Origin of the sequence: Pseudomonas mandelii, from assembly GCF_002251635.1 — a bacterium.
GTDB classification, from domain to species: Bacteria; Pseudomonadota; Gammaproteobacteria; order Pseudomonadales; family Pseudomonadaceae; genus Aquipseudomonas; species Aquipseudomonas mandelii_B.
The window spans coordinates 1-40,371 of sequence record NZ_NMOJ01000029.1; the positions used below are offsets into that span (position 1 = coordinate 1).

The 40,371-nt window shown below is 58.1% G+C and carries 48 protein-coding genes and 1 pseudogene; 30 read left to right on the forward strand and 19 right to left on the reverse strand.

Features of this window, described 5'->3' with window-relative positions; translation table 11 throughout:
- Together B7L09_RS32125 and B7L09_RS04435 are read left to right on the forward strand one after the other, a co-directional pair.
- On the forward strand, window positions 1-182 hold a 182-nt coding region (locus B7L09_RS32125; protein WP_217902002.1), incomplete at its 5' end, for a hypothetical protein.
- A 60-nt stretch (window positions 183-242) separates the two neighbouring features.
- Window positions 243-722 carry a phage infection protein gene (locus B7L09_RS04435; protein WP_094467884.1) on the forward strand — a complete coding sequence of 160 codons (480 nt, stop codon included), beginning with the start codon at window positions 243-245 and terminating at the stop codon, window positions 720-722.
- Between the two features lie 177 nt (window positions 723-899).
- Here the strand turns inward: B7L09_RS04435 and B7L09_RS04440 are convergent, their stop codons facing one another.
- Window positions 900-1,229 (reverse strand): DHCW motif cupin fold protein, encoded by a 330-nt coding sequence (locus B7L09_RS04440; RefSeq protein WP_010459253.1) that lies wholly within the window; start codon window positions 1,227-1,229, stop codon window positions 900-902.
- A gap of 160 nt (window positions 1,230-1,389) precedes the next feature.
- A complete protein-coding gene (locus B7L09_RS04445; RefSeq protein WP_094467885.1) occupies window positions 1,390-2,244 on the reverse strand; it encodes a LysR substrate-binding domain-containing protein in 855 nt (284 codons plus the stop codon).
- A gap of 105 nt (window positions 2,245-2,349) precedes the next feature.
- On the opposite strand from B7L09_RS04445, the gene B7L09_RS04450 reads away from it, so the two are divergent.
- A complete protein-coding gene (locus tag B7L09_RS04450) occupies window positions 2,350-3,045 on the forward strand; it encodes an FMN-dependent NADH-azoreductase (RefSeq protein WP_094467886.1) in 696 nt (231 codons plus the stop codon).
- Between the two features lie 40 nt (window positions 3,046-3,085).
- Here the strand turns inward: B7L09_RS04450 and B7L09_RS04455 are convergent.
- From B7L09_RS04455 to B7L09_RS04480, 6 genes and pseudogenes are all read right to left on the reverse strand, one after another.
- Window positions 3,086-3,268, reverse strand: a pseudogene (locus B7L09_RS04455) (YgaP family membrane protein); the annotation flags it as partial.
- Window positions 3,269-3,281: 13 nt separating this feature from the next.
- On the reverse strand, window positions 3,282-3,701 hold the full coding sequence (locus B7L09_RS04460; RefSeq protein WP_010459246.1) for a DUF6691 family protein: 420 nt from the start codon (window positions 3,699-3,701) through the stop codon (window positions 3,282-3,284).
- On the reverse strand, window positions 3,698-4,138 hold the full coding sequence (locus B7L09_RS04465; RefSeq protein WP_010459244.1) for a YeeE/YedE family protein: 441 nt from the start codon (window positions 4,136-4,138) through the stop codon (window positions 3,698-3,700). The genes B7L09_RS04460 and B7L09_RS04465 overlap by 4 nt, the downstream gene beginning before the upstream one ends.
- A gap of 112 nt (window positions 4,139-4,250) precedes the next feature.
- Window positions 4,251-5,051 (reverse strand): sulfite exporter TauE/SafE family protein, encoded by an 801-nt coding sequence (locus tag B7L09_RS04470; RefSeq protein ID WP_010459242.1) that lies wholly within the window; start codon window positions 5,049-5,051, stop codon window positions 4,251-4,253.
- Between the two features lie 28 nt (window positions 5,052-5,079).
- A complete protein-coding gene (locus B7L09_RS04475) occupies window positions 5,080-6,750 on the reverse strand; it encodes a bifunctional protein tyrosine phosphatase family protein/NAD(P)/FAD-dependent oxidoreductase (protein ID WP_010459240.1) in 1,671 nt (556 codons plus the stop codon).
- A gap of 52 nt (window positions 6,751-6,802) precedes the next feature.
- Window positions 6,803-7,681 carry an MBL fold metallo-hydrolase gene (locus B7L09_RS04480; protein WP_010459238.1) on the reverse strand — a complete coding sequence of 293 codons (879 nt, stop codon included), beginning with the start codon at window positions 7,679-7,681 and terminating at the stop codon, window positions 6,803-6,805.
- 237 nt (window positions 7,682-7,918) lie between these two features.
- Here B7L09_RS04480 and B7L09_RS04485 point away from each other — a divergent pair, with 237 nt between their 5' ends.
- The 6 genes from B7L09_RS04485 to B7L09_RS04505 all read left to right on the forward strand — a co-directional run bounded on the left by B7L09_RS04485 (window position 7,919) and on the right by B7L09_RS04505 (window position 12,721).
- Window positions 7,919-9,244 (forward strand): sigma-54 interaction domain-containing protein, encoded by a 1,326-nt coding sequence (locus B7L09_RS04485; RefSeq protein WP_042932153.1) that lies wholly within the window; start codon window positions 7,919-7,921, stop codon window positions 9,242-9,244.
- Between the two features lie 174 nt (window positions 9,245-9,418).
- The gene (gene cydP / locus B7L09_RS32640) at window positions 9,419-9,595 is read left to right on the forward strand and encodes a cytochrome oxidase putative small subunit CydP (protein ID WP_010459233.1); all 177 of its coding nucleotides are present in this window, start codon (window positions 9,419-9,421) and stop codon (window positions 9,593-9,595) included.
- Window positions 9,592-11,163, forward strand: a complete 1,572-nt coding sequence (locus B7L09_RS04490; protein ID WP_010459231.1) for a cytochrome ubiquinol oxidase subunit I — start codon at window positions 9,592-9,594, stop codon at window positions 11,161-11,163. Before cydP ends, B7L09_RS04490 begins: the two co-directional genes overlap by 4 nt.
- Complete coding sequence (gene cydB / locus B7L09_RS04495) at window positions 11,156-12,292, forward strand: cytochrome d ubiquinol oxidase subunit II (RefSeq protein ID WP_010459229.1); 1,137 nt, start codon at window positions 11,156-11,158, stop codon at window positions 12,290-12,292. The genes B7L09_RS04490 and cydB overlap by 8 nt, the downstream gene beginning before the upstream one ends.
- A 22-nt stretch (window positions 12,293-12,314) precedes the next feature.
- Window positions 12,315-12,437, forward strand: coding sequence for a cytochrome bd-I oxidase subunit CydX (gene cydX / locus B7L09_RS04500; protein WP_010459227.1), 123 nt, complete (start codon window positions 12,315-12,317; stop codon window positions 12,435-12,437).
- Entirely contained in the window at window positions 12,434-12,721 is a 288-nt protein-coding gene (locus B7L09_RS04505) for a cyd operon YbgE family protein (RefSeq protein WP_010459225.1), read from the forward strand. The genes cydX and B7L09_RS04505 overlap by 4 nt, the downstream gene beginning before the upstream one ends.
- Window positions 12,722-12,830: 109 nt before the next feature.
- Here B7L09_RS04505 and B7L09_RS04510 read toward each other — a convergent pair whose 3' ends face one another.
- On the reverse strand, window positions 12,831-13,520 hold the full coding sequence (locus B7L09_RS04510) for a winged helix-turn-helix transcriptional regulator (protein WP_010459223.1): 690 nt from the start codon (window positions 13,518-13,520) through the stop codon (window positions 12,831-12,833).
- A 104-nt stretch (window positions 13,521-13,624) separates the two neighbouring features.
- On the opposite strand from B7L09_RS04510, the gene B7L09_RS04515 reads away from it, so the two are divergent.
- Complete coding sequence (locus B7L09_RS04515; protein WP_010459222.1) at window positions 13,625-14,566, forward strand: carbon-nitrogen hydrolase family protein; 942 nt, start codon at window positions 13,625-13,627, stop codon at window positions 14,564-14,566.
- Window positions 14,567-14,612: 46 nt separating this feature from the next.
- Entirely contained in the window at window positions 14,613-15,047 is a 435-nt protein-coding gene (locus tag B7L09_RS04520; RefSeq protein ID WP_010459220.1) for a GFA family protein, read from the forward strand.
- A 29-nt stretch (window positions 15,048-15,076) separates the two neighbouring features.
- On the opposite strand, the gene B7L09_RS04525 is transcribed toward B7L09_RS04520, so the two are convergent.
- Complete coding sequence (locus B7L09_RS04525) at window positions 15,077-15,565, reverse strand: anti-virulence regulator CigR family protein (protein ID WP_094467887.1); 489 nt, start codon at window positions 15,563-15,565, stop codon at window positions 15,077-15,079.
- A 179-nt stretch (window positions 15,566-15,744) separates the two neighbouring features.
- Here B7L09_RS04525 and B7L09_RS04530 point away from each other — a divergent pair, with 179 nt between their 5' ends.
- Together B7L09_RS04530 and B7L09_RS04535 are read left to right on the forward strand one after the other, a co-directional pair.
- Window positions 15,745-16,149 (forward strand): antitoxin Xre-like helix-turn-helix domain-containing protein, encoded by a 405-nt coding sequence (locus B7L09_RS04530; protein WP_094467888.1) that lies wholly within the window; start codon window positions 15,745-15,747, stop codon window positions 16,147-16,149.
- A complete protein-coding gene (locus B7L09_RS04535; protein WP_094467889.1) occupies window positions 16,143-16,835 on the forward strand; it encodes an RES family NAD+ phosphorylase in 693 nt (230 codons plus the stop codon). Before B7L09_RS04530 ends, B7L09_RS04535 begins: the two co-directional genes overlap by 7 nt.
- 664 nt (window positions 16,836-17,499) lie before the next feature.
- Here the strand turns inward: B7L09_RS04535 and B7L09_RS04540 are convergent.
- Entirely contained in the window at window positions 17,500-18,177 is a 678-nt protein-coding gene (locus tag B7L09_RS04540) for a TetR/AcrR family transcriptional regulator (protein ID WP_094467890.1), read from the reverse strand.
- Window positions 18,178-18,331: 154 nt separating this feature from the next.
- Between B7L09_RS04540 and B7L09_RS04545 the strand changes: the two genes are divergently transcribed.
- From B7L09_RS04545 to B7L09_RS04560, 4 genes are all read left to right on the forward strand, one after another.
- The gene (locus tag B7L09_RS04545; RefSeq protein WP_094467891.1) at window positions 18,332-18,757 is read left to right on the forward strand and encodes a hypothetical protein; all 426 of its coding nucleotides are present in this window, start codon (window positions 18,332-18,334) and stop codon (window positions 18,755-18,757) included.
- 268 nt (window positions 18,758-19,025) lie between these two features.
- A complete protein-coding gene (locus B7L09_RS04550) occupies window positions 19,026-21,281 on the forward strand; it encodes a TonB-dependent siderophore receptor (protein ID WP_094467892.1) in 2,256 nt (751 codons plus the stop codon).
- Window positions 21,282-21,598: 317 nt separating this feature from the next.
- The gene (locus tag B7L09_RS04555) at window positions 21,599-22,129 is read left to right on the forward strand and encodes a glyoxalase superfamily protein (RefSeq protein WP_094467893.1); all 531 of its coding nucleotides are present in this window, start codon (window positions 21,599-21,601) and stop codon (window positions 22,127-22,129) included.
- 86 nt (window positions 22,130-22,215) lie between these two features.
- Window positions 22,216-22,908, forward strand: coding sequence for a class I SAM-dependent methyltransferase (locus B7L09_RS04560; protein WP_094467894.1), 693 nt, complete (start codon window positions 22,216-22,218; stop codon window positions 22,906-22,908).
- Here the strand turns inward: B7L09_RS04560 and B7L09_RS04565 are convergent.
- The 3 genes from B7L09_RS04565 to B7L09_RS04575 are packed head-to-tail and all read right to left on the reverse strand — an operon-like array spanning window position 22,893 to window position 26,415.
- Window positions 22,893-24,125 (reverse strand): nucleoside permease, encoded by a 1,233-nt coding sequence (locus tag B7L09_RS04565; protein WP_094467895.1) that lies wholly within the window; start codon window positions 24,123-24,125, stop codon window positions 22,893-22,895. The genes B7L09_RS04560 and B7L09_RS04565 overlap by 16 nt on opposite strands.
- A gap of 56 nt (window positions 24,126-24,181) precedes the next feature.
- A complete protein-coding gene (locus tag B7L09_RS04570) occupies window positions 24,182-25,279 on the reverse strand; it encodes a sugar phosphate isomerase/epimerase family protein (RefSeq protein ID WP_094467896.1) in 1,098 nt (365 codons plus the stop codon).
- Window positions 25,276-26,415, reverse strand: a complete 1,140-nt coding sequence (locus B7L09_RS04575) for a Gfo/Idh/MocA family protein (protein ID WP_176457661.1) — start codon at window positions 26,413-26,415, stop codon at window positions 25,276-25,278. The genes B7L09_RS04570 and B7L09_RS04575 overlap by 4 nt, the downstream gene beginning before the upstream one ends.
- A 227-nt stretch (window positions 26,416-26,642) precedes the next feature.
- Here B7L09_RS04575 and B7L09_RS04580 point away from each other — a divergent pair, with 227 nt between their 5' ends.
- The 5 genes from B7L09_RS04580 to B7L09_RS04605 all read left to right on the forward strand — a co-directional run bounded on the left by B7L09_RS04580 (window position 26,643) and on the right by B7L09_RS04605 (window position 30,297).
- Complete coding sequence (locus B7L09_RS04580) at window positions 26,643-27,647, forward strand: LacI family DNA-binding transcriptional regulator (RefSeq protein ID WP_094467912.1); 1,005 nt, start codon at window positions 26,643-26,645, stop codon at window positions 27,645-27,647.
- A 79-nt stretch (window positions 27,648-27,726) separates the two neighbouring features.
- Entirely contained in the window at window positions 27,727-28,221 is a 495-nt protein-coding gene (locus B7L09_RS04585; RefSeq protein ID WP_094467898.1) for a PaaI family thioesterase, read from the forward strand.
- Between the two features lie 59 nt (window positions 28,222-28,280).
- A complete protein-coding gene (locus B7L09_RS04590) occupies window positions 28,281-28,841 on the forward strand; it encodes a hypothetical protein (protein ID WP_094467899.1) in 561 nt (186 codons plus the stop codon).
- A 343-nt stretch (window positions 28,842-29,184) separates the two neighbouring features.
- Window positions 29,185-29,661: an NADPH-dependent F420 reductase gene (locus B7L09_RS04600; protein ID WP_094467900.1), complete on the forward strand. Its 477-nt coding sequence runs from the start codon at window positions 29,185-29,187 to the stop codon at window positions 29,659-29,661.
- 336 nt (window positions 29,662-29,997) lie between these two features.
- Entirely contained in the window at window positions 29,998-30,297 is a 300-nt protein-coding gene (locus tag B7L09_RS04605; RefSeq protein WP_094467901.1) for a hypothetical protein, read from the forward strand.
- A 204-nt stretch (window positions 30,298-30,501) separates the two neighbouring features.
- Here B7L09_RS04605 and B7L09_RS04610 read toward each other — a convergent pair whose 3' ends face one another.
- The gene (locus B7L09_RS04610) at window positions 30,502-31,356 is read right to left on the reverse strand and encodes a LysR family transcriptional regulator (RefSeq protein ID WP_094467902.1); all 855 of its coding nucleotides are present in this window, start codon (window positions 31,354-31,356) and stop codon (window positions 30,502-30,504) included.
- A gap of 74 nt (window positions 31,357-31,430) precedes the next feature.
- Here B7L09_RS04610 and B7L09_RS04615 point away from each other — a divergent pair, with 74 nt between their 5' ends.
- On the forward strand, window positions 31,431-32,372 hold the full coding sequence (locus tag B7L09_RS04615; RefSeq protein WP_094467903.1) for a DMT family transporter: 942 nt from the start codon (window positions 31,431-31,433) through the stop codon (window positions 32,370-32,372).
- 175 nt (window positions 32,373-32,547) lie between these two features.
- Here B7L09_RS04615 and B7L09_RS04620 read toward each other — a convergent pair whose 3' ends face one another.
- Window positions 32,548-33,090 carry a DinB family protein gene (locus tag B7L09_RS04620; protein WP_010459180.1) on the reverse strand — a complete coding sequence of 181 codons (543 nt, stop codon included), beginning with the start codon at window positions 33,088-33,090 and terminating at the stop codon, window positions 32,548-32,550.
- Between the two features lie 384 nt (window positions 33,091-33,474).
- On the opposite strand from B7L09_RS04620, the gene B7L09_RS04625 reads away from it, so the two are divergent.
- A complete protein-coding gene (locus B7L09_RS04625) occupies window positions 33,475-33,879 on the forward strand; it encodes a DUF6632 domain-containing protein (protein ID WP_094467904.1) in 405 nt (134 codons plus the stop codon).
- Window positions 33,880-34,031: 152 nt separating this feature from the next.
- Here B7L09_RS04625 and B7L09_RS04630 read toward each other — a convergent pair whose 3' ends face one another.
- On the reverse strand, window positions 34,032-34,373 hold the full coding sequence (locus B7L09_RS04630) for a RidA family protein (protein ID WP_094467905.1): 342 nt from the start codon (window positions 34,371-34,373) through the stop codon (window positions 34,032-34,034).
- A gap of 142 nt (window positions 34,374-34,515) precedes the next feature.
- Here B7L09_RS04630 and B7L09_RS04635 point away from each other — a divergent pair, with 142 nt between their 5' ends.
- Both B7L09_RS04635 and B7L09_RS04640 read left to right on the forward strand, forming a co-directional pair.
- A complete protein-coding gene (locus B7L09_RS04635; protein WP_010459174.1) occupies window positions 34,516-35,442 on the forward strand; it encodes a LysR family transcriptional regulator in 927 nt (308 codons plus the stop codon).
- 363 nt (window positions 35,443-35,805) lie between these two features.
- On the forward strand, window positions 35,806-36,315 hold the full coding sequence (locus B7L09_RS04640; RefSeq protein ID WP_010459172.1) for a YkgB family protein: 510 nt from the start codon (window positions 35,806-35,808) through the stop codon (window positions 36,313-36,315).
- Between the two features lie 46 nt (window positions 36,316-36,361).
- On the opposite strand, the gene B7L09_RS04645 is transcribed toward B7L09_RS04640, so the two are convergent.
- A complete protein-coding gene (locus tag B7L09_RS04645) occupies window positions 36,362-37,171 on the reverse strand; it encodes a helix-turn-helix transcriptional regulator (RefSeq protein WP_094467906.1) in 810 nt (269 codons plus the stop codon).
- Between the two features lie 211 nt (window positions 37,172-37,382).
- Here B7L09_RS04645 and B7L09_RS04650 point away from each other — a divergent pair, with 211 nt between their 5' ends.
- The 4 genes from B7L09_RS04650 (at window position 37,383) to B7L09_RS04665 (ending at window position 39,715) form a co-directional block, all read left to right on the forward strand.
- On the forward strand, window positions 37,383-37,955 hold the full coding sequence (locus B7L09_RS04650) for a chorismate mutase (protein ID WP_094467907.1): 573 nt from the start codon (window positions 37,383-37,385) through the stop codon (window positions 37,953-37,955).
- A gap of 131 nt (window positions 37,956-38,086) precedes the next feature.
- On the forward strand, window positions 38,087-38,527 hold the full coding sequence (locus tag B7L09_RS04655; protein ID WP_094467908.1) for a phage infection protein: 441 nt from the start codon (window positions 38,087-38,089) through the stop codon (window positions 38,525-38,527).
- A 197-nt stretch (window positions 38,528-38,724) separates the two neighbouring features.
- Window positions 38,725-39,153, forward strand: a complete 429-nt coding sequence (locus tag B7L09_RS04660) for a nuclear transport factor 2 family protein (protein WP_094467909.1) — start codon at window positions 38,725-38,727, stop codon at window positions 39,151-39,153.
- A gap of 109 nt (window positions 39,154-39,262) precedes the next feature.
- On the forward strand, window positions 39,263-39,715 hold the full coding sequence (locus B7L09_RS04665) for a hypothetical protein (protein ID WP_094467910.1): 453 nt from the start codon (window positions 39,263-39,265) through the stop codon (window positions 39,713-39,715).
- A gap of 14 nt (window positions 39,716-39,729) precedes the next feature.
- Here B7L09_RS04665 and B7L09_RS04670 read toward each other — a convergent pair whose 3' ends face one another.
- Entirely contained in the window at window positions 39,730-40,188 is a 459-nt protein-coding gene (locus B7L09_RS04670) for a MarR family winged helix-turn-helix transcriptional regulator (protein WP_094467911.1), read from the reverse strand.
- Between the last annotated feature and the right edge of the window lie 183 nt (window positions 40,189-40,371).

Consider the following 40,371-nt stretch of genomic DNA (forward strand, 5'->3'; position numbering starts at 1 on the left):
GCCAACTATCAGGACTTTCTCACCTCTTGAAGCGAGGCGACATGACCGGACGAGGACCGGCACAGGCTTCGCTGTTCTTGATAAAACGAGCAGCGAGGACTGTTCGATGGCCGGCGGCACGGGCGTTAGGCGCATCCATTGCCGCCATCGATAGTCACCATCAACTCAATGAAGTTCTCTAAAAAACTCCGGGGCGTAACATCGCCTCCATACCAAACAACTACACCCCGGAGCACACCATCATGAAACGCCAAATCCTTCTCAGCATCGCTTTCTCGGTTTTTGCAGTTAACGCTTTCGCCGCTTCTTCTGCTCACCCGGTTGTCGCTGAAGGCGGCTCGGATCGTCTGATTGAAAGTCGTGTGGCTGAGGGTGGTTCGGATCGTTTGATCGAAAGCCGTGTTGCTGAAGGTGGTTCGGATCGTCTGATCGAAAACCGCGTCGCTGAAGGTGGTTCGGATCGTCTGATCGAAAACCGCGTCGCTGAAGGTGGTTCCGACCGTCTGATCGAAAACCGCGTCGCTGAAGGTGGTTCGGATCGTTTGATCGAAAACCGCGTCGCTGAAGGTGGTTCGGATCGTCTGATCGAAAACCGCGTCGCTGAAGGTGGTTCGGANCGTCTGATCGAAAACCGCGTCGCTGAAGGTGGCTCCGACCGTCTGATCGAAAACCGCGTCGCTGAAGGTGGTTCTGACCGTCTGATCGAAAGCCGCGCTGCCTGAATGAATGGCTTTACTGCGGCATCCAACAAGAAGCCCGGCCTGACAAGCCGGGCTTTTTTACGCTCTGATTTTGTTCAGTCAAACTCTGGACAGGCAGAACGGCCGCACAGTGCTGCCACAAACGTCCGTCGATGAGCACCTGACTCTGCAATGGGCCGATCGTGGTCAGTACCAGAGTCAATCCACGATAAACAACTTCGCACCCGTGGTGCTGAAAGATCGATGCCCCTCAGCGTTGTTGCCCACCTGATAGCTCATCCCCGCCGTAAGCGTGAACTGGCGACCATCCTCCAGTTCCGTGTGCAACTCGCCTTCCAGGCACAACAGGATATGCCCTCTCCAGCACCAATGATCGGCCAGATAACCAGGACTGTATTCAACCATCCGCACACGCGTCGAACCAAACTGGCAGGTTCGCCAATAGGCGGTGCCCGTCTGTCCAGCGTACTGGACAGGTTCGACAGTCGACCAATCGGTCGTACCAAAGGGAACATCCGTTAGATCCATGGGTGGCTCATCAATGACAGAGGATCTGTGGACCGTACCGCTCCAGTGGGATTCTCGATAGATACAGATTCCCCGCATTTATGAGATACAGGCGCCCATTCAACCAAGATTGCCAGCTTGCAATCACTGACTCAAATGGATGCCGCTACGCCTGTGCCAATCAAGCCCGGCGTGTGGAGCAATACTCCACAATGAGTTGAGTGACCGCTGCCACCATCGCCTGATCCGCGTCAGGTGAGGCGAACAGCCGACATTGCGCATCCGGCAATGCCGGCAATCCTTGTTCAGCCCCGATAACCGTCAGTCCCTGCCCCAACTGACTGAGTGGCATGGGCGCTACCGCGAAGCCTGCCAGTGCCGCCGCCCGCAACCCGGCGGTGCTGCTGCACAACATGGCCGTGCGTTGGGCGATTCCCGCCTGCGCCAGCCTCGTCAGCGCGGCTTCGCGATAAGGGCAAGGCGCGGGGAACAGGGCCAGCGGCAACGGCGTCGGTAATCGGATGACGGGTTGCGCCGACCCCGCCCACACCAGCGGCTCTTGCCACAGCAGCAACCCCGCTTCGCTGGTTTCGCACAACGAACCGATGACCACGTCCAGTTGCCCTTGCTTCATCAGCGCCAGCAACGAACCGGGGATGTTCACCTGCACCTCGATTTCCATCCCGGGGTACTGCGCCGCGAAATCCTGAACAGTGCGCAGCAATCGAGACTCGACAAAATCTTCGGACACCCCGATCCGCAGCCGCCCGTGAAACGGTGTGCGTGTCAGGTCTGTCCAGGCATCACGGTTCAGCGCGAGGATTGTGCGCGCATAAGCGACCAGGCGCTCGCCATCGGCCGTCAGTTGCTGGGAACGGGTGGTACGCGTCAACAGCGGCTTTCCAATCTGTTCTTCCAATCGCCGCACGTGGCCACTGACCGCCGACTGAGTCAGGTGCAGCTTCTGGGCGGCACGGCTGAAGCCGTCTTCATCGACAACCGTGACAAATGTCTTGAGCAGCAACGTATCGAACATAGTTTTATTCGTGATTAATCGTGTTTGAATTTACGATTTATATTTCAAATACAACTATGTTGCAATGCTCCTCACCTGCCCCGCCCTCATCATTCAAGGTGTGCCATGACAACCCTTCTGCATATTCAATGCTCTCCACGCAAACAGCGCTCGGCTTCCCTTGAAGTCGCTCGCAGTTTCATTGCACGTTATCAAGCAAACACCCCGGACACTGAAATCGTCACCCTCGACCTCTGGAGCATGGCGCTGCCGGAATTTGATGATCTGGCGATGGAGGCCAAATACGCCGGACTCAATGGCACGCCGTTGACCACGGCGCAACAGGAGGCCTGGAACACGTTGAAAGAACTGGCTGCGCACCTGCACCGTGCCGATGTATTGGTGATGTCCGTACCGCTGTGGAATTTCAGCATCCCGTACAAACTCAAGCACTTCATCGACTTGGTATCGCAGAAGGACATCCTGTTCAGCGTTGACCCGGAGCGCGGCCTGGAAGGCATGCTGCACAACAAACGCGCCGTGGTGATGTACGCCCGCGGCCTGGATTTTTCGGCGCAGTCGACCACGCCAGCGGAGCGCTTCGACTTCCAGAAGCCCTACGTGGAAGCCTGGCTGAAATTTGTCGGCATCACGGATGTGCATTCGGTGATTGTGGAGAAAACCATCCTGGGGGAAGACGTTGACCTGCGCGCGCGTGAGGCCGCGACTCAGCAGGCCAGGTACCTGGCAGACAGTTTGTCGCTCACGCTTCAGCGGCCCCGGCCGCAGATCGATTCATTACAAACCGAAAAATTTGAATAGCCATAACCCGCCCACAAACGCGGGAATACCCCGAACAGGTCGACTGGCACGATTTGATGCCGAGCAACGTATAGACAGGGCAGAAACGGAAAATACCAGTGGCCAGCGGCACTAAACCTATCCAGCCCCATACGCCGATCACCCCGGACAGACTAAGGCCAATGAGAAGCAGACCGGCGACAATGCGCAGGGTTCGATCAATGGTTCCGACATTCGCTTTCATGGCGATCTCCCGATCAATGGTTGCGCCGGGTCTCCAGCGCAGTAAACAACAACATGCCGGCCAGCATGGCCAACATGAATAGGATTATTTGCCAGCGTCCTGTCAGCAGAATGGCCACTGCGGGGCCAGGACAAATGCCTGCTATTCCCCAGCCGATGCCAAACAACAGGCTCCCGCCAATCAGGCGTGGGTCCAACTCACGTTTGATCGGTAGCTGCATTGGCTTTCCCAGCAGCGAACTGGATTGCCGGCGTGCCCAGGTCAGCGGGCCAATGGCTATGCCGATTGCGCCGACCATGACCAACGCCAAGGAAGGGTCCCAGGCACCGGTCAGATCCAGGAAAGCGAGTACTTTGCTCGGGTTGGCCATGCCGGCCAGAAGCAGACCCAAGCCGAACAGCAGACCCGCAATGAATGCACTCAGTTTGATCATGTCCAACCTCCCAGAAGATGACGCAGGACAAACACTGTGGCGAAACCACTGAACATGAAGCACGCAGTGGCAACCATCGATCGCGGCGAAAGGCGCGATATGCCGCACACCCCATGGCCACTGGTGCAACCTGAACCGTATCGTGTGCCGATGCCCACCAATACACCGGCGACGATCAGCCCGAACCAGCCAGTTTTGAATTCGATCTGCGGCAGCGTGGCGAACAAGCCCCATAGAATCGGTGCGATGAGCAGGCCCAGGAGAAAAAGTGCTTTCTCACTCACCCCCTCGCTCCCACGCTGTAAAAGACTGCCGATCAGACCGCTGATGCCTGCGATACGCCCGTTGGCGACGACGAATAGACTGGCCGCCAAGCCAATCAGTGCGCCACCGGCAAGGGATGACCAAGGGGTGAAGTTGAGCCAGTCGACATTCATGAAGATTCTCCGGCACGAAATGGTTGATAGAGGGTGTGGATGACTGCCAATGCAGCGGGATTGCCGATGCGATCGAACACCTGCTTTGCGTCACGGCGACGTATGCACATGACTAAATAGCTTTCACTAGCAAGGCCACCGCCACCACCATGGAAACTGCGGCGAAGCCTTTTTGTAAGTGTGGACCCGCCAGCCGTGCAGCGATCAGACGCCCGCACACCATTCCGACCAATGCGCCAATGGAAAACGGAAGGGCGACCGCCCACTGCAAATGCCCGGCTGCGGAGCTTGCAGCAACGCCGGAAATGGAAACCAGCGCAATAACGGCAAGAGACGTTGCAAGCACCGATTGCGCTGTCAAATTGGTGTATCGCTGGAGTGCCGGCACCATCACAAAGCCACCGCCCACGCCGAGCAAGCCGGAAAGCCCGCCCGCGACAATGCCGGAAACGGTGAGTGCCCATGCACACGGCCCCGTCCAGTTAATCTTTCCTCGGTTCACGTCCAATAGACAAGGCGGTGGTTTGGATGTGACGGGGGTCTTCGACTCCGTGGAGGGAGAGAGCGATCGTCGATAGACCCGGAACGCAACGTACATCAGCACGAAGGCAAACATGATCGTCAACGGACGGTTAGGCGTGCGCTGCGCCAGCCAAAGGCCAAGTGGAGAACAGACGATCCCCGCGCCTGCAACTAAAAGCGCCGCTTTATAGCGGACGGTGCCGTTTTTGAGTCCCATTACGGCACCCAGGGTCGCGGCTAAACCGACAGCCAGTAAACCGATTGGCCCTGCCTCGGCCATGCTCAATCCCACTCCAAACACCAGTAATGGAACAGCCAGTATTCCTCCACCGGCGCCGGTCAGCGCCAGAATGACGCCAACAGTAAGCCCGAGCAGTAAGACGACGGTCATCTCAGTCTCCTTGCTTTCAGGTCTGATTTCATACGTCAGCCAACTCAGGTTTCGCCATCCACTCATGGCCCTTTAGCATTCCCTTCCAATACAGCGGTGGAAGAATCCGCTCTTTGAGCAGCCATGCCAGCCTCGATGGCCGGGTACCGTCAATCAGCCAGGATGGAAAGCTGGGGGCGACCTTGCCGCCATAGGTGAACTCAGCCAATACGATCTTGCCGCGTTCAACCGTCAGCGGGCAGGAGCCGTAACCGTCGTAATGGGCACTGCCTTTGGCTTTACCCATTGCGGCCAACACATTATGGGCAACGACGGGCGCCTGCTTGCGTGCTGCAGCCGCGGTCTTGGCGTTGCTGGTGTTGGTGGCGTCGCCCAGCGCGTGAATATTGACCCAGGTTTTATGCCGCAGAGTGGCTGGGTCGACATCAATCCAGCCCGCCGCGTCAGCGAGAGGGCTGACGCGAATGAAATCGGGTGCAATCTGCGGTGGCACCACATGAAGTAGATCGAAGTCGCGCGTAACAAGATGGGCGCTGCCATCCGGGTTGACGCAGTTGAACGTTGCAGTCCGTGCAGGCCCATTCACGCTGGTGAGTGTGTTGCCGAAATTCAGGTCGATACCATAGGCCTTGATGTATTCCATGAGTGCGGGCACGTAGTCGGGAACTCCGAACAGCACCGCGCCGGCGCTGCAAAACTCGATCTCGACTTTGTCCAATACACCGGTACGTTTCCAATGATCGGCAGATAAGTACATGGCTTTTTGCGGCGCCCCGGCACATTTGATCGGCATGGGCGGTTGCGTGAAAATGGCTCGGCCACCACGCAGTTGCTGCACCAGTTCCCACGTATAGGGGGCAAGCTGATACAGGTAGTTTGAAGTCACGCCGTTGCGGCCAAGGGTGTCCGACAAACCTTCGATTGCATGCCAATTGAGCTTGAGACCAGGGCACACGATCAGTTGCTCGTATTTGACGACTCTGCACCCATCAAGAATGACGGCATTTCTCTCGGGTTCGAAAGCGGCGACCGCCGACTTGATCCAATGCACACCGCGAGGGATGGTCGTGCCCATCGTTCGGGCAGTTTGTGGCGCATCGAAGACTCCACAGCCGACCAGTGTCCAGCCAGGCTGGTAGTAGTGCACATCGGCCGGGTCGATGATGGCAACGTCGAGTCCGGGTTCTCGTGCCAGCAAACTGGAAGCGGTCGCGATACCTGCCGCACCGCCCCCGATAATGACCACGGTATGCTGCGCCTCGGCCACTTCGACCGGCGTGCGCCCCTGATTCGCGATCCGGCGAATGACGCCTTTCATATCGAACCCGGCTTTTTTGGCCGTCTCGACGATCTGTGGCAGGGGTTGCTGGCCCGCTTGTGACAGTGCCCACATCGTTGTCGAGCGCATGCCGGAACGGCAATAGGCCAACACCGGCTTTGGCAGTGTTTCAAGGAGCTTGCCGAAGGCAATACCTTGCTCGTCAGTGACTTTGCCTGACTCTGCGGGGAGGTAGTGCGCCTCGATGCCGGCCGCTTCGGCGGCTCGTTTGATTTCGGCAAACAAGGGCTGATCACTGCCTTCGCCATCGGGACGGTTACACACGACGGTGCGAAAACCGGCTTCTTTGAGTTCAGCCAATTGGTTGGGGAAAATCTGTTCTGATACCGACAGTCCGGGCGCAAGGTGGCGAATGTCCATAAGGATCTCCGTTATGGGTATTTTTCTTATGCGTTTTCTGGGAAAGGCAACGTCAGGCGACGTTGAGCGGGATTTTCAGGTAGCGCGTTCCGTTCGCTTCAGGCTCGGGCAAGTGCCCTGCTCGCATGTTGACCTGAACCGATGGCAGGATGAGTGTCGGCATTTCCAACGATGCATCACGCTTTGTGCGCATCGCCACAAACTCCTCTTCGCTGATGCCATTACGCACATGAACGTTGTGCGCGCGCTGGTCTGCAACGGTGCTGACGAACTGCACCTCGCGGCCACCCGGCTGGTAGTCGTGACACATGTACAGCAAGGTATTGGCCGGCAGACTCAGCACCTTGTTGATTGACTGGAACAACGTGCGCGCATTGCCGCCGGGAAAGTCACAGCGTGCGGTACCGTAGTCGGGCATAAACAAGGTATCGCCAACGAAGGCAGCCGTTTCGATCCCATCGCTGATGACATACGTCATACAGGCGGGTGTATGGCCGGGTGTATGGAGCGCGTGGCATTGCAGCGTGCCAATGGCAAACGGCTCGTCATTGACGAACAGGTGATCGAACTGGCTTCCATCGCGGGCCATATCGCGACCTGTATTGAACAGCGTGCCGAACACCTCCTGTACCGTAGAAATCTGACTGCCGATCCCTATTTTCCCACCGAGCTTTTCCTTCAGGTAGGGCGCGGCCGTCAGGTGGTCTGCGTGGACGTGAGTCTCAAGAATCCAGTCGACCTTCGCATTGAGTTCCTTCACCCTCGCAATCAACTTGTCGGCAGACGTTGTGCTGGTGTGGCCGGACTTAGGGTCGTAATCAAGTACGCTGTCGATCAAAGCGCAGTGGTGGGTCGCCTCATCCAGCACAAGATAGCTGACGGTATTGGTAGCAGAATCGAAGAATCCTTCGACGTGAAGTTTTACACTCATTGGCCTGTCTCCTTAGGGGGCTTTTACCAAGCCGCTCACACTGAGGCAGATATAGCAATAAGTCTGCCAAGCCCTACCCGCACAAATATATGCTCCTACCTATTTGATTTTATTAAGTTTATTTTTTTCAGCATGGTTTGAGTTTTTCTACATTCACCTGGATTTACTGCCATTGGCAGTGCTTGTTGACAGAGGTGGCAGTGCCACAACAGGATGGATGGATTCTCAGGAGCCACGATGAAGATTATCCTGCCCGCCCCACCCCACTCACTCCCGCACTCGGATCAAGTTCAGTCACTTGTTTCGTTTCTTGAGTACGAACCCCAGCCGATGATCGTGCTCGATCCGGACTACAACATTCTGGCTGCCAACACGGCCTATCAGCGGCAGTTTGGCAGCGCTGACAAGCCCTTTATCGGCCATAAGTGTTATCAAATCTCACACCATTACGATGTCCCCTGTGATCAGGCGGGTGAGAACTGTCCGATGAAAAAGGCGCAGGAAATGCGCGGACCGGATCGTGTTTTGCACATTCACCACACGCCTCGCGGTCCTGAGCATGTCGACGTCGAATTGCGCCCGATTCTAGATGAGCACGGTGTTATTACTGCCTATGTGGAGCGTCTGACACTGGTTCGCAGCGCATCAGCGCGGCCCAGCAACGAAGGGTTGGTCGGCCGTTCACCCGCCTTTAACCGTGCCCTGTCGGAGCTGCAGCGGGTGGCACCCTCAATGCTGCCGGTGCTGCTGCTCGGTGAGTCCGGTACGGGCAAAGAACTGTTCGCCCGCGCCGTACATGAAACCAGCGAGCGGGCCACTGGACCCTTTGTCGTCGTTGATTGCTCTGGCTTGACTGAAACGTTATTTGAGAGCGAGTTGTTCGGCCATGAAAAAGGAGCATTCACCGGTGCCACCATGCGTAAGCCTGGCCTGGTTGAAACGGCCCAGGGCGGCACGTTGTTTCTCGATGAGATTGGCGATGTTCCGCTGGCGATGCAGGTGAAACTGTTGCGCCTGATCGAATCGGGCACCTATCGCCGTGTCGGGGGTGTCGAGACCCTTCACGCTAACTTCAGATTAATAGCGGCGACCCACAAACCACTGGAAAAAATGATGGAGAAAGGTGAGTTCAGGCAGGACCTGTACTACCGCATCAGCGCCTTTCCCATTCAGTTACCTCCCTTGCGCGACCGAATTGAAGACATTGGGTTGCTGGTGAATTCATTTCTGCAACGCGCCGGTTCAGGCAAGCGCCGACTGACAATAGACGCTGATGCGCTGACGCAATTGCAGCGGTTTTCCTGGCCCGGCAATATCCGTGAGTTACGCAATGTTCTGGAAAGAGCCAGTCTGTTTGCTGACGATGGTGTGATTCGCTCCATACATTTGCCTCAGGTATCCGTGGTGGCATCTGCTCAGGCCTCTACTTCAACTGCTTTCGATGGCAGCTCGCTGGTACAGGAACTGGCTACGTTCAAAGGTACCCGCGCTGAACTGGCCAAGCACCTTGGAATTAGCGAACGTACTTTGTACAGACGATTGAAAGAACAAGGTTTGGCGTAGTAGTGAGTGCTCACACCGTAAGACTGCCAATGACTGCCAACCGTGGCAGATTGGCAGCGCACTGACCTGCCAACACATTTCACGCATCGCTGGATTATCATCTAAGCGTCTGTTTTAAAACGATAAAAACTTACTTCCCCCCCCCTTGGCATGCCGTGTGCTAACTGCATAGTCATGACCATTTCCGACAAACGACTGCGACGCCATCTGCTCACAGCAGTAGTGATCAAGCTACTGGTGCTGACAGTGCTGTGGTGGCTGTTCATCCGGGATTCGCACGTCAGTGTCGACTCGAACACCATCGGAAACCGTTTCGGTGTACCCACCTCGACTCAAGGGGCAAGCAAGTGATTTCAGAACACCTGGTGGATTTGTCTCGGCTGCAGTTTGCAGCCACAGCGCTTTATCACTTTCTTTTTGTACCGCTCACGGTTGGCATGGTCTGGCTGCTGGTCATCATGGAAAGTGTCTATGTGATGACCGGTAATGTTATCTGGAAAGACATGACGCGCTTCTGGGGCAAGTTGTTCGGCATCAACTTCGCCTTGGGGGTGACTACGGGCATCACCCTGGAATTCCAGTTCGGTACCAACTGGGCGTATTACTCGCATTACGTCGGCGACATCTTCGGAGCCCCACTGGCGATCGAGGGCATGATGGCGTTCTTTCTTGAATCGACCATGATCGGCCTGTTCTTTTTTGGTTGGGATCGTCTGAAGAAAGAGCACCACTTGCTGGTCACGCTGCTGATGGCGATTGGTACAAACCTTTCAGCCTTGTGGATTCTGATCGCCAATGGCTGGATGCAGAACCCGGTGGGTTCAGAATTCAGTTACATCACCATGCGCATGGAGATGGTTGATTTTTGGGCAGTGGTTTTCAATCCGGTAGCACAGGCCAAGTTTGTGCACACCGTCTCAGCCGGCTACGTCACCGGTTCGATGTTTGTGCTGTCGATTTCCAGTTGGTACTTGCTCAAGAACCGTGATGTCGAGTTTGCCAAACGCAGTTTCCGGGTGGCGGCGGCCTTTGGTCTCGCATCAGTGCTGAGCGTGATCGTGTTGGGTGACGAGTCGGGTTACACGGTGGGTGAGGCGCAGCAAACCAAGATGGCAGCCATGGAGGCCATGTGGGAAACGAAGCCTGCTCCGGCGGGCCTGACATTGGTGGCCAGTATTAATGAAGCCGAGTCCAAAAATAACTGGGAAGTTGAAGTGCCGTGGCTGATGGGCCTGATTGGCACACGATCAGTCAGCAAGCAGATTCCAGGCATTCATGAGATCAAAGAAAAGAACCGCGCTCGTATTCTCCGAGGAATTACCGCCGTCAATGCCCTTGAAGCCGTCAGAGCCAATCGCACCGATTCGGCAGCTCTGAAGACATTCGATGAATACAAAACCGATCTGGGCTTTGGCCTGTTGCTCAAGAAGTATGTCGAGGACGTCAACCAGGCCACGCCGGCCATTATCGAAAAGGCCGTAAACGATACCGTACCGCGCGTGACACCCATGTTCTGGGGGTTCCGGATCATGGTCGCGCTAGGTTTTGCCATGCTTGTGCTCTTCGGACTTGCCTTTTGGAGCACCTTGAAGTCGACCTGCACACGACGCCGCTGGTTACTGCGTTGGGCGCTCTGCATGCTGCCTGCGCCATGGATTGCCTGCGAGCTGGGCTGGTTCGTCGCTGAATACGGCCGCCAGCCCTGGACCATTTACGGCGTGCTGCCGACGCACATGAGCGTATCCACGCTTAGCGTCAACAACCTCTATGGCTCGCTGGCGGGATTCATCGTTTTCTACACCGTGCTGCTGGTGGTTGAAATGTTCCTGATGGTCAAGTTTGCCCGTCAAGGTCCTGGCAGCCTCGGTACTGGCCGTTATGTACACGATGCCCATTTGAAGGAACTCCACCATGCTTGATTACTTCACCCTGAAAATTATCTGGTGGGTGCTGGTCGGTGTATTGCTGATCGGCTTCGCCATCATGGATGGCCACGACATGGGGGTCGGCACGCTGCTGCCCTTTGTCGGCCGCAATGACATGGAGCGGCGCGTCGTTATCAATACCGTCGGTCCGCATTGGGATGGAAATCAGGTCTGGTTCATTACTGCGGGTGGCGCATTGTTTGCGGCGTGGCCTGTGGTGTATGCCACCGCATTCAGCGGATTCTACTGGGCGATGATTCTGGTCCTCTGGGCGCTGTTCTTCCGCCCGGTGGGTTTTGACTATCGCAGCAAGATCCACAACTCCACCTGGCGCAGTACTTGGGACTGGGGACTCTTTGTGGGTGGAGCAGTGCCGCCTCTGGTCTTCGGGATTGCGTTTGGCAACCTGCTGCAAGGTGTGCCGTTCCACTTTAACGACCTGCTGGTTTCGACCTACACCGGCAGCTTCTGGCAACTGCTCAACCCCTTCGCGTTGCTCACCGGCGTTGTAAGCAGCGCAATGATCACCCTTCAAGGTGGTGCTTATCTGGCACATCGCACTGAAGGGGTTATCCAGGCGAGGGCAATCAAAGGCGGGGTGGGTGCAGCGATCGTGCTGGTGTGTTCATTTATCGTTGCCGGCATCTGGCTGCAATGGATTGATGGCTATCGCATTACATCGGTAGTTGATACGGCAGGACTGCCTGACATTCTCAGCAAGTCCGTGGTGCGCGAAGCGGGAGCCTGGATGGCCAACTATGGCCATTATCCTTTGCTGTGGCTGCTGCCCGCACTGGGATTGATCGGCGCAGCAGGTGCCGCCGTGCTGTTGATGGCGCGCCATACACTTTCAGCGTTTATTGCGTCATCGCTTTCAGTCATCGGTGTTATCTGCACGGCCGGCGTATCGATGTTTCCGTTCGTCATGCCGTCATCAACGATGCCTGCGGCAAGTCTTACCGTGTGGGACAGCGTCGCCAGTCACTTAAGCCTGGCCATCATGTTCTGGGCCGCGTTGATCTTCATGCCACTGATTGTGCTTTATACCTCGTGGGCGTATCGCGTCATGCGGGGCAAGGTCACCGTTGCACAGATCAAAGCCAACGAACATTCTGCCTATTAGTGCCGGCAAAGGAGTAATGAACATGTGGTATTTCGCCTGGATGCTGGGGGTCGGTTTTGCATTGCTACTGGCTATATTGAACGCGATGTGGGGCGAGAACGAAGTTGGCCGAGCCTTGAGCGACAACGACGAGACGCTGTCATGATGCCGCGCGTCGCTAACCCTCAACCAACCTCACACCTTCATTTGCCGAGTTTGGTGATCGCTTTAGCAATCATGCTCGCTTGCACGCTCTATCCTCCCATGATGGCCGCTCCTGACGGGAAGCCTGACCACGCGCTGGCTACAGCATTATTCGCAGCCATGAGCGTGGCCTTTGTGAAAGGTGTGGGTTTTGTCCCGCGGATGCTCGTCTGGCGCTGGCTTCTCTCAGGCTGGACTTGTTTCGTGTTACTTGCCGTTGCTGGCTGGGTAAAGTTTCTACAGTGAGGACTGACGACACGATTTGATCTGAGTCTTCAACATAAGGAACTGAGGCCGGTCAGATCATGCTCAGATCGGCCAGCGCCGCTCGCTCACTGATGGTTATTTCGCCAAGCTAACGAGTGACTGCCGCCCTCCTGGTCCCCGCAAACGCACTCGTCCCCAGCCAGCGCCACAGGTTTTCCGCGTCCTTCACCGCGCCATCCACACGCAGCTCTTGCGACTCAAGCACCTCCCGCGGTGTGCGGTCGCCCGCCCATACTTCGGTCAACGCGCGCACGCTGGAGTCCACGACCAGCGTCAGCTCGCGGCCCGGGTCATCGCGGCATAGATCCGCCACGCCCTGCTCCACCACCAGCCACCAGGCTTGCTCGCCGGGCCGCGCGTCGCGGAACGTGAACTGGATGACCACCGGTCGCGACGGAAACGTCTCAATGCGCACGAACCGCCGCACATCCCACATCAGCAGGCCGGCGTCGAGTTGGTCATCGCGCAGGCGACTGCCGATCCAGCGCGCTCCCCAGTGCCCCAGCGCCATGATGATGGGGCGCAGTTCCTCGCCCGCCGCGGTCAGGCTGTACTCCCAGACTTTGCCGGTGGCCGTGCGGTGTACGACGCCGATGTCTTCCAGATGGCGTAGCCGTTGTGCCAGCAGATTGGTGGACATTCGGGGGACGCCACGGTGCAGTTCGTTAAAGCGTTTGCTGCCGCACAGCAGCTCGCGCACCACCAACGGTGTCCAGCGCTCGCACAGGGCTTCAGCACCGCGGGCGACTGTGCAGAACTGGCCGTAGCTCTCTTCCATTGCCTGGACTCCGCAACTGCAACGCTTCACTTTTTGAACTAGCCCGGCCCCTTCGCCACGCGCACGCTCAAGCCTTCGAAAGCCAAAAGCCAATGGAGAACGCCATGACCAAGGTAGCCATCATTCAGCGCCCGCCCGTGCTGCTCGATCGCAGCGCGACGATCGCCCGGGCCGTGCAATCGGTCGCCGAGGCGGCGGCAGCAGGCGCCTCGCTGATCGTTTTGCCCGAATCGTTCATTCCCGGTTACCCGTCGTGGATCTGGCGACTGGCGGCGGGCAAGGACGGGGCTGTCATGGGCCAGTTGCACACGCGGCTGCTGGCCAACGCGGTCGATATCGCCAACGGTGATCTGGGCGAATTATGCGAAGCCGCCAGGGTTCACGCCGTGACGATTGTGTGCGGCATCAATGAATGCGACCGCTCTACGGGAGGCGGCACGCTCTATAACAGCGTAGTCGTTATCGGTGCGGACGGCGCAGTGCTCAACCGCCATCGCAAGCTGATGCCGACCAATCCGGAGCGCATGGTGCATGGCTTCGGTGATGCATCCGGGTTGCGTGCGGTCGATACACCGGTCGGCCGCGTCGGTGCGCTGATCTGCTGGGAAAACTACATGCCGCTGGCGCGCTATTCCCTGTATGCCCAAGGGGTGGAGATCTATATCGCGCCCACCTACGACACCGGCGAAGGCTGGATCAGCACGATGCGGCACATTGCACTTGAAGGCCGCTGTTGGGTGCTCGGCAGCGGCACCGCGCTGCGCGGCAGTGACATTCCCGAGGACTTTCCAGCGCGTATGCAACTGTTTGCGGATCCGGACGAATGGATCAACGATGGCGACTCGGTGGTGGTCAGTCCTCAAGGCCGGGTTGTGGCCGGCCCCTTGCATCGGGAGGCCGGCATTCTGTATGCGGACATTGACGTCGCACTCGTGGCGCCGGCGCGACGGGCGCTCGACGTCACCGGGCATTACGCGCGCCCTGACATTTTCGAACTGCACGTGCGGCGCTCGCCAGCGATACCGGTTCACTACATCGACGAGTGAAGACAGGCATCCGTGCTGTATCGGCCATTGATAAAGGAGTCATGCCATGAGCATTGAACGGTCGTACAAAGGCAGTTGTTTCTGCGGCGCAGTCGAGTTCACCGTCAGCGGCGAACCGGCCGCAATGGGCTATTGCCATTGCGAGTCGTGTCGGCATTGGTCAGCAGGACCGGTCAATGCCTTCACGCTGTGGAAACCCGACGCGGTGCAAGTGACTCGGGGTGCCGACAACATCGGCACCTACAACAAGACACCGCGCAGCTACCGCAAATGGTGCAAGACGTGTGGCGGGCACCTCTTTACGGACCACCCCGAGATGGGGCTGATTGACGTGTATGCCGCGGTCATTCCGGATCTCGCGTACTCGCCGGGCGTTCACGTGCACTATCAAGAGACGGTGCTGCGGATCAAGGATGGATTGCCGAAGCTGAAGGATGTTCCTGGCGAGTCAGGCGGATCGGGTATCAGCGTGGAGGAATAGCACAGCGAGGCTGAACGCTGATTCAAGCGTTAATCAAACGCACCGTTCAACACTTCATAAATCAGCCCGGTGGCCAGCGCCACCAAGATCAAATCGGTCCCCGCTTGCTGCCATTCGTATCCGTCGTAATGAGGCAGCCTGCCAACCAGGCGGCCATCCAGTTTTTTGGCAATGCCGGGAGGCAGCGGCTTACCGCGCGCGAGGTTCTTTTGGATACCCGGTGGTAACGCAGGGCCGGGGCTCCAGTAGTCCCGATAGCCGCCGACAATCCCCAGAATACTGTTGTGATTGATACTCGGGCCATGACCCCATTCGCCGCCCCCGGAGTTTTTGCCTTGGCCGGCCTGGCCTCCCTGGTTGCCATGGGCCTGGCCGTTTTGCGGGTTTCCCTTGCCGTTCCCCTGGCCCTTTCCATTACCTGGATCGGCCAATGCCGTTGCCGAGCCGCAGACCAGTGCAAGACTTGTAACCGATTCATTACAAACCGAAAAATTTGAATAGCCATAACCCGCCCACAAACGCGGGAATACCCGCTTGAAAGTTAGTCGCTTTGAGGAGCCAGTTCTCCCCTCCTCCAGACCGCACACTCAATTGAGTCAGTGATAACGACTGCAATGTCCATTGGTCAGGTAGCCTTGCTCTATAGATTCAATAAACCTATCTTTGAATCCATAGACTCAAGAGGAGATTTGTGAACATGGCAGTCCCCCTACAGGAACAAGCGTTCACCAAAAGCCAATGCGTAACAGGCCTGCGTGCCGCTGTCGGCATCCTCGAAAAGTGGAGCGCCACCAGCGATCAGGCCTGTCGCATCCTGCGCATCTCCCGCAGCACCTACACCCGCGCCCGGCAGCGCGATCCTTCGTGGTCCGTGGCGCTGGATTCAGACCAGATGCAACGCATCAGTTTCGTCGTCAATATTCACGCGGCACTGCGCCTGGTCTTCGATAACCCTGATAACGTCTACGGCTTTCCGTCGATGGCCAACCACAACGAGTTTTTCAATGGGCGCAGTCCGCTGGAGATCATGGCTCAGGGCGACATGATTTCCTTGTATGAAACCTTCAAGCGCATTGACGTGCTGCGTGGTGCGCAATGGTGACGGTGAGCGAACTGGCAGAACTGGCTGGCGAACAGCTGCAGGCTTATCGACTGGTCAATTCGAAGTTTCCACCGATTGCGATGTTTGATGACGTGGCGGATGCGGACGAGTTTGAGGTGCTGTATCAGATTCAGGCGCTGACCAATCCCCGGCTGAAGAATGAAGTGGGTCATCTTGAGTTGATTGCCCGGGATCAAATCCCGTTCGGCATCCCTGGCTGCTCTTATGCGACGGCGCCGTTTACCCACGTCAACCCGTCGGGTTCGCGGTTCAGCGATGGCAGTTTTGGGGTGTTGTACCTGGCGGACTCCATGGACACGGCGCTGGCCGAGGTGCGGCATCACCAGAGTCTTTATTGGTCAAATGTGCCGAGCCTCAATTATGAGCGGTTTGTGTTTCGGGGGTTGTCCTGCGCCTTCGTGGATGCGGCAATGAAAGACGCTGCCGCCATTGCGCTGACTGATCCGGTTTATGACCCTGACGACTACACGCACTCGCGGCGCTTGGGCAGGTCCGTAAAAGAGGCGCGCTGTCCAGGGATTCGTTACCACTCGGTGCGTATGCAAGGCAGTTATTGCTGGGCGCTGATGACGCCCAAGCCGGTTTTATCAATCATTCAAACAGCGCATTACGAGATGGTCTGGAATGGTCAGGTCACCAGCGTCAGCAAGATCAGCGAGGCTTGAAGCGTCTAAACNNAGCCTTCCGCACCTTGCGCTGAAAGCTGCGTTGCACGGGCCTGCCCATTGTCGTGATGGGCGGGCCTGACCACCGATTTGTACCCAGGTTTACATCACTCCACGCACCGTTTTGGCGTGATCCGGATTTCCCGATGCAGGTTATCTCCCGTGAGCTCGTCGGCGCGCCACGCGGGCTCTTTGCCTGCGCTCAACTCGACAGGGTATGGCCCGGTCGGTGCCAAGGCGGCCTGTGCCCTAGCGATGAAAGCATCGGCGTTTTGGGTGTATGTTGCCGGAAAGAGGGCCCGAGATCTTCGAAAAGTGCTTTGTATGCCAAGGCTTTGTCGAATTCCCGATCTTGCACACACGTATCGTAGGCCGCGCTGTGGACTGGGCCGTCATCCAGGCAAGGGTCGCGGTCGATCGGGCTGACCGGTGGGGGCGAACTGGAACACCCGGCGATGAAGACGCTTGCCAGAACCGACAACCAAACCAATGGCGACACGGTGGTGAATATTTGAGGCGTGTGGGTGTTGACGTGATTCAAAGTACCGTCCTTGGAGGGTGTCGCGAAAAATGGTTGGGGTCTGCGATTGGCCTGCGAGCATTGGCCATCTTTGCGTTTGATAGGTATCGGCCAGGGTCACAGGCAGTTTAGGGATATTCGGTGTCACGGAGCAGAAGACCGCGAGCTCGTCGTATTGCGTTTTCGTCGTGCCTCTTCCTCCTCCGCCAGTGCCTGACGCACCAGTGCCCGAGCCGCCCAGGCGGCGGCGTCGAGTGACTCTTCGACGCTCGCGCGACTGATATCGCGCACGGCGATCAACGCCTCGGTGCCCATGACGATCGACAGCGCCTGCTTCAATCGCTTTCGCGCCCGGGGTGAAAGCACGTCCTTCAGCGAGTCGACAATCGGCTCGATGTAGCTCATGCGTCGGCCCGGCCGCAGGGGTGCCTCACGGGATTCGTTTTCGAGCCACACCGTCATGAACGAACGCTCCATCACGTGCAGGCCGATCTCGTCGTCGATCAAGAGCTTGTTCAGCGCGTTCGCCGCCAGACCGATGCCCTTGACCGGATCGTCCCCGGGCCGCCAGATCTGCTCCAGCGGCGTCATGTCACGGTCTGCCGCCGTCTCGCTGATCAACGCCTCCGTCGACGGAAAGTAGCGATACGCCGTGGCGCGCGACACCATCGCGCGCTCGGCCACTTGCGCAACCGTCGGGTTATGGCCCTCGTCGCGCAAGGCGATGGCGGCATCGATCAGCGCCTGGCGCGTTCGGCGCTTCTGGTTGTCGCGGCCCTGATCGCCGTTACCGCTGGACGGGCTTGACTTCGAATTTGTCATGGAGTAAATGAGATCCTGTCTTGTCGTGAGACACGAGTCTCATAATAGACACTCGATATCCAACCAACAAGAGGTCGCCCGCACGACCGCGCGACGACTTCACATCAATTGTTTCAGTAACTGAACGCGCCTCTGGGCGCATGAGGTGAATGCCATGAATCACACACCCTGTTCGCGGACCTGGTTTCGGCTCGCTGCCCTCTACTTTGCCATTGGCGTGACGCTGGGCGTGGCAATGGGCGCTTCCGGCGATCATTCGCTCTTCGCGGTACATGCCCATGTCAATCTGTTGGGATGGGTGTCGATGGCCCTGTTCGGCATTATCGGCACCGCCCACCCGTCCATCACCGAAGGGCGCGTGGCTGCAGCGCAATTCTGGGCGTACAACGTTGGCGTCCCGGTGATGCTCGGCGCACTGACGCTGCGACTCAAGGGCTTCCCGTCAGTCGAGCCGCTGATAGGCGTCGCCTCCCTCCTCATCGGTTGCAGTGTGCTGCTGTTTGTGTGGCTGGTGTTCTCGCGCGTTGGTGTGACGGCCATGTACTTGAGCAGCCCGACAGGCGAGTCTCGCCAGCCTTGACGTGCTAAACACGTCGCCGCTTTTTGGGCCGCGTATCGGTCCGGGGTGATTCTGCCTCGGATCGATTGCTGCCTCCGACATTCTCCGACGGCAGTCCGATCAGCCTGAGTCTACGATCAGCGTCGCCCCCTCCAGGCGTGCACGGCAATACGCTGGACGCATCACATTTGATAACAGATCTCAAATGAGTATAAATCCTATTCCAGAATCAATTTCTATTGCGTATGATACGGATTCTCAATAACAGCAAAATCAAATGAGTGTCCGCATGACCGCCCCAATCTCCCTGTGTTCACAAGCCTCCGTGACGCCGCGCTTGCCTTCGACCTTGCGCCCCCTGGCGCTCGCAGTGCACATGCTGGCAGCCGGTATCGCCATCACTGCGCCCATCGTGCAGGCGGCGGAACAGACTGAGCAGACGAAGACTGGAAGCTCTGTGACCTTGGCCCCTATCGCGATCACGGAGACGGCCATTCGCGAACGCAACGCCGTCACCGAAGACACCAACTCCTACACGACTGAAGCTGCACGCACGGCCACGCCGTTGAGCATGTCGCTGCGGGAGACGCCCCAGTCGGTCAGCGTCATCACTCAGCAACGCATACAGGACCAGGATCTGCATACGATCCTCGACGTGGTCAACAATGCCACCGGTGTGTCGGTCAACCGCTACGAGACCAGCCGGGCGCAGTTCAACGCCCGAGGTTTTGAGCTCAACTCGCTGATGATCGATGGCGTGCCCACCATCTACGAGCAACCATGGAGCTCGGGGGAAATTTTCAGCAGCCTGGCCATGTATGACCGCGTTGAAGTAGTACGCGGAGCCAACGGTCTGATGACCGGTGCCGGCGATCCATCCGCGTCCATCAACATGGTGCGCAAGCGCGCCAACAGTAAAGACCTGAAGGGTTCTGTAGAACTGAGCGCCGGCACCTGGGACACCTACGGCGTCGAGGCTGATGTGTCCACGGCGCTGAACGAGGAAGGCACCGTTCGCGCGCGGCTGGTCGGGGAGACCAACGAGGGCGACACGTGGATCGACATGAACTCGAACAAGCGCCAGACCCTCTACGGCACGATGGATATCGACCTGACGCCCGACACCACGCTCTGGTTCGGCTTGAGCCGGCAAGAAAGCAACGCCGACTCGCCGATGTGGGGTGGCCTGCCAGTCTGGTACGCAGACGGCGGCCGCACCAACTGGAGCCGCTCGAAGTCAACTTCCGCCAAATGGAGCAAGTGGGACACGACCTACGAGACCTACTTCGTCAATCTTGATCACACCTTTGCCAACGACTGGCAAGTCAATCTGAGCTACAACCGTGGCGAGCGCACCGGCGACTCTTCCCTGCTGTACCTGTCCGGCAATCCAGGCAGGAACGGCAGCTCCGCGATGTCTTCGTTCCCGGCGACCTACAAGACCGAGACCACCCAGGATGACTACGGTATCCGCTTCAATGGCCCGTTCTCGTTCCTGGGTCGCGAGCACGAATTGGCCTTCGGTTATGTGGACAGCAAGCAGAAGTTCAACGTCGACTCACGTGACGCGCAAACAGGCTTTGGCGGTGTCGCCGATTTCGATTCCTACAACGGTAATTTCGCAGAACCGGTATGGGGCCCGAGGACCGACTACGGTTACAGCGAGACCCGCCAGAAGGGCCTGTACGCGGCAACCCGCCTGAATGTGACCGACGATTTGAAAGTGATCCTTGGCGCGCGTGAAAGCTGGTACGAGAAGACCAGTGATGACGTCTTCTCGGAAGTGAGCAAGATCGATGTCGATCATGAGCTGACACCCTATGCAGGTATTGTCTACGACCTCACCGACAACCTTTCGGCTTATGCCAGCTACACAGAAATCTTCCTGCCACAATCGGTACGCGACCGCAGTGGCCAGGAACTGGAACCGATCGTTGGCGAGAGCACTGAATTGGGCCTGAAGGGTGAGTACTTCGGTGGCCGCTTGAACGCCTCCGCGGCGGTTTTCCAGATCAAACAAGACAATCTGGGCCAGAACACTGGCGTGCTGATCGATCCTTCAAACCCGGTCGGCGGCTTCGCCTACGAGGCAAGTGAAGGCGCGACCAGCAAGGGTTTCGAGCTGGAAGTTTCCGGCGAGCTCGCAACGGACTGGAATGCATCGGTGGGTTACACCCAGTTCACAGCCGAAGATGCCAAAGGCGACGACGTCAACACGCTGTACCCGACCAAGTTGCTGCGCACCTTTACCACCTACCGCCTGCCAGGGGCTTTCAACAAGCTGACCATCGGCGGCGGGGTTAACTGGCAGGATTCGATCTACACCTACGCCCTCAACCCGGCCGGCAATTCCGAGAAAATCCAGCAGGATGCCTATGCGCTGGTCAACCTGATGGCTCGCTACGAGTTCACGGAAAACCTCTCGGGCCAGGTGAATGCCAACAACGTCACCGACCAGAAGTACTTTGACATCTTCGATGCCTACGGCGCCCTGACATACGGTGCACCGCGCAGCATTACGGCTTCGGCGAAGTACCGCTTCTAAGGCACACGGTCGGGTAGCGCTGCTCTCTCCTACCCGAGGTGTACACCACGAAGAAAACACAACACCGNGAAAACACAACACCGGCCTTGCGCCGGTGTTGTGCTTTCTAACGAATAGGCCAACGCTCTCGTTTCGCCTGCTCCTGACTTCCGCACTCATTGACCGCTGTGTATCATCAGCCCGGGCCGATGCTGCCCGCCGCTCGCTCCCGAAGGGAAAGGTGAAAGCATTGCTTCTCCCCCCAAATCCTGTCGTATCTCTTGAGAGCCGAGGTTTGGCAACGCGAGCACCAGAATGCCTTGGCTACAGGAGGAACGATGTTTTCAATCGAACAAGCCAAGCAGATGGCCAAGAGGCTGCGTGCCTCGCTTGAGGCGCGCCATCAAGAGGCGTCTCACTCAACCGCGCTTGAACTGGTCGCGCATCAACTGGGCTACAAGGACTGGAACACCGCGTCTGCGATGCTTTCCCAGGAACCTGACCAACCCGCCATTACCTTCGATAAAGCCATCCCGATATTGCGGATGTTTGACGAAACCAAGGCGCGCGAGTTCTACCTTGATTTTCTAGGCTTCAGCGTCGAATTCGAGCATCGGTTCGAAGCAGATCTGCCGCTGTACCTGGGCATCAGCCGAAACGGTCTGCAGCTCCACCTTTCCGAACATCATGGCGATGCGAGCCCGGGATCGACGATATTTGTCCCGATGCACAATATCGAAATGCTGCGCGACGAACTACAGGGCAAACGTTACGGATACGGACGGCCTGATATCGTTCAGCAAGGCTGGGGGCAAGTGCTGGAAGTCCATGACCCATTCGGCAACCGCATTCGGTTCTGCCAAAGCTGATCCTGACTGGCGGGCCTCCCTGAGAAATCAGCCAACCTTGATACTTGTCCTATCCTTCTATCCAACCCACAACGCCAGACACCGACATGGCCGCCTCCGAATCCACCCTCCTCGACAGCTGGCACCATAACGCCCACGCCTGGATCGAAGCCATCCGCAGCGGTGCCATCGAAAGCCGCCTCACGGTGACCGACCAGGCCATCCTGTTGGCAGTGCTGGGCCGCCAACCCGAGCGCGTGCTCGACCTGGGTTGCGGCGAAGGCTGGTTGTTGCGCGCGCTGGCTCAACGGGGCATCACGGCGGTCGGAGTAGATGGCGATGCGACGCTGGTCGAGGCGGCACGGGCGTCGGGGTCGTTGCAGGTGCATGTGGCGAGCTATGACGAGTTGGTGGAGGCGAAGGTGGACATCGGCCGCGATTACGACCTGATCTGCGCCAACTTCGCCTTGCTGCACCAGGACATCATCCCCCTGCTCGCCGCCATGAACGCCCTGCTCGGCCCTGGTGGTGCGCTGGTGATTCAGACACTGCACCCGTGGGCTGTCGCGGCGGGCGACTATCAGGATGGCTGGCGGGAAGAAACCTTTGCCGGGTTCAAGGGCCAGTGGCAGCCCATGCCATGGTACTTCCGCACCTTGTCCAGCTGGCTGAATGCGCTGGACATCGCCGGCTTTCGGCTGGCCGTTCTGCAAGAGCCGCAGCACCCGCAAAGTCCGGTGCCGCAGTCGTTGCTGTTGGTAGCCGAATGCGGGCAAGGGGCTGTTCAGACGGTCGTTTGAACAACCGCGGCCTGCCGCCCCTTGAACGCCAACGCAAAGCAGAAAAAGATCGCCAGGGCGAACCCCGCCGGAAACAACCAGATGTGCTTCCAGTCATGGCTGCCCGACAGCGCATAGTGGTCGGTCACCTGCCCTGCGACCCAGAACCCGATCAGCATGCCCAGGCCGTAGGTCGCCAAAGTAATGAGCCCTTGGGCCGAGCTTCTGAAACGCTCCGGTGCCTTGGCGTCGGTGTAAATCTGGCCGGACACGAAGAAGAAGTCGTAGCAGATACCGTGTAAGGCAATGCCAGTAAACAGCATGAACGCCAGGTCGCCATTATTACCGTAGGCGAACAGCAAATACCGCAAGGCCCACGCCAACATCCCCACCAAGAGCGCAATCTTGATCCCGAAGCGCTGAATGAACAGCGGCAGAAGCAGCATGAACAGCACTTCGGAAACCTGCCCGATGGCCATTTTCGCCGTCGGGTTGGTCACGCCAATCTCCGCCAGAAACGGATTGGCATTCTGGTAATAAAACGCCAGCGGAATGCAGATCAGAATGGAGGCGATGAAGAACACCAGGTAACTGCGGTCCTTCAGCAAACTCAATGCGTCCAGCCCGAGCATTTGCTTGAGGCCGCTGCGGCCCACCTCAGGCTTCCGTGGCGCGGTGCGCGGCAAGGTGAAGCTGTAGAGGCCGAGCACCAGAGAGGCAATCGCCGACATCAGAAAGGTGTTGCGCAGCCCGCCTGACGAAATCAGGGCCTGGGAATCCCAGGCAAACACAAAGCTGATCACCACACCGGCCGCGATCCAGCCGAGGGTGCCCCACACGCGGATGCGGGAGAACTCAAGTGCCGGGTCGCTCATCTGCCGGAACGCCACTGAATTCACCAATGCCAGGGTCGGCATGTACACCATCATGTACGCCAGCACATACGGGTAAAACGTACTGAAGTCCGGCGCTCGATACAGCTGATACAGCAACACGGCGCCCACCAGGTGCAGCACCGCGAGGATGCGCTCGGCGTTGAAGAAACGGTCGGCGATCAAGCCGATCACAAAGGGCGCGATGATCGCGCCCCAGGACTGGGTCGAGAACGCCATGCCGATCTGCCCGCCGCTGGCGCCCAGGTTACTGGCGAGGAACGTACCGAGGGTGACGAACCATCCGCCCCAGATAAAGAATTGCAGGAACATCATGGCGCTCAGGCGCGCGGTCATCGTGGACATAACAGTCACCGTCTTATTGTTTTTGTTGTTGGAGAGAGGAACGAAAAACGTCGTGATCAGGCCTCGGGCAACCCCAGCAATCGTCGATTGAAACCTTCGTCGGATTGCACGCTGGCGAAATCGTCGAAGGCCTTCTGCGTCTTGGTGATCATGTGCTGCGCGATGAACGCCGCCCCTTCTGCGGCACCCTGGGCGGAGTCCTTGAGGCAACACTCCCACTCAAGCACGGCCCAACCGCTGAAGTCGTATTGGGTCAGTTTGCTGAAGATCGATTTGAAGTCGATCTGGCCATCGCCCAGGGAACGGAAACGCCCCGGCCGCTCGACCCAGCCCTGGTAACCGCCGTAGACGCCCGAGCGTGCATCGGGCCGGAACTCGGCGTCTTTGACGTGGAACATGCGGATGCGCGCGTGGTAGCGATCGATGAAACCCAGGTAGTCCATTTGCTGGAGCAGCAGATGGCTGGGGTCATACAAAATCGCGGCGCGTGGATGGTGATCTACCGCCTCGAGAAAACGCTCGAACGAGGCGCCGTCGTGCAGGTCTTCACCGGGGTGGATTTCGTAGCACAGGTCGACACCGGCCTCCTCGAAGCAATCAAGAATCGGCAACCAGCGTTTCGCCAGTTCGGCAAAGCCCTGTTCGACCAACCCGCTTGGGCGTTGCGGCCAGGGGTAGACATACGGCCACAGCAGCGCACCGGAAAAGGTGGCGTGAGCCTTCAACCCCAGACGCTGGCTGGCCCGGGCTGCGAGCTTCAACTGCTCGATGGCCCATTCGGTGCGCGCCTGCGGCTGGCCGCGCAGGTGCGTAGGGGCAAAGTCATCGAACAGGGCGTCGAACGCCGGATGCACCGCCACCAGTTGACCTTGCAGGTGCGTCGACAACTCGCTGATCTCGACGCCCGCTTTAGCGCAGACAGCCTTCAATTCGTCGCAGTATTCCTGGCTTTCGGCGGCGCGGGCCAGGTCGATGTATTGCGTGCCCAGGGTTGGCAACTGGATCGCCTTGTAGCCTTGGGACGCCGCCCACTCGGCAATATTGGCCAGGGTGTCGAAGGGCGCTTCGGCGGACATGAACTGCGCGAGGAAGATCCCCGGGCCGCGCAGGCCTGCTTGAGAAGTAGGGTTCACGGGCGAGTGCTCCGGGTTCATTGAGGGCAGACCAGTTCGGTCCATTTCGTGTCGCCACGATGACTGGCAATCACGGTTTCGATGAAGGCCATGCCGCGCAGTCCGACGTCGATGCCGGGCACGCCCGGGGCCGCGTTGCCATCGACGTTGCTGCGAATCGCCGTGGCGAAATCGCCATAGAGGTTGGCCATGGCTTCCAGATAGCCTTCGGGATGCCCGGCCGGCAGACGCATGCGCCGGATCGCGGCGTCGCACAACCAGGGTTGGCCGACACCGGAACGCAGCACGCGCATCGGTTGGTCAAGGGACCGATGGATCAGGCTCGACGGTTCTTCCTGACGCCATTCCAGGCCGCCCTTGTCACCGTAGATGCGGATCTTCAACGGGTTTTCTTCACCCGCGCAGACCTGGCTGGCAATCAACACACCACTCGCGCCGTCGGCCATCTTGAACAGCATCGCGGCGTCGTCGTCCAGTTGCCGGCTGGCAACGTGGGTATTCAACATCGCGCACAGGTGCTGGATGGACTGGTCCGCCACGAATTCGGCCAATGAAAAGGCATGGGTACCGATATCGCCGATGCAGCCGCCCAACCCGGACTGCTCAGGCTGGTCGCGCCAGCCGGCCTGCTTGTTGCCCTGCCCCGCCACATCCTCGCTCAGCCAGCCCTGGGGGTACTCGACAATCACCTTGCGCACGGTGCCGATCACGCCGTCGCGAACCATCTGCCGCGCCTGCCAGACCATCGGATTGCCCAGGTACGTATGGGCCAGGCCATAGAGGCGATCGCTGCGTTCAAGCACAGCCTTGAGCGGCAGCAACTCGGCCAGATTCAACGCCGCCGGTTTCTCACTGAACACATGAAACCCCGCACTCAGCGCCTGGCTGGCAATCGGCGCGTGCAGGTGATTGGGGGTGACAATGATCAGCAGCTCCATACGCTGATCGGCCGGCAGTGCACGCTCGGCCTCCAGCATCTGCCGCCAGTCGCTGTAGCAACGGGAAGCGCACAATCCCAGCGCGGCGCCGGTGTCCTGATTGTTGCGGGCGTCGCGACTGAACGCGCCACACACCAACTCAAAACGGCCATCGAGCCCGGCGGCCTGACGGTGGGCTTGACCGATGAAAGCGCCCTCCCCACCACCAACAAAGCCCATTCTTATTTTTTGCACGGCAACACTCATCGCAACGCTTCTCTGTTTGAGGCGGTTTCCGGCGGCTTTACAGGAATGCATCCGAAAGCCGATGTAACCGGTTACATCGTGACGGAAATTTAGGCCCTGTTTTATGAGGTGTCAAACCCGAAATGAATCGCCAGGAACATTTCGGGGTGGCGCTGACCTGCGCTAAGCTCGCCGCTGCACAGTTCGATAACGAGGTGGTCTTGTCCAATATCCGCGAAGTAGCCAGGCTGGCCGGCGTCTCCGTCGCCACGGTGTCCAGGACGCTGAAGTCGCCTGAGCGGGTACTCCCCGACACGCGCGACAAGGTCAACGCCGCCGTGGAAAAAGCCGGTTATCGACCGAACCAGATGGCGGTGCAATTTCGCTCGCGCAGAACCGGCAACCTGGTGATTCTGGTGCCGACCATCGCCAACACTTTTTTCGCCAAGGTGATCAGCGGCGCGCAACAGGCCGCCCAGCTCGCCGGGTATCGGCTGTTGCTGTGCGACACCCAGGGCCGCGAGGAAGTGGAACGGGAATTTGCCGAATTGGTCTACGCCCATCAGGCTGATGGCGTCATTCAGTTGCGCGCCTATGACCCTTTTGAAGCGCCCTCCCCCAGCGCCGACTTACCGCCGATCGTCAATGCCTGCGAAGTGATTCAGGGCGGTCGTCATCCCACCATCAGCCTCGACAACCGCGCGGCTGCCAAGGCCATGACCGAACATTTGATCGAGTTGGGACACCGCCGGATCGGCCTGATCAAAGGCCCGAAAAGCAGCCCGTTGACCCGCGATCGCGTGGCCGGTTATCAGGACGCCTTGCAACAGGCCGGTATCACGTCGGATGCCGCGCTGATCTGCCACGGCGATTTCAGTCTGAAGGCCGGTCATGACGGCGCCGCCGTGATGCTGAAATTGCCTGACCGTCCCACGGCGTTGTTTTGCGAAAACGATGAAATGGCCATCGGTGCGTTGAAACGCATCAAACAACAGGGCTTGCGCGTCCCGGAGGACATTTCATTGGTGGGCTTCGATGACATCCCGTTCGCGGCGTACTGCGATCCACCGCTGACAACCATCTCGCAACCTGCCGAAACGTTCGGTCAGAAAGCCGTCGAGATGTTGATCGCGCTGATCGAGAAGAAACCGATCACACAACGGCATGTGGTGTTGCCGTTCAAGTTGACCTTGCGTAACAGCACGGCGGTTGTCAGGGAACGCTGACGGATTTCCCAAGTGACCGCGCTCCGATTGCAGCGTTAAAATTCGGCAGTTTTGGTCCACAGTTTGAGGAACCCCCGTTATGTCCAGTCTCGACACCTCCCTGCAAGACACCGCCGCACCTGAAGGCGTTTGTTATGGCTGCGGCAGCAGCAATCCGCACGGCCTTCACATCAAGAGTTTCTGGGACGAGGACGGCGTGCATGTGATCGCCGAGCACTTGCCTGATCCCATGTATTGCGGCTGGCCGGACTTGGTGTACGGCGGGTTGCTCGCGATGCTGGTGGACTGTCATTCCAATTGGACGGCGATGGCTTATCACTACCGTGCGGAAAACCGCGAAATTGCCAGCCTGCCCCGAATCAATTGCGTCACCGGCAACCTGGGCATCAAGTTCATCAAGCCGACCCCGATGGGTGTACCGCTGACCCTGCGTGCAAAAGTGGAAGGCGATGTCGGGCGCAAAACCCGTGTGATCTGCGAGGTCTATGCCGGGGACGTGCTCACGGCGGTTGGCGACTCCGTTTTTGTTCGCGTGGATACCGAGCAATTGGCGGCGTTGGCGCACAGTNGTTAGTGGGCTCGCAATAGAGTGATCGATCCTGCGTGTCGGTACCGTAAGTTACAGGAGGTTTTATGAGCAACTTCCCAATCGTTGCCACGGTACTCTCGATGATATTGGGGCTCTCCGTCACTCGCCTTCTTCTGGGTGTGTTGACGGTGTTCCGCATCCGCCGCGCCGCTGCGCCTGATTGGGTCGCGCTGGTCTGGGCCATCATGCTTTTTACGACACAGCTGGAGTTCTGGTGGGCCGTCAACCAACTGCCTTCGATAAAAGTGACCTTTTCGTTTGCGGAATTTCTACTGCTCGTTCTGTTGGCGCTTTCGCTTTTCGTCTCTTCCGCGTTATTGCTTCCCAGTCGAAGTGAGGACGAGCAAAACGGGCTTCGCATTTACTTCGAACAGGATGGCCGCTACGCACTTCTATCCCTGTCGACTTTTCTTGTGCTCGGGCTCTTCGTGAATATCATTTTCTTTCAAGTATCGCCGGTAGCGCTTTGGGGCGCCCTGGATGTCCTGATGATTATTCTTCCTGTCTGCGCATTCAGTGCCAAATCGCGAAAAGCGTATTCGATAATAACGTTGATCTACGTGCCCATTAACGCGTTTGATATAGCCGTTTCACTGACCAACTAGGCGTTTCGGATGATTATTCCGAGCAATCGACGATGTCGGGGGGTGAATAGACTATCTTCGCAGTTGGCGAGAGTCGGCATGGCAGCTGTCCAGTCCAGTACAAGCGAAATCAAAAGGCAGCAATCGGCCAGGAGGGTCCACCTCGCCAGCCGCCTCAGGGACGAGCTGGTTGGACGGCAACTGGCGAGGCGAACACATAGACAATAGCTTCCCTTGCTGAACACGCCTCACGCCGCTCATCAAATACCCCTGCTCGTCCGCCGCCTCCCTCGGCAGCTTTCGTTTAGACGTAAGCTCAACTACGGTGATTCCAAGACCGCTGTCCAACCGAGGAGCCCAGTGCATGTCCAGAACCTTCTCTCTGATGCTCGCCGGCCTGGTTCTGTGCACCAGCCAGGCGATGGCAGACACCCTCAAGATCGGCGTGATCGGCGCCGGCAAGGTCGGCGGTACGCTTGGCACGCTCTGGGTTAAGGCCGGGCACTCGGTGATGTTTTCATCACGCCACCCCGAGGCGCTGGCGGACCTGGTCAAGGAGGCCGGCCCCAACGCGCGGGCCGGCTCGGTCACCGAGGCCGCGGCCTGGGGCGATGTGATCGTGTTGAGTGTTCCCTATGGCGCCATGCCGGCGCTGTCCGAACAGTTGAAGGGCAAACTGGACGGCAAAGTGATATTCAGCACCAGTAATCCATTCGGCGGCCGTGACGCAGATGTCGGGCGCAAGGCGCTGGACATGGGCGTGGCCCTGGCGGATCAGCAGTATCTGTTGATCTACGTGCCCATTAACGCGTTTGATATAGCCGTTTCACTGACCAACTAGGCGTTTCGGATGATTATTCCGAGCAATCGACGATGTCGGGCGCAAGGCGCTGGATACCGGCGTGCGGTTAGTGCGTGATGCCGGATTTGTATCGGTGCTTTTCCCGCTCGCGCGCGCCAATGAGGGTTTGCCGGGCGGCCCGCTCAGCGGGGTCTGGAGTGAGGCCGAAATCTAGCAAAAGCTGCGGCGTTAACGAGCGATCCCGGGTTATTCCCTGAAACTCGCTGCCGATACNGAAACTCGCTGCCGATACGAGGCCAGGCCCAACACGGTCTAATCTGAATGGAGCACGACCGCAAAAACACGCCTCCAGCCTCTTGATACAGGGGAAACGGGATGATCGTTGAAACAGCGCGCCCATGCTCGTCATGGGTCATACCCTCCCTGCTCGCCATCAGCCTGGCACTGATCGCAGGATGCGCAGGTAAAGCCGCTACAGCTCGTTATTCGGCCGCAAGTGTCGGCTCGGCCTGCTATGCCAAAGCGCTCCCCACCGCCGGTGAGGGCGGTCTGGCCTGGGGCACCACCTTGAGCATGGCGCGCAAAAAATCCCTGGATAATTGCATCCGCTATGCCGGTCGATCCGGTGGCACGCCGAACACCTGCCAGGTGGTGTTGGCGGAGTGCAGGCATTGAAACCTATGCAAAGCCGAGGAACGACAGGATCACCACGACGACCACCACTAACCCGACGATGTAGATGATGTTGTTCATGAAACCCACCTCTCAACCAGAATAGGACTGCGGCACGAGGGCTTACACCTACACGGTAGTGCAGCTTTGCTCACTATGCCATTGAGCAGGACCTGATTGATCCAGCCGGTTTCGCGTGCTCACCGACTAGAGCCGAAAGTGCTGCTGCATGGCTTGGGAGAGCAAATCCACCGCTTCATCCGCATCTGACGACGGCGATCGGATAAATACGACCTCATGCTCTGGTATGGCGGGCAAACCGTCGAGAATCTGCATGTTTTCCGTCACCCGTGCGCGGTCTATCAGACTGATCGCCAACCCGACCTCCACGCAGGCGCTGACGGCCTGGTTGGACGGACTGTCCAGCACCACGCGCAACCGTCGGCCGCTTTGTTTGAGTGACGCCACCATGGCTTGCCGATAAGGGCATTGCGCCGCATGCACGGCCAGCGGCAGCGGATCCATCAAGGCCAGAGACTTGTTCGCAGGTCCCACCCAGACCGGCGTGGTGGCGACGAGAAATTGCGCCTGCGCAGTCAGTTGCCCCTTGGCTTGGGCAATCACCGCGGCCTGAAGCTTTCCACGCTGGACCTGGTCACGCAGCGAGTCACTGGGGGCTGTCTTCAGCTCCAGCACCACGTTGGGCCAGGCGGCGGTGAAGGTCGGCAAGATGTCGCGGATGACATGGGCGGCGTATTCGTCGGGTACACCCAGGGTAATGCGCCCTGCCAGATGGTTCCCATGCAGGTCGGCCAGCACCCGGTCATGGGTGCTCAGCAGTTCTGTCGTCGACACGAGCAAACGCTTGCCCAGTGCGGTCAGGGACACAGATTGATTATCGCGATTCAGCAAGCGGCCGCCGGCCACCGCTTCAAGCCGCTGGATATGCACGCTCACCGCCGCCGGGCTTTTATGCAGCTGCTCGGCCGCCGCACTGAATTTACCAATCCGCGCCACCGCATGAAATGTACGTACCAGCTCGATATCGAGTATCGCCGTCATGATTTAATCTTCGTGAATGACTGCTGCATTTTATTTTGATTTATTAGATTAGGCCGATTTCATAGCCTGTGGCAATGAACCAGCCCACACCGATCTCCTGTCAGCCGCAAGTCACCTCCCACTGGCGCCAGAAGATGCCGCTGCCACTGCTCGAGGCGGCATTGATTCTGACCTGGAGTTCCGGGTTCGTCGGCGCGCGATTCTCGATGGATTATGCGCCCGCCTTGTTGGTGGTGTTTTGGCGCTGCGTCGTGGTCACGCTGATCCTGTTTCCTTTCGTCGCCAGGCAGTTACGGCAAACCTCCCCTGCCGTGTTACTGAAAAACGCCGGCATCGGTCTTCTGGCCATGGCCGGCTATCTGGCCGGCGTCATTCAAGGCATCGCCCTGGGTGTACCGGCAGGTCTTGCTGCGGTGTTCGCCAACCTGCTACCGATGGCCGTCGCCTTGCTGGCGGCTGGCGTGCTGGGGCAAAAACTGGCCTGGCAAGTCTGGGTTGGGCTGGGCATCGGCCTGGTTGGCGTTGTGGTGGTGACGCTTGGCGCGTTGGCCTGGGGTAACGCGCCCCTCTGGGCGTATGGCCTGCCGGTGCTCGGCACCCTTTCGCTCGCCGTCGCAACACTCTGGCAGAAGCATCTGCATGCCTCTGAATCGCTGGACCTACTGCCCAACCTGTGGCTGCAATGCTGCGTGTCGAGTTTTGCATTCGCCCTGATCGAGGGCACGCAAGGTAGCCTGGCGCCGATACCCAGCATGGGGTTTGCGCTGAGCGTACTGTGGACCGTGGGATTGTCTACGTTAGGCGGCTACGGGCTTTATTGGGTCTGCCTGCGCCGGGCGACAGCCACACGAGTGGCCAGCGTCTTGTACCTGTGCCCACCCGTCACGATGCTGTGGGCCTGGGCCATGTTCAACGAACCGTTGTCATGGCAAATGGTGTCGGGCATGGCAGTGTCCGGGGTCGGCATCTGGATGGTGGTGCGGTCGGAGACTCGGCAGATCCGGTGGCAAAGCTGATGGATGTTTCGGGGCAGAATGTAGTCACAATCTTCTATTCGCAGTTTGTTAACAAGGCCAAAACTGGCGATACAAAAAACCACCCGAACGGTGAAGGATCGAGCGGTTTTTTGGGGGGTGATCTATCAGGCCTAACCTATGACATGAAAATCCCGGTCTAGCGCTGGTTTTTAGATTATGCGCGGGACTCGGAAGGAATGAGGAGGACCAGATCAGTATCGCCTACGTCGACACCCGCTTGTGACAGCAGAGTAGTAACTTGGCCTCGGTGATGAGTCTGGTGGTTGAAGAAATGCATGACCAAGCCATAAAAGCTCCTGTCAGCGGGGGTTCCTTTCATGCTTGTGTAATTGAGGGTGTAATCTAAATCCGCCTCTGTAATCGAGCGAGACCACTCGACAATCACCTGATCGAGCCAAACGCGATGTGCCGAAAGTTCTCGGATATTTGAGAGCAGTAACTGGTCGAGGCTTTTAGGGGCCGGGAGCTGTCGAATCGGCTCCAGAGCCAAGTAATTCGCCGGGTGCCTGGCAAATCGCTTTAGCCAGATAGTGTCCCCGGCCACCAGGTGATTCAACGTCCCGAGAATAGAACCAAAGAATGCTTTCCTATCCACTGACAGCTCTTCATCTGTCAGACTTCTGGCCGCCTCATAAACCTTTGCGTTCATCCAATCGTTATAGATAGCCATCTGGCAGATATGGTCGGTGCGGCCCATCGTGTTCATCCTTTGAGTGAATACTAGACAAGCGTTCCACGCTCATCTGGGGCATTCTAGAGCAAGGCTTTTTGAATCGCCCTTGATTTCGTAGACACGTGAAACAAGCGCCCGCAAATTCTGTTGAATGGACGGGCGCGCGCTCACTTTGAGCAATAAAAGGCATGGACGTAGCGATAGCTAATGAGTAGCTATGCTTGGTCTACCGCCGGAATTAATTGAGTAGATTGGGCTTTGCGTCCATTTTCATCGGTTACCCGACTGTCACAACGCCCGGGCTAGTCAGGCTAGACGACCCAACGAGGAAGTTATCTACCAAGCCCGTGAGGGTGTTATCACCCCACTTGAGTTCAATTTAGAGTCAGGCCCAAAGAGGAGTCCGCCATGACCGTAGTCGATCGCCTCAGGTATTTGCGCGTCGTTCTAGTGTTGGCTGGCCTCGCGTGCCTTGCTCTCTACCCACTTATGTTGTTCTGGCCGTCCGGCTGGGCCTGGCACGCCGGTCACTCGGACTACCCGATGATGATCGTTGGCATCTACGCCACACTTGGCGTGTTCTTGATCTTGGCCGCACGAGATCCATTAGCCAATCTGAGCCTAATCTGGTTCACCGTGTGGTCTAGCGCCGTGCACGGCGGAATCATGACCGTCCAGGCGGTCACCCAGCCGGGGCAAATGGGGCACTTGGCTGGTGACGTGCCGGCGCTCTTCATCATGGCGGTTGCCTTGGCCATCTTGACGCGCCGCTCGCAATTGGCCGCTCGGCGCCGGACACACGATGGGGCCTAAGAGCGGGTTTGACTTTCAGGATCGAGACGAAAATCTCGTCTCTACGCAAATTTTTGCGTCTGCTGATCAACCAAGCGCCGTCAGATTTTACGTAGCAACGCAGTCTTCAAGACTGTGCCCGCTTTTTTTCAGCCTGAGGCGTTTTCTACCTGTCACGTGACGCCGACGCCGGTCAGCGTCGGGTGCGGCGCATTACCCCAGAACTCTGGCAGAACCTTCCAGATCGTCTCGAACTTTGATTCGGGATCGACGATGAAGACGGTGACGTCAATCACATCGTCGAAGGTGCAACCGGCAGCGCCCAGGATTGCATTCAAATTGTTGAACGCGAGTCGAACCTGGGCCTCCAGATCGGGTTCGGGCGAGCCGTCTTCGTTACTGCCGACTTGTCCCGACACGAATAGGAAACCATTGGACTTGATAGCCGGCGAATAGCGATTGCGCTCATAAAGCGCCTGGCGTCCGGGTGGAAAAACAACATCACGCTGTGTCATAGGTGCCTCCATCAATGGGTCTACGCAGACCCGGAACAAACGATGTCGAGACTGTAAGGACTTGTGCCTGGGCGATAAACAAGCAACCGTAGCTATCACTGTTTGTGAAATCCAAACAATCTGATCGATAGCCGGGGCAGCAATGGACCGTTTTGATGCAATGCAGGCATTTGCTCGAGTGGTGGAAGCGGGCAGCTTCACCAAGGCAGCCGAAACACTGCACATGAGCAAGACCACCGTGACACAACTGGTCCAGCAGCTTGAGGCACGGTTGCGCGTCAAATTACTTAACCGCACGACTCGCAAAGTCAACGTCACCGCCGACGGTGCCGTTTATTACGAGCGAGTGCTTCAATTGCTGGCCGACATGGACGACGCCGAGACCAGCCTGTCCGGCGCCTCGACGCTGCCCAGGGGCCGGTTGCGAGTGGATGTGCCAAGCCCGCTGGCCAGCATGATTCTCGTACCCGCGTTGCCTGCGTTTTACGAGCGGTACCCAGACATCCAGATCGACATGGGCGTCAGCGATCGTATCGTGGATATGATTGATGAGAACGTCGATTGCGTGGTGCGCGGCGGCGAGCTGACGGATCAGTCGTTAATGGCCCGACGAGTAGGCGACCTCCAGCTTGGTGTTTTTGCAGCGCCCAGCTACCTGGCACGCGTCGGTACGCCTGCGCATCCGCGGGAGCTGGAAGATTCGCATCACCGTATCGTCGGTTTCCTGTGGGCGCGCACCGGCAAAGCCGTGCCCTATGCCCTGCACAACGACGTTGAGAGTGTCCGAATCAAAGGTCGCTACGCGCTGGCAGTCGACGATGGCAATGCCTACCTCGCGGCCGGCCTTGCCGGACTGGGCGTGCTGTGGCTGCCAAAGTACATGTCCAAGACCTTCGAAGCACGCGGCGAGTTAGTGCCCCTGTTCGAGAGCTGGAAACTCGATCCGATGCCCATCTACGTGGCATTTCCGCCAAATCGGCATATCAGTATCAAACTGCGCGTGTTCATCGATTGGGTCGCTGAGCTGATGGCACACCATGCGCCTGTCAGCGACGGACATGACTCGTGAATACAGCGTTGGGGAATTCGCCATGGCGGTCGCTTTGTCCAAATGATCGCTGTGACGGCTCCCACCACAATCAGTGCGATGCACCTCCGGCACCGAGGGCCCTGGTAAATACAACAGCAGCCCCAGGCAGGTCGCGAAGATCATTTCCAGGGACAGCAACAGGCTGGCCAGTGTCATGGGCAGGCGCCGGGACGCGATGGTCCAGCCGCCCTCCTCTTTTCAAGACCTGAAGTGAGTCAAGACGATCTGCACAGTTCTCAATACGTTCAGAAGCCAAGAGCGTGGGATCAAAGGCAACACTGTGTCCACTCCCAACGTAAACCGCGCTGGGTTTGAATCCCCACATTATTGGAAGCCTGAATCATGACTACCTTGAACAATGAGAACTGCAGAACGTCCGGCGTCACTCAGAAAGCATCGCTCGGGGTTAGAACCACGGCGATCGGCACCTACGGTGCTTACGTTGCTCTGGCCATCATTTACTTCTGGTTCGGCGGCATGAAGTTCACGCACTATGAAGCCGAGGGCCTGGTCCCGTTGGTAAGCAACAGCCCTTTCCTCGGTTGGGTCTACAACATTTTCAGTGTGGATACGTTCTCCAGTCTGCTCGGTATCCTGGAAGTCTCGATCGGTCTTCTTATTGCGGGGCGCCTGCTGTCACCCAAGCTTTCATTGATCGGGGGTGCGTTGTCTGCCGGATTGTTTTTCACGACCTTGAGCTTCATGTTGTCGACACCTGGCGTGATTGAACCCGGCCTCGGTTTCCCGGCCATTTCGGTTGCACCTGGTCAGTTTCTCCTGAAGGATATCGGCTTGCTTGCCGCTTCGGTTTTCGTGGCCGGCCATTCTCTGACTGCACTGGAATCGCGTTGAACCGATGATTTGTCCTCCAGGAATGGCCTGAAACCGCTCGAGGTTTTCAGGCCATTTCGCCATCAGCCTCTCCTGCCGAATCCTTCATCCAGTCCCGAGGGCTGTAGCCCGTCTTGCGACGAAAAGCGCGGGCAAGCGCCGAAGGACTTTCATAACCGACCTCGGCGGCGATCAGCGTGATCGGTCGCCCCTCACGCAGACGCTTCTGCGCCAGGCTGATACGCCAACTCAACAGATAATCGGCCGGTGTCTGCCCGATGACGGCCCGGAAATGCACGGCATAGGCCGCGCGCGACATGTTTGACTCGCTCGCAAGCTCGGCAATCGACCAGGGACGATGCGGTGCGTTGTGAATCTGGACCAGGGAGCGCGCCAATCGTGAATCGGCCAGCCCGGCCATCATTCCGGTGTGCAACTGGTGGTGGTCGAGCAGATGCCGAAACAACAGGATGATCAGCAATTCGAACAAGCGATCCAGCGCAGCCTCCCTGCCGCAATGTCCGCCCGCCGCCTCAACAAACATCCATCTCAACGTGTCGGCCAGCATCGGTAGCTCATCCAGGGGCAGCACCAGCAAATCGGGTAACGAAGCCGACAGCGGGTTATCAACCCCACCCTCGAACTCCATTGATGCGCACAGGAGTTGAGCCCCTTCGGGTTCATTGGCGAACAGTTGATGCCGGCGTGGTCGGGGCAGAAAAATCAGACTGGGACGAGTCAGCAGCAAGTCCTTGCGATCGAGCCCCAGCAACGTGAGGGAACCGGCCTGAAGCAGGTGAATATGACCTCTCGTGTCAGCACCGTCGTAAGACGCCATGCCGCAAAGCTTGCCGTTGTAAAAGACAAAAGCACGCATTGCTAAAAGTTGGTTCACTGTGGTCTACCCGCTTCATGATGAAGGTGCAGCCTTACTGTCCATGAATCTGCACAGTGATGACTGAAATCAGTATGTTTGTTCCGAGTTTCAGTCTAACTCAGCGGGCGCTCCAGGCGTTGTATGCTTGGTGCCCCTATGTGATACACAACACCTGATTGTGTGAGTCCCGAGTTCTGACGAGGTTTTGCTTATGCCCCACTCCCCACGCATCCCGCACCTGCTGGCCTGCGCCTTGATCGGTTTATTCACTGGCGGCGCACAGGCGAGCACGCCCTCCCCTGTGCCCGAGAGTTTGCAACCGCTGCTGGTGACGATGAACGAGCGCCTGAACATTGGTGATCTGGTGGCGCTGACCAAGTGGGACAGCGGCAAACCCATCCAGGACAGTGCCCGTGAAGCGCAAGTTATCGCTAACGCCAGGAAGATGGCCGTTAAACGCAAACTGGACCCGGAACAGGTCGCCGAGTTGGTCGCCGCACAGATTGAAGCCAACAAGCTCGTGCAGTACGGGCTGCTCGCTAATTGGCGGGCGGCCGGCAAGGCGCCTGACACACCACGGCCGGACCTCAACAAACAGATCAGGCCCCAACTGGATGAACTGCAAAACCGTCTGTTGCAGCAATACGCTGAGTTCGCACCCTATCGCAAAGACCCGAACTGCCCGGACTGGCTGGGCGAGGCACGCGCCGGTCTGATCAAGGACCAACTGCATGGTCAGGCATTGATACGCGCGACCGGGGAGCTGTGTGTCGCCGATCAGTGACAGGCCGACGGCGGTCTCTGGCAGCCATTGACCGCATCAATAGTCACCATTAACTCAATGAAGTTCTCTTAAAAACTCCGGGGCGTACCATCGCCTCCATACCAAACAACTACACCCCGGAGCACACCATCATGAAACGCCAAATCCTTCTCAGCATCGCTTTCTCGGTTTTTGCAGTTAACGCTTTCGCCGCTTCTTCTGCTCACCCGGTTGTCGCTGAAGGCGGCTCGGATCGTCTGATCGAAAACCGCGTCGCTGAAGGTGGTTCGGATCGTCTGATCGAAAACCGCGTCGCTGAAGGTGGCTCCGACCGTCTGATCGAAAACCGCGTCGCTGAAGGTGGTTCGGATCGTCTGATCGAAAACCGCGTTGCTGAAGGTGGTTCCGACCGTCTGATCGAAAACCGCGTTGCCGAAGGTGGTTCCGACCGTCTGATCGAGAACCGCGTTGCCGAAGGTGGTTCCGACCGTCTGATCGAAAACCGCGTCGCTGAAGGTGGCTCCGACCGTCTGATCGAAAACCGCGTCGCTGAAGGTGGTTCGGATCGTCTAATCGAAAGCCACGCTGCATAAATGAATGGCTTTACCGATGCACCCAACGAAAAGCCCGGCCTGATCAGCCGGGCTTTTTCGTGAGCTACTTTTAATAAATTCGCATAGCCGCCAGTCGATCCTCGCGGCACTATTGAAGTTCTGCAGCAAGCCATCGTGCAATTCTGCATATGCAACACTGAAGCGTTCACAGAACAACAAAAATACAGGAGTTGAAAATGTCTGAGCTGAACCTGCATCCCAACGCCGCAAAGTCCTTGCATCAATGGCACGACATGATCCTCAAGGGCAACTTGAGCGCCCTGCCCGAGTTGTTGGACCCGCAAGCGGTGTTCCGCTCGCCCATGGCCCACACGCCCTACCCGGGAGCGCCCGTGGTATCGATGATTCTCAACACGGTCGTCAAGGTGTTTGAGGATTTCACCTACCACCGCGAACTGTCGACCGCCGACGGCTTGAGCGTCGTCCTGGAGTTCAGCGCCAAAGTCAGCGGTAAAGAGTTAAAGGGCATCGACATGATCCGGTTCAATGAACAGGGGAAAATCGTTGAATTCGAGGTGATGGTCCGCCCCTTCAGTGCCTTGCAAGCCTTGGGCGAGCAAATGGGACAACGCCTTGGCGCTTACCTGGCGGCCAGCAAAGCCTGATTGCGTTGCCTCGTCCGGAGTGAGGTGCTGCCGCTTGGCACCTACCGGACGGCGATAAATGAGCTATACCGGCTAATCACCCATTGCAGTTTCTACGCAGGAGTTGGCAATGAACCTCAGACACTCACTTGCAACCCTAATGATCAGCGCAAGCCTCTTCGGCTGCGCCACTTCAACAGACCATGGCGTGTCTGTCCCCTTGGTCGCCACCCGACAGAACACCGGGCAGATCGGCAACGTGACGCTGACAAGCTGGGACAAACAGACCGGACTCAGTTTCTTCATCACGGGTGCTCCAAGCGGAGCGACTCTACCCTTGCGTCTCTATAGCTTCATCCATAAAGGCAGCTGCCAGCAACCCGGGCCAGTGGCCTTTGCAATGAACGACAAGGTCAACACCCAGCGCGAAGCTGTACGCGGCTGGTCGTTCTCAAGAAGTGCACCGATCGCCCTGCAAGACCTGCTTTCCGGCGGGTATTCCATCGTCGTGCGAACGGCTCCAGAGAGTGGCAACGTCGATATTTTTTGCGGTGACATCAAGCCGGGAGGCGCAGTGAAGTAGCCATTCGAAACGGCTTATTCCCTGTCTTTCGTAGTACGGATGAGGTTGTCCCGTAATTTCACAATGGCTTTCTGCATTTGCACAAATTCGTCGGGATCAAGACCGGTTTGCGGGAAGCCATCTTCCGTGAGGCCCTCACGCAGTTTTCGCCCCTCGCTTGTGAGGCTGATGCGGACCTGGCGCTCGTCTTCCGGGTCGCGTTGGCGCAGCAGGTAACCCATCGCTTCCAGTTTCTTCAGGATCGGCGTGAGGGTGTTGGATTCGAGGAACAGCTTTTCGCCGAGGCTGCCAACGGTCTGGTTGTCTTCTTCCCACAGCACCACAAGGGTGATGTATTGCGTGTAGGTAAGTCCGAGCCGTTCGAGCATTGGCTTGTATGCCTTGCCGAAAGCGAGGTTAGAGGAATAGACCGCAAAGCACAGGAAGTCGGCAAGCTTCAGGTCGAGGGCGGCTGTTTTTTCGGTGGGTTTCATGAGCGTTCTCTGGGGCCGAAGACGGATGGGCTGGAAGGTCAGACTATACATCGCATGCGATGGTATCGGAAGTGCTCGCTGCTACGGTCGTCGCTTTCAGGTCGATCACGCCTGTGAAGGCCGACGACCGGTTCAACGGGAACGCGCCCTGATCGCGCGGTTCGGGTCACTTTCACGCATGAC

Coding starts and splice junctions, on each gene's coding strand:
- B7L09_RS04555 (WP_094467893.1), top strand. CDS start 21,599: ATGTTTTCAATCGAACAAGCCAAGCAGATGGCCAAGAGGCTGCGTGCC.
- B7L09_RS04520 (WP_010459220.1), top strand. CDS start 14,613: ATGAGCATTGAACGGTCGTACAAAGGCAGTTGTTTCTGCGGCGCAGTC.
- B7L09_RS04485 (WP_042932153.1), top strand. CDS start 7,919: ATGAAGATTATCCTGCCCGCCCCACCCCACTCACTCCCGCACTCGGAT.
- B7L09_RS04600 (WP_094467900.1), top strand. CDS start 29,185: ATGTCCAGAACCTTCTCTCTGATGCTCGCCGGCCTGGTTCTGTGCACC.
- B7L09_RS04605 (WP_094467901.1), top strand. CDS start 29,998: ATGATCGTTGAAACAGCGCGCCCATGCTCGTCATGGGTCATACCCTCC.
- B7L09_RS04665 (WP_094467910.1), top strand. CDS start 39,263: ATGAACCTCAGACACTCACTTGCAACCCTAATGATCAGCGCAAGCCTC.
- B7L09_RS04505 (WP_010459225.1), top strand. CDS start 12,434: ATGATGCCGCGCGTCGCTAACCCTCAACCAACCTCACACCTTCATTTG.
- B7L09_RS04635 (WP_010459174.1), top strand. CDS start 34,516: ATGGACCGTTTTGATGCAATGCAGGCATTTGCTCGAGTGGTGGAAGCG.
- B7L09_RS04625 (WP_094467904.1), top strand. CDS start 33,475: ATGACCGTAGTCGATCGCCTCAGGTATTTGCGCGTCGTTCTAGTGTTG.
- B7L09_RS04650 (WP_094467907.1), top strand. CDS start 37,383: ATGCCCCACTCCCCACGCATCCCGCACCTGCTGGCCTGCGCCTTGATC.
- B7L09_RS04670 (WP_094467911.1), bottom strand. CDS start 40,188: ATGAAACCCACCGAAAAAACAGCCGCCCTCGACCTGAAGCTTGCCGAC.
- B7L09_RS04660 (WP_094467909.1), top strand. CDS start 38,725: ATGTCTGAGCTGAACCTGCATCCCAACGCCGCAAAGTCCTTGCATCAA.
- B7L09_RS04470 (WP_010459242.1), bottom strand. CDS start 5,051: ATGACCGTCGTCTTACTGCTCGGGCTTACTGTTGGCGTCATTCTGGCG.
- B7L09_RS04560 (WP_094467894.1), top strand. CDS start 22,216: ATGGCCGCCTCCGAATCCACCCTCCTCGACAGCTGGCACCATAACGCC.
- B7L09_RS04575 (WP_176457661.1), bottom strand. CDS start 26,415: ATGGGCTTTGTTGGTGGTGGGGAGGGCGCTTTCATCGGTCAAGCCCAC.
- B7L09_RS04630 (WP_094467905.1), bottom strand. CDS start 34,373: ATGACACAGCGTGATGTTGTTTTTCCACCCGGACGCCAGGCGCTTTAT.
- B7L09_RS04515 (WP_010459222.1), top strand. CDS start 13,625: ATGACCAAGGTAGCCATCATTCAGCGCCCGCCCGTGCTGCTCGATCGC.
- B7L09_RS04565 (WP_094467895.1), bottom strand. CDS start 24,125: ATGTCCACGATGACCGCGCGCCTGAGCGCCATGATGTTCCTGCAATTC.
- B7L09_RS04480 (WP_010459238.1), bottom strand. CDS start 7,681: ATGAGTGTAAAACTTCACGTCGAAGGATTCTTCGATTCTGCTACCAAT.
- B7L09_RS04645 (WP_094467906.1), bottom strand. CDS start 37,171: ATGCGTGCTTTTGTCTTTTACAACGGCAAGCTTTGCGGCATGGCGTCT.
- B7L09_RS04545 (WP_094467891.1), top strand. CDS start 18,332: ATGAATCACACACCCTGTTCGCGGACCTGGTTTCGGCTCGCTGCCCTC.
- B7L09_RS04510 (WP_010459223.1), bottom strand. CDS start 13,520: ATGGAAGAGAGCTACGGCCAGTTCTGCACAGTCGCCCGCGGTGCTGAA.
- B7L09_RS04530 (WP_094467888.1), top strand. CDS start 15,745: ATGGCAGTCCCCCTACAGGAACAAGCGTTCACCAAAAGCCAATGCGTA.
- B7L09_RS04450 (WP_094467886.1), top strand. CDS start 2,350: ATGACAACCCTTCTGCATATTCAATGCTCTCCACGCAAACAGCGCTCG.
- B7L09_RS04620 (WP_010459180.1), bottom strand. CDS start 33,090: ATGGGCCGCACCGACCATATCTGCCAGATGGCTATCTATAACGATTGG.
- B7L09_RS04640 (WP_010459172.1), top strand. CDS start 35,806: ATGACTACCTTGAACAATGAGAACTGCAGAACGTCCGGCGTCACTCAG.
- cydB (WP_010459229.1), top strand. CDS start 11,156: ATGCTTGATTACTTCACCCTGAAAATTATCTGGTGGGTGCTGGTCGGT.
- B7L09_RS04540 (WP_094467890.1), bottom strand. CDS start 18,177: ATGACAAATTCGAAGTCAAGCCCGTCCAGCGGTAACGGCGATCAGGGC.
- B7L09_RS04615 (WP_094467903.1), top strand. CDS start 31,431: ATGAACCAGCCCACACCGATCTCCTGTCAGCCGCAAGTCACCTCCCAC.
- B7L09_RS04535 (WP_094467889.1), top strand. CDS start 16,143: ATGGTGACGGTGAGCGAACTGGCAGAACTGGCTGGCGAACAGCTGCAG.
- cydX (WP_010459227.1), top strand. CDS start 12,315: ATGTGGTATTTCGCCTGGATGCTGGGGGTCGGTTTTGCATTGCTACTG.
- B7L09_RS04610 (WP_094467902.1), bottom strand. CDS start 31,356: ATGACGGCGATACTCGATATCGAGCTGGTACGTACATTTCATGCGGTG.
- B7L09_RS04590 (WP_094467899.1), top strand. CDS start 28,281: ATGAGCAACTTCCCAATCGTTGCCACGGTACTCTCGATGATATTGGGG.
- B7L09_RS04550 (WP_094467892.1), top strand. CDS start 19,026: ATGACCGCCCCAATCTCCCTGTGTTCACAAGCCTCCGTGACGCCGCGC.
- cydP (WP_010459233.1), top strand. CDS start 9,419: ATGACCATTTCCGACAAACGACTGCGACGCCATCTGCTCACAGCAGTA.
- B7L09_RS04655 (WP_094467908.1), top strand. CDS start 38,087: ATGAAACGCCAAATCCTTCTCAGCATCGCTTTCTCGGTTTTTGCAGTT.
- B7L09_RS04475 (WP_010459240.1), bottom strand. CDS start 6,750: ATGGACATTCGCCACCTTGCGCCCGGACTGTCGGTATCAGAACAGATT.
- B7L09_RS04570 (WP_094467896.1), bottom strand. CDS start 25,279: ATGAACCCGGAGCACTCGCCCGTGAACCCTACTTCTCAAGCAGGCCTG.
- B7L09_RS04440 (WP_010459253.1), bottom strand. CDS start 1,229: ATGGATCTAACGGATGTTCCCTTTGGTACGACCGATTGGTCGACTGTC.
- B7L09_RS04465 (WP_010459244.1), bottom strand. CDS start 4,138: ATGAATGTCGACTGGCTCAACTTCACCCCTTGGTCATCCCTTGCCGGT.
- B7L09_RS04445 (WP_094467885.1), bottom strand. CDS start 2,244: ATGTTCGATACGTTGCTGCTCAAGACATTTGTCACGGTTGTCGATGAA.
- B7L09_RS04460 (WP_010459246.1), bottom strand. CDS start 3,701: ATGATCAAACTGAGTGCATTCATTGCGGGTCTGCTGTTCGGCTTGGGT.